Source organism: Corallincola platygyrae, assembly GCF_039544265.1.
Taxonomy (GTDB): domain Bacteria; phylum Pseudomonadota; class Gammaproteobacteria; order Enterobacterales; family Neiellaceae; genus Corallincola; species Corallincola platygyrae.
Map to the genome: position 1 here is coordinate 57,672 of NZ_BAABLI010000013.1, position 57,671 is coordinate 115,342.

A 57,671-nucleotide genomic window follows, 5' to 3' on the forward strand; every position below is an offset into this window, starting at 1 on the left:
GTGCCGCAGCCTCCAGCGCTGCAATGTACTCGAGCAATGAGTTCATATATTGCGCTTTGTACTTTCGGTATTCGGCACTGTTTATCAGCGCCATTGCGGCTTGGTGTTGTTCGCTTTGAACAAGTGAAATGGCACGTTTTTCCATTTCGACAAGTGCGTTATTTGCACCATCTATTCGCTTGATTATTTGGGTGTTTTGCTTCTTTGGGTTAGCAAGCAGTTGCTTGATAATGGTGTCTAGATGTGGTTCATTTTCGGTATAACGGGTCAGCCATTTAGGATCGCCTGTAAAGGCGTAACTGAGTACGGAAGAGGTGAGTACTTCATCCAGATATTTAAGTTCAATGGCAATGGTTTGAAGGTCGGTAACGGTGAGGTTTGAGCCTTCAGTTAGCTCAGTTGAGGTATCACTGTCAGCAGAGGTTGGAAGTGAGCACAGTGACAATACAAGCACCATTACGATGCCGATACACTCAATGAAGTGACGACTAATGGCTTTATTCGCCTTGAACATAGATGGCTGGCCTCAACCTAAAAAAACGAACATCTTTTTCAAAAACATCAGACAGTTGTAGCTCGTTTCAGTCTAGCTACATAGTTTAGCTTGTGCTAGATGTGAGGTGGATTTAACAATCCGGCTAATGGAGATAGCTTAGGCAGGCTGGCGCAATGTGGGCGAGGTAGTTGAAACCATACCTACCAATTCAATAGAAAATGGCCAGCCAGACGGTCACTTCCTCTGGTGCTGTTGCTATGACTTTGTGCTTCTCATGCGCTTTGATGTTGATATAGTCGCCTGGATTTAGGGTAATCTTTCTACCATCTTCAAACTCAAGCACACCAAACCCTGATAACACCATAACCCATTCGTTTTCACTTTGATCATACCAACCCGACTTTGGGGAAGAATGGCCCTTGGAGACGATGCGTTCAATACGTAAAAACTCTGTGGTGAGGAGATATTGAAAAACCTCTTCAGACAGCTCTTTTGGGATATCATCAAACAGGTTTGCCATGCTCCTCTCGCCTTTACCAATAGATAGGATCGGATAAAGCTTCGACGCAGCGACAAGCTCCCGATACGTTTGTTATCGCTGTCTCGGTGAGCGATTGTCCTAGCCAACCATGAGGGTAGGAGAGGGGGACTGGTGGCACAATCTTTTTATCTGAGACCGGCTCGAATCCTACTTTGCAGTAGAAATTAGGATCTCCGTAGGTCAGCACCCATTCAGTGCCATTTTCTTTAAGCACATCCAACCCGTATCTAATCAGTGCCTGGCCTATACCTTGACCTTGGAAATCAGTATGTATTGCGACAGGTGAAAGAATATAAGCAAGACTGTCGTCCCCAAAATCCAGCTGGCTGAAAAAAATCGAGCCGACGATCTGGCGCTTATGCTCCGCGACAAAATTGAATAGCTTATCCGGTGGGGTTTTATCGAACATATCTTTGGCAAGCCCGCCGATTAAAGCCCCCTCAGTCTCACCTTCAGATGCGGAAAATACAGCTTTGAAGAGCGCGGCAATGGCGTCTTTGTCTATTGCTGAACCAGTGGTTGTATCAGAAGCTGTGGCGCGATAAATCATATGTTCTCTCTTCTGGTGTTTATTCAGCGCTATGGCAGACAACACAGATCTTATTGCCGTCAGGGTCTGTGAAGTAAGCGCCATAGTAATTGGGGTGATAATGAGGGCGCAGGCCGGGCCTGCCTTGGCACTTGGCACCATCACCAATGGCTTGCTGATAAGCTTGGTCAACCATCGCTCTGTTGTTGGCATTGAATGCGACCATCTGGCCATTGCCAGCGCTATGGGGGTCGCCATTGTATGCTGTCCCCAAGATAAACAGTGGCCTGTCATCTTGGCCGTGCCAGGCCGCCCAGGGTTTGGAATCATCACAAAACTTAAGCTTCAGCCCCAACAACTTCATCAGTGATGCATAAAATCGAAAGCTGACAAGAAAGTCGTTTGTGCCAATGCAGATATGAGAAATCATGTGTGTTCCTACTATTTGGTTGATACCTGCTTTCGGGTGTCATGCATCTGCCAAAGTACATTGAGCACCTTCCATTGGCCTTCTGCCGTCTTGTATAGGTGCATGTAGTCAATCCAGTCATCGACGGTAAGTTTGGCTGAAGCGACACGTTGGTCGATGTCGAAAATGTCTATCTCTACACGAGGCGAAGCGGAAAATCGGCTGCCGTCTCGGTTATATCTACCTGCCAATTCAATCATGTAGTCGTAGCTGGTTTCCATCACAAATTCATTGCCCTGCTTATCTTGCCAATAGGTTCGCTTGGCCAACGCTCTATCCAGTGCGCGTTCCATTAATGCAGGATTCACCTGATGTTGTGATTCGATGTAATCAAATATCGCTCTTTCAATGGCGATAGCATCTGGGCTTTTGGCAAACACAGGACACTGGAGGGCCAAAAATACTGCGCAGGTGATAATTCGCAACATAACTTGCTCCGTAGTAGATATGATAGAGGCTGGTACCGACGTTGCCGAACAAACCCATCCCAATGATTGTCATCAACTGTTGCCCGGTAAGGTATTGCTGAGGATAAAACCATAACTCACTTTTAGCGCTAAGCATGCCTAACCAGATAACCGGAGAAACAGGTCGTTCGAATGCGCGGACCATGCCATTGCTTCGAGCCATACAGGTGGGAAAAGCAGCATGGGGCCACATCACCTTATAAGTGTGAAGACGATTTTAAAGCGAAGAACCTTTGAGAGGTGATTCATTTTAACGCCTGAAAGAGTTCAGCATGAAAATCGAACTAGCTTTCACAATATGAGCGTAAAACAGAACAACTAGGTTGTAAGGACTATTTTGTGGAGCAATCCCAACCTTGATGCTCAGCTAGGTAACGTCGTATGTAAAAGTTGTAATAGGTGGCGTATTGAATAGCAATAGCGTTTAGTTTGGCTTCTTCATAACTCGCTCTTGTGTCGGATGTGCCGTTTATTGGGTTGATATCTGTGTAATGGACACATGCGTTAGGGATGCCTGGCGCAGAGACTGAGTAACCATAGACACCTCTGAATCGGTAATCGCCGTCAGCAATTGCGGTACTGGCCTCTTTTGCCGGATCAGCAGTATAAAGCCAACCTAACGATTCCTTTACTCTGGCTTCTGTGTCTGCATCGTTAGAAACGTACTCGATACGGGCACACGCTGTGAGCAGCAATGGCAGTGTTAGCAAAAGTACTTTATTCATGTGGGGCAGCCTCTCCCTGCTTTTGCTTTGGGAGTTTCATCAACGGGGGCTCTATGATCAAGAAGCTTGTTTCGCGAAACTACTAAGATGCGATCGAACGCAATAAAAAAGCCGCCTGATTTAAGGCGGCTTTGTTAACTCTGCAATGAGCAAGGATTAGCGTTCGCAGTAATCGCGAATACTGTTGGTTATGCCTTCGCCATCAAGGCCAAGCTCGGCAAGGATCTCTTCCTGACCGCCATGCTTGATGATTTCATCCGGCAAGCCCAGATTGAGCACGGGTTTGCACTGTTTGCTGCTCATCAGGTATTCATTAACCGCAGAGCCTGCGCCACCCATAATGACGTTGTCTTCCAACGTTACCAGCACATCATGTGTGGCAGCCATCTGGTCGATAATGGCAGTATCCAGAGGCTTGATAAAACGCATATCGACAACGGTCGCATCCAGCTCTTCGGCGGCTTGTTTTGCCGCGGAGAGCAAGGTACCGAAGCTAAGAATGGCAACGCTGCCAGTGGCGGTATTGCCGCTGCCTTCTCTTACCGTTCTCGACTGGCCTAACGGCACGGCTTTCATCTCTTTCTGCAACTCAACGCCGGGACCCTGACCTCGCGGATAGCGCACTGCAGCAGGTTGCTGCAGGGTATGGCCGGTGTAGAGCATCTGGCGACATTCGTTTTCGTCAGATGGCGCCATGATCACCAGATTCGGGATGCAGCGCATAAAGCTCAGATCGTAAGCGCCCTGGTGAGTTGGACCATCGGAGCCGACAACACCTGCACGGTCTATGGCGAACAGCACTGGCAGGTTCTGAATGGCCACATCGTGGACCAACTGGTCGTAGCCACGCTGCAGGAAGGTGGAATAGATGGCAACCACCGCATTGTAATCTTCACAAGCGAAACCTGCTGCCAGCGTCACCGCATGCTGTTCAGCAATGGCCGTATCGAAATACTTGTCAGGGTGCTCCTGACTAAAGCGGACCATGCCTGAGCCTTCACGCATAGCAGGGGTAACAGCGAGTAGTTTGTCATCCTGTTCTGCCATATCGCACAACCAGTCGCCAAATACTTTCGAGTAGGTTGGGTGGCCGGGGGTGGACTTGGGCAGTTGAGCTTCGTCGGGATTAAATTTAGGTACCGCATGATAACCAATGGGGTCATTCTCGGCAGGGGCATAACCCTTACCTTTTTTGGTCATCACATGAAGAAGCTGAGGGCCTTTCAGTTGACGCATATTGTGGAGGGTCTCCACCAGTGCATCAACGTCGTGACCATCGATAGGGCCGATATAGTTAAAGCCTAATTCTTCGAAGAAAGTCCCCGGCACAACCATGCCTTTGAGATGTTCTTCGGTGCGTCGAGCCAGCTCTTTAATCGGTGGCAAACCAGAAAGAACCTTTTTGCCGCCTTCACGGATGCTGGTATAGAGGCTACCGGAGAGCACGCGGGCAAGGTGGTTGTTAAGTGCACCCACGTTTTCTGAAATCGACATCTCGTTGTCGTTCAATACCACCAGCATATCCGGGTCGATATCACCTGCGTGGTTCATCGCCTCGAATGCCATGCCGGCAGTCATAGCGCCATCACCGATGACGGCGACGACTTTGCGACCCTGCTGTTCTCGTTCTGCAGCAATGGCCATCGCCAGTGCCGCACTGATTGACGTAGAAGAGTGGCCTACACCTAAGGTGTCGTATTCGCTTTCGTCACGCCATGGGAAAGGATGCAGTCCATCTTTTTTCTTGATGGTTTCCATCTGGTCACGACGGCCGGTCAGGATCTTGTGAGGGTAGGCTTGATGGCCGACATCCCAGATCAGGCGATCGAAGGGAGTGTTGTATACATAGTGCAGCGCTACAGTCAGTTCGACTGTGCCCAGACCGGAAGCAAGGTGGCCCGCGCTTTGGCTTACCGAAGCCAACAGGAAGCGGCGCAGTTCATCACACAGCTGAGTCAGCTGCTCTTGTGACAGCTCTCTGAGATTGGCTGGCAGTGGTGCCTTTGCCAGTAGTGGATAGTCGTTGATATCGACACTCATCTTATTGTTCTTATCTTCTTTAGCGAATCTACGTTAGCGAGAGCGCTGCACGACAAAGCGCGCAAACTCGGCCAAATTATCGGAATTGTACGGCAATCCCGACAGGGCGTGTAGTGCTTCTTGGAGCTGGCGCTCCGCCTCAGCTATCGCGCCTTCTAAACCGAGAATGGCTGGATATGTACTCTTATTCAAGTCGGAATCCGATCCTTGCGGTTTTCCCAGCGTTTCGGTGTCGCTGGTGACATCCAGAATGTCATCCTGGATCTGAAAAGCCAGACCGATGGCACTGGCATATTTATCCAGTGCTCGTTTTACCTGTTCAGATGCGCCACCAACGGTTGCGCCCATGCTGACTGCTGCACGAATAAGCGCACCTGTTTTTAGCCTGTGAACGGTGCGCAGCTGGTCAAACGAAATCTCAGAATCTGTCGCTGCGATGTCCATGGCCTGGCCACCACACATGCCAAGATAACCACTAGCCTGTGCCAGTTGTTGGGTCAATGCAAGCCGACATTCAGCGGAGAGCTGTTCCGCCTGGCTTAGGGTCTCAAATGCCAGTGTTTGCAATGCGTCCCCAGCCAGAATTGCCGTCGCTTCGTCAAATGCGATGTGGCAGGTTGGCTGACCACGGCGGAGTTCGTCGTTATCCATGGCGGGAAGGTCGTCATGGGTCAGTGAATATGCGTGGATATACTCAATGGCCGCGGCTGCTGGCGCAAGTTGTTCATCGCTCGCACCAAGCATTTTTCCCGTGGTGTATACCAGGTAGGGCCTGACTCGTTTGCCACCCAACAGAGCCGCATGGCGCATGGCCGCTTTCAGTTCAGGCGCAGAATCGGGGAGGGCGGCAAGCTGCTGCTCGATAACCGCATTAATGGTTTGCTGACGCTGAGTGAGCTGCTCTGAGATATTCACGCGATGGTGTCATCCTGTGGCATGTCGACCAGCTGCTCACCCTCAGAGGTTTGCATCAGAATTTTCACCTGCTGTTCTGCATGTTGCAGCTTTTGCTGACCGGCACGACTCAGAGAAACACCACGCTCAAACTGCTTTAGTGCTTCTTCCAGTGGCAGATCGCCCTGTTCCAGATCGCCAACGATGGTTTCCAGCTCGTCCAGAGTGGCCTCAAACGTCATATTTTCTGGTTTTTTTGCAGCCATGCCGACTCCTCATGATTTCAGGCGGCAAAGGTACCCCAGCACTGATTTAGGGTCAATTTGTTAACGATAATTGCCTGTTCGACGATTAGTATAGAGTTGCTAAAAGAGTTATCTAGCCTGAGCCAGTGATCTGCGTTCAGCATTTGTTATAAAAAAGCTAACGCTTATTCAATCTGGGACGATAATAAAAAAGTGGAGCAAAACAGTTGGTTGTGATCGCCAATTTTGTGGGCTGGTCCTTTGCCCTGTTAACAAGGCGCCGCTATCATAGTCGGCATATTACTGCGCCTTAAAGGCGGCTCTGAACAGATAAACGACGGGAGTGATGAGTGGATCTGGCAACGCTGATAGGCATTCTGGGCGCATTTGGTTTTGTCGTCATGGCCATGATTCTGGGTGGCGACCTGGGGATGTTTTTCGACGTACCGTCGGTACTGATCGTTCTGGTGGGTTCAATGTTTGTGGTGATGATGCAGTTCAGCATCGGCCAATTTTTTGCCGCATTGAAGATCACCGTTAAAGCCTTCATGTTCAAGTTGGAAAAGCCTGAAGACCTGATTGAAAAAGCAGTCGAAATGGCGGATGCCGCCCGTAAAGGTGGCTTTCTGGCGTTGGAAGAGGCTGAAATCAGCAACTCTTTTATGCAGAAAGGGGTCGACATGCTGGTGGATGGTCATGACGCTGAAGTGGTACGTGATACCCTGCAAAAAGATATTCAAATGACCTCGTCACGCCATGAGTTTGGTGCCAGCTTCTTTAAAGCGCTCGGTGACGTAGCGCCCGCGATGGGAATGATCGGTACCTTGATTGGTCTGGTAGCCATGTTGTCTAACATGGATGACCCGAAATCCATTGGGCCTGCGATGGCGGTGGCGTTGCTGACAACGCTCTACGGTGCGATCCTCGCGAACATGGTGGCGATCCCAATTACCGCGAAACTTAATCTGAGAGCTGAAGAAGAGAAGCTTAACCGCAAACTGATTCTGGATGCGGTTTTGGGGATTCAGGATGGACAAAACCCTCGGGTAATCGAAGCGCTTCTGAAGAATTATCTTGCCGAAAGCAAGCGCCAAATCGATACCACCGGTGGTGAGTAAGGGTTAAGCCATGGCTGATTCTGACGAAGAGCATAAATGCCCGCCCCCCGGCCTACCCGCCTATATGGGTACGTTTGCCGATTTGATGTCACTCTTGATGTGCTTCTTTGTTCTGTTGCTGGCGTTCTCAGAGATGGACGTTATGAAGTTCAAGCAGATTGCTGGCTCAATGAAGTTCGCTTTTGGTGTGCAGAACCAGATTGAAGTGAAAGACATTCCCAAAGGCACCAGTGTTATCGCACAGGAGTTCCGCCCTGGTCGCCCGGACCCGACGCCCATTGAAAATATTCAGCAGCAAACCGTTGAGGTCACCCAGCAAACCCTGGAGTTTCAGGCGGGAGACGAAGACTCTGCCGGTGGTCGACTTAAGCAGCGTGGTGATGCCCGTGGCGGTGCCGCCGACTCTACTTCTACAGATGCAACGCCAGCGACCCCCACAGAAGCGGAGGCAGCTAATCAGGAACAGCTAGAAGAGCTGATGAAACGTTTGGCTGAGCAGTTGGAAGAGCAGATTGAAGACGGTGCATTGGAGCTGGAGGCTCTGGGCCAACAGATCACAATCCGTGTGAGAGAGAAGGGTTCGTTCCCCAGTGGCTCAGCATTTTTGCAGCCACAGTTTCGACCTATTATTCAGAATATTGGTAAGTTGCTGAACGAAGTGCCCGGCATTATTACGGTGTCAGGTCATACCGATAATCAACGTATTAGCTCTGAGCTGTATCGCTCCAATTGGGACTTGAGTGCGCAGCGAGCGGTGGCCGTTGCCCACGAAATGGTTAAAGTCCCAGGCTTTGACGAACACCGTTTAGTGGTTGAAGGCCGTGCCGATACTCAGCCGTTGGAGCCCAACAAAACAGTGGATAGCCGGCGTCGTAACCGCCGCGTGGAAATATCCATCATTCAAGGAAAGAGCAAACTGTCTGACGAAATCGGCGTCAATGGTCCTTAGCTCAGCTTTCTAAATTGTTAAAAATAGTGGCGGGCCTGTCGGCTCGCCATCTAGCCTCTGCTTGCGCTATACTCCGCGCATTTCGTAGTTGATATTACAGGCCCTCCGCGCTCATGCGATTTATCGTTAAATTGTTCCCCGAAATCACCATCAAAAGCCGCTCTGTCAGATTGCGCTTTTCTAAGATCCTGCAGTCGAATATCCGCAATGTGCTCAAGCGCATCTACGAAGGCACCAAGGTTCGGATGGAGTGGGACAAGATGGATGTGCTTTGTGATGGCGCAACGCCAGAGCAAGCGGAGCGATTGATCGAAGCGCTTAAGTGCACCCCCGGCATTGCCCACTTCCTGCAAGTTCAGGAGTCAGAGTTCACCGATGTTCATAACATATATGAGCAGGTGCAGGCTGTCTGGGGTGACAAACTTGAGGGAAAAACCTTCTGCGTCCGTGCTCGTCGTATCGGCGATCATGATTTTAGTTCGCTTGAAGTGGAGCGTTATGTCGGTGGTGGTCTGAACCAGCACAGCAATACTGCTGGGGTGAAATTGAAAAATCCCGATGTCACTGTGCGCGTCGAAATTGAAAAAGATAAGTTGTTTATTGTGACTGCAACTCACCCGGGCTTGGGAGGCTTCCCTATTGCGACCCAGGAAGACTTGCTGTCATTGATTTCCGGTGGTTTCGATTCCGCTGTTTCCAGTTACATGATGATTAACCGCGGTAGCCGGGTGCATTACTGTTTCTTCAATCTTGGCGGTGCGGCCCATGAGATTGGCGTAAAGCAGATGGCGTACTACCTGTGGGACAAGTTTGGTGCAAGCCATCGAGTGAAGTTTGTCAGCGTACCTTTTGAACCGGTTGTTGCCGAGATCCTAGAGCGGGTTGATAACGGCCAAATGGGTGTGATCCTGAAGCGTTTGATGATGCGTGCCGCCAGTCAGGTAGCGGATCGTTTTGGTATTCAAGCGCTGGTAACCGGTGAGGCGTTAGGTCAGGTATCCAGTCAGACGCTGACCAATCTGCGTGTAATTGATGGGTCAACCGACCAACTGATTCTGCGTCCACTGACGGCGTACGATAAGCAAACCATTATCGATATTGCACGCAAGATTGGTACTGAGCAGATCTCCATTACCATGCCAGAGTATTGTGGTGTGATCTCCAAGAGCCCGACTGTAAAAGCAGTGCTGTCTAAAGTCGAAGCTGAAGAAGCTAAGTTATCGCCAGATCTTATCGATAAAGTGATTGAAGCCGCAATCGTTGAAGATATTCGCGATATTGGTCGGGCGACCGCGCAAGAGGTTGATGAAGTTGAATTGGCAGCGGCGCTGGATGACAACGCTGTTGTTCTCGATATTCGAGCGCCAGAAGAGGAAGAGGAAGATCCGCTTGAGATTGAAGGCGTTGAAGTTGAAGTCCTTCCTTTCTACAAGCTCGGTACTCAGTTCGGTGACCTCGACCAAGCTAAGACTTATCATCTATATTGTGCCAAAGGTGTGATGAGCAAACTGCAAGCCCTCTATCTCCATGAGCAAGGCTTTGTTAATGTTAAGGTTTATCACCCAGAGTGATGCTGATAACTCAGCATCATCATCAAGGATAAAGATAAGCCTATATGCGTGTAGATAATCATCACTTTACGAACCTGGACGATGCGTTAGGGCAACTGGCGCATTGGCAGGTGGTCAGTGATGATAGTGCCCAATACTTGATACAGGTGTTTGCCGCGCTGCCTACAGGCGATGCTCGTGCACTCGCTTCTGAGTTGAAGCGAGTGTTTCCGCACAGTGTCGTGCTGGGAATGAGTACCAACAATGGGCTGTGTCTTGGCAAACTGTTCGAGGCCCCGATTGTTGTCTCGTTGCTCAGGTTAGAGCATACACAACTCGTTGGTGGGCTGCATACCATCTCACCTGAAACCGCTACCTCCGATGTCAACGCTTTGGTCAAAGAAGTTCATCGGCAGGACTGCAAAGCGATTATCAGTTTTGCTCACGGTATTGATGCCTCGCATCAGCATATGTTTGCAGGTGCTCGAGAGCATTGCTCTGTGCCGATCGTCGGTGGTATCGCCGATCATTCTAAGGAGGCGCAGGGGCCTTGGGTCATGCTAGATACCCATGTCTCCGCCAATACCATTGTTGCTGTCACGTTGAATTCTCAGCAGCTGCAGGTTTGGCAACGCGCATTTCTTGAGTGGATACCCATAGGTCGGGAAATGACGGTCACGCATTCCGATGGCCACCGACTGTATTCGCTGGACAATGAGCCGGTCATTGAGGCATACAGCCGTTACTTCAGTGTTGACGGGCATTGTCAGTTTGAAGTGTGCCAGGATTTTCCAATCTACTGCAGAACACAGGGCGATATGGTCTACAGTGCGCCGGTTTCACTTTATGAAGACGGCAGTATGCAGATGACGGAAGTGCTGCCGCAGGGAGAAAAGGTCCAGTTCAGCTATTTCCATCCTAACCTGTCAAAAAGCCGTATTCGTGAAGAGTTACGCGGAATGCACGAGCAACTGCCTGAAGCTATCTTCCTCTACAACTGTGCTTCCCGGGTGTTTAATGGTGATGGTTCAATTGAAGAGGAAGTGGAAGTTTTCGAGCAGTTGGCACCAAGTGCGGGGGCCTATTGTTTCGGTGAGTTTTCCGCAGAGCCTGAACAGCGCATTGCCCATCACAGTGTGACTTATCTGGGGTTAGCTGAGACGCCGAGAACGCGAGCAGTCGATCAACCCGAATTCAGTCAACATCGTCCTGTTGATCGCAGTTTGAGCCCATTGTTTTCGCTCATCAACCAAGCGTTTATCGATTTGGCGCAGCTCAATGCCAACTTGGAGCAGCAGGTGGGTGAGAAATCGAGAGCCTTAATCAGCAGTATTCAACAGCATCGTTTGACCGGGTTGCCTAACCGCAGCCAAATGAACACTCAACTGGCGCCCTACAAAAAACTCAGGGGCATCGTGGTCATCAAGCTATGTAACCTGGGTTGGATTAACCATGGTGCGGGTGACCACTTTGGTGATCAGGCTGTTACCTGGGTCGCTCATCAAATAGACCAATTCTGTGAGCAACGCTGGGGCAATGACTACGTGTTGTTACAACTCAGCAGCAGTGAATGGCTGCTGGCTGTTTGCTGCCAAACTTCGCAAAAGGCGATGCGCAGCGATTTGATAGAGTTAATTTCAGGAATTGAATCCCAACGATGTCCTCTTAGAAAAGGCCGGGAACTGCACCATACCAATGTGGTTTTGAAGGCGGGCGTCGCGGTTCAGTCAAACGGCCTAATGCCGCAATCAGAGGTGAAACTCAATCGGTTGCTGCATCGGGCAAAGCAAGCCCGACGTGATGCACTCAGTGGCAACCAGGTTGTCTGCTTCTATCGACCAACCGATACGCTGATTGCCGACCCATCACAGGCGATGATGGCCATCGAAATTGTCAAAAATGCACTAGAGCAAGGTGGCGTGGAGATTTTTGGCCAGCCGATCTTTGAGCAGGGCACCAGGCAAATCGCATCCGTTGAGTGTTTGGTTCGGATCCGTGATGGAGAAGGGTTCCTGCCTCCTGGGATTTTTCTTCCCGCAATTAGTCAGACCAATCTTTACAGTGAGCTTAGCCGGGAGATCATCCGACTGAGTATTGCCCAAATGGATAGTCAGGGCTTGCGATACAGTATTAATGTTGCTCCTCAGGACCTGTTTAATGATGAGACCTTTGCTTGCCTGCTTGCGCAAATCAAGGCTGCAAAACAGCCTGAGTTAATCGGTATTGAAGTGCTGGAAAGTGAGCAGATCCGAGACTACGAAGCATTCGCTAAAAAGCTCAGCCAGCTCAGCGAGTTGCATGCGAGAGTCATTATTGATGACTTTGGCTCCGGCTATTCAAACCTGAATGAAATCCTTAAGCTCAAGCCACAGATCGTTAAGTTAGACGGCTCGTTAGTTCGCGATATGGATACTGATCCGCAACAGCGCTTGATGGTGGAGCATTTCAATAATCTTTGTCAGGCCATGAATATTCGCACCACGGCTGAGTTTGTTCGAAACCAAGCTATCTGTGAGATCGTCGAATCTATCGGTGTCGACTATCTGCAGGGGTTTTATCTGGCAGAGCCACAACCACTTGCTCAGTTGCTAGAGCAATATACATAGTAACGTTGACAAGTCCTCAGGCTCGCGCGACCTTTGACCTAAACAGTGCAAACGGAGTTGAAGGTGTCATCAGTCGATTACCACATCAGCCTTAATTCGCAAGAGATGGATTTGGATATGATCCATCGTTTTTTGCGAAACTCCTATTGGGCGAAAAACATTCCAAAACAGGTTGTTGCGACAGCCATTGCGAACTCCTTCTGTGTCGGAGCTTTTGACCAAAGCTCTCAGGTTGGATTTGCACGTTTGGTTACTGATAGAGCGACCTTTGCATACCTAGCTGATGTATTTGTTTTATCAGAATATCGCCAGCAGGGGATCAGCAAGCGAATGCTCGATACATTGCTGTCCCAGCCTGAGGTTCAAAATTTACGGCGTGTTATGTTGGTCACCGCTGATGCCCACGGACTGTATCGAGGGTTTGGATTTACTGACGCCAAACACCCTGAGCGAATGATGGAGCGTCATCAGCCTGATGTTTACCTCAGAACCAAATAAACAGCCAAAACACTCACATGGAGACGAGCTATGAGCCAGGCCGACATCATCACTGTTAGGCCAGAGGTCTCCGTTGATACTCTGCAAAAACTTCCTAACTTTATTGGTATTTCAGAACAAACTGCGGGAGCAAAAGGGATTTCGATGAACATGGTCGTTATCCCCGCAGGTGGGCAGGCTGAGCCTCACTTTCATGAAGGCTATGAGACCGCTATTTATATGCTGCAGGGCTCAGTTAGAACCCGATATGGAGAGAACCTAAGTCAGGAGGTGATCAATCATGCGGGCGATTTCATTTTTATTCCCGCCAATGTACCACATCAGCCAATTAACTTAAGCCAAACTGAAAATGCGGTGGCCATAGTGGCACGTAATGATGCCAATGAGCAGGAAACGGTGCGCCCCTATCCTGTCAAGCGTGAGTCATAACGGCTCTCTGAATGTCGTTTCAGGCTGACACTGAGAAACTCAAGCTGAGGCCGTCATCTTTACTATGCTTGAGGAAATGCGCAATGGAATCTGGCGGCTCAGAGTCTATGGATAGATCAATCAAATTCCCCCTCGGCAATAAGCATCGCACCCTGATTGTGCTGCTATCGATGTTCTTCTTTGTTTTCCCTTCAATCGCTCAAGCGCGTGTTGCCAAAGTGGATCTGTTTTTGACTCGAGGCCCTGGAGACATGTTCTACCATTTGGTCGAGGGATTCGGACAGGCTGCTGCAGCAGACTTAGATATGGAACTTAAGGTCCATTACGCTGATGGCAACCACATATTGATGGTGCAACAAGTAGAACAAGCCCTATCAAATGCAGATAAGCCAGATGCGTTAGTATTTATTAACTTCAAGCAGCGTGATAAGCAGATCATAGAGTTAGCCGAAGCGGCAAAAGTCCCCGTCATCGTGATGAACTCTGGTGTTACGCCAGAGTTTGACTTAGGCAAACCCAGGGAAAAGTACGAGTATTGGATCGGTGAACTGCTACCTGATGACCGGCAGGCAGGTTATGAACTCGCCAATCGCCTCATTGCTTTGGCTACGCCGGCCGAAGACGGCAAGGTTTACCTGTTCGCAATAGAAGGAGAACACCATACCGGGGCATCGGTAGAGCGTGTGAAAGGCTTGTTTCAAGCGGTTTCAGAGCACAAGTATGTGGTTTTGACCCAATTAGTTGCAGGTAATTGGGACCCGAGAACTGCAGGCCAAAAGTACATCATGGGTATTCGCCGTTATCCGCAAATATCGGTTGTTTGGGCTGCCAGCGACGGTATGGCGTTGGGCGTGGTGGATTCAGCACTGAAGCTCGGACGCAAGATCCCAGAGCATATTGGCGGTATCGACTGGACGTTGGAGGCAAAAGAAGCGTTGGAAGAGGGGAGCATCGATGTATCAATGGGTGGTCATTTTATGGAGGCGGCTTGGGTTCTGGTGATGCTGCATGATTATTTTAAAGGAAAAGATTTTGCTGAAGTTGGCGTGTCGCTGAGAGACCCAATGTACCCGATGACGCAATACAACTCGGAAAAAATGGCCTTGTTGATGAAACCCTCCAGCTGGAAATCCATCGACTTCAAAGCATTTTCTCGCTTCTACAATCCAGGACTAGACCGCTATCCATTTTCGGTCGGTCAGGTGTTATCTCAGTTGTCAGAATCTGCTCAAGTGGGCTCTCAATAAGTGACTTCTGCTTCCTTATTGCGTCATCCCACTCACTTCAAGCGCTAACTAATACGACCCATCCTGAATATTGGTATTTGAAAGGTGATGGCTGGCGATATTGAGTCCTTCACGTAGATAAAAGCGGTGAGCATCGAAGCGTTGAACACCTGAATCCAGGTGCAGTTGATCGCAGCCTTCGGCCCTGGCGTGTTGCTTTAACCAGTCAATCAGCACTTTGCCAGCACCTTTACTACGCTCTTCGGGTAGCACAATGACATCGTCAACATAGATGTGTTTACCCCAAGCGAGCTTGAGGCCCATTATGAAACCTCCCACGGCCACCATCTTATTGCCGTCATAAACACAAGCCAACTGATAGCCTTGTTCAATCTGTTTTTTGACCTGATGAAGCAGAGCTCCAAAAGTAAATTGGGTCCGAAGGTGAGACAAGATGGCGGCGGCTTCTTCCAGCGCTTCTCCGCCAGTAACCAGGCGAACTTCCATGCTTTATTCCAGTGCGTTTGTGGGCCAATTGTGTTTATTCAGACACTATTTTGGAATGCGTCTTATAAGCATACTTTTGTGCTTTTCGCTGTCTATTTCAAGCGATTTCTCTTGTGCTTGTAGGGGAGCTCTCTTCGAACAATGAAAACAGGCAAGGCAATGACTTAAATATATGGTTGCTGAGTCTTTCGGCGAAGTCGCGATAACCTTGGTCTGACGGGTGGTATCCATCCGCGGAGAAAAGCTCCGCTTCTGGTGAAATGGTTATTGGTAGGTGAGTACACCTTGGTTTGGTCTGGGTGAGTTTTACCAACAAAGAATCAAGTCGGCGAGCTCGCAACCCCAGTGCTGTTTTTAATGGTTCTGGCAAAAGCGGAAAGTGCTGCATTGGTGGAACGCCGCAAAACACGATGGCGGGAGGTGAGGGCCGCGAGGAAAAGTGCTGGATTACTTTTTCCAGCGCTGCTTGCCATGATTGTGTGGGGGTAAGGCTTGTTACATCGTTCACACCGATAGAAATGAGAATAATATCTGCCTGCTCAAACTGATTGGCACCCTGCAGCGCATCAAGTTGTTTGACCAGCCCTTTGGCATCAACACCTATTTCGCCAATGGCATGCCATTGCATGTTCCACCCAGTACGCCTTGCTAATGCCTCTGCTGTTTGAGCAACCAGTCCTAATTTCTGATCTGTCGCTCCAACCCCCGCTATGATTGAGTCTCCGAAGCCAACTAGTTTCAAAGTTTTTGGTTTGACTTTGACTGAAGTGTTTGGGGTGTCAGAGCTGGTGATCTTAGTGGACGTTATAGTGTCCTTATTCAGCCCCGGTGCCGCCGCAAAGCGCAGGGCAGTGCGCTTTACCCAGACCGCTTGTGGTAAAACCAATGGCAGCAACAACCAGAAAGATAGTCTTCTTAACAATGATTTCCCCTTTCACAGCCTTATCAAGCATAGCTTCTATGGAGCCAGTGTTTCTGAAGAATTTATTGGGGAGAGATCTTCGTGGTAGTAATTTGATGACGGGTTAACTTGCTAACTACGGCTAACTTATTAACCGCTCGAGATTTACAAAACAACCTATTGTTAACTTATGTGAAATTAAACATCTTCAATCAGGTTCTACTGTACTGACAGAGTGACCACTCTGCTCATCAAGAACATGAAGCAAAAATAAGGAGTAAGGCTTGAAGGCATTGATCAATTTGATTACCCACCTAGCTACAGGCGTAGCGGGATTTGTACTGGGTATCTATATGCTGCCACTTTTGACTCAGGAAGAGGGACCTTCTGACGAAAAACTTCAGGCTCATGCCAGTCAGGCTGTCTATCAAGCTGAGTTTCACAGAGATCTCGAAGATAGTGACTGGCTTCACTGGGGCGAAGGCAAGGTCAGCGTCAGTGATGAGTTTGTGAGCTTTGATGGCGAGTTGGCCCCAGGGCCTGATTATCGTTTGTATCTGGTGCCCGAGTTTGTTGAAACCGAAGCGGGTTTTAACGCCATTAAAGGCATGTCGAAACACATAGGTGATGTCGATAGTTTCGAAGACTTTATGGTTGCTGTTCCAGAGGGCGTGGATGTCCACCAGTACAGTACTGTAGTGGTTTGGTGCGAGTCATTTGGGCAGTTTATTACAGCGGCGCAGTACAAGTTTTAGAGCTGCGCTAAGCTCGTCAGTTGTTCAGCGCAACTAGTTTGACTTCAGAAAGCTTGCCATCTTCCAGCACGCAGGTGGCTACTTTCTTGGCGCCTTTCTCTTCACGAGTATTGAATTCCAAGTTGTAGCTGACTTGCCATAACCGCTTAGTTGGCTGTGTGGCCTGCGCATGGGTATAGGTGATTTCACCGGGTTCAGCGTATTGTTCCACTTCCGCTTTGCATAGCATCATCATTTTGTCTTTGACACTGTCGTAGGAAGTTGCTGTGTAGGCTGTCCCGTACATGACGCCGCCAAGAAGAGTTGCGACTGTTGCAACTGAGGCAGCCATCATAGGCAGGCTGCGTCCACGTTTCCGGGTTGCTAATTGATAGCGTACAAACCAGGTGCCATTTTCGTTATAGCCCTGACGTAAGCCAGATTGGATTTCAATTTTCAGCTTGCCTGCATCCAGACCACGCTTAGACGCGTAGTTCTCAGCTTGTTGGCTGTACCAGACGAACTCGATACCTTTTTTATTCAGCCACTTGCTGTCCGTTTTGGTGTTAACCTCAATCGGGCCTTCACAACGCGGACACTCGCTAACAAATTGCTGCAACTTTGTTGAGCAATATGGGCATTTAGCGATTACAGGTGGTTGATTCATGGTGAAAACATCAGCCTCTAAGTGAATGACTGTTTATATTTCAGCCATCCTGGCCAGATTGCGCACGAATATATCCGAAAAGTACGATTAGATCACATTTATTATTAATAAATAGTTAATTGAAGTTAGAATAATCCTAATTGGCTATCTATTAACCGATCGAAATCAAGATTTATAAAAGGAAGTATCGCGTCAGCGACTGGTTTTAGTTGTTTTTCAACGTAATGATCGTAATCGATCGTGCTGTTGAGGTGCTCGATCGGCTCAGGTCCGTTCACGGTAATAAGGTAACTGATCGTGCCGCGATTCTGATATTTTCTCGGTTTGTTTAACAATTGGTTTTGTTGGTCTGCGATCCGCGCCGCTTTTACGTGTGGCGGTACATTCTTGACATAGTCTGCCAACTTTCGGCGTAGGCGCTTCCGATACACCAACTGTGCATCCCTTTCGCCAGTTTTTGTCTGCTCTACTGTTTTGATGACAAATTCACTGGGGTCCTGATCATGAAATACCAACTCGTAGAGCTTGGTTTGGAACTCTTTGGCTAATTCAGTCCAATCGGTGCGAACGGTTTCCAGTCCTTTAAACACCAGCTTTTCACGGTCCCCTTCGCCGATTAGTCCTGCGTAACGCTTTTTACTACCGGCATCGGAGCCTCTGATAGTAGGCATCAGAAAACGTCGATAGTGGGTTTCGTATTCGATCTCCAACGCACTCTCTATCTGATACTCATCTTCGAAAACTCGTTTCCAGCGGCGGTTGATCTCTGTGGCGAGGTCGTTGCCGATCTTGTCCGCATCTTTAGGTGAGATACGCTCGTCTAACCAAACAAAGGTGGAATCTGTATCACCGTAAATTACCTGATAACCAAGCTCATTTATCCACTTGGCGGTTGTTTGCATAATGTCATGGCCTCGCAGTGTAATTGAACTGGCGAGTCTTGGGTCATAGAAGCGGCATCCTCCAGATCCCAACACACCATAGAAGCTATTCATAAGGATCTTGATCGCCTGAGAGCGAGCTGCATCTTTATCCCGCTTTGCCTCGTCTCGCTGCTTCCATAACTGACTGATGATGTCTGGAAGAAAATGTTCTGTTCGCGAGAAATGCGCGTCACGGAATCCTGGGATCGCTTGTTCAGGGTGTTTCAATCCCTCTATTAAACCCAAAGGATCAATTTTGAAGGTGCGAATGATCGAGGGATACAGGCTCTTGAAGTCCAACACCAGAACATGAGTGTATAGGCCGGGCTTGGAGTTCATCACGTATCCACCTGGGCTGGCGAGCCCGCCACCCGCTGGCAAATTAGGTGCGATATAGCCGGCACGATGGAGTTTGGGTAGATAAAGGTTGGTAAATGCGGCAACTGAACCGCCACTTCGATCCAGCTCTAAACCAGTCAACTGACTGCGCAATCTAAGAAAGTCGATAAGATGGGTATACTCAAAGATCTCTGCGACCAGGCGGCAATCTTCCAAATTGTATTTGGCCAGTGCAGGTTTGTTATGGCGAAAGTTATGATCGATTTCCGCCATACGATCTTCGACATGATCAACAAACTTTCCTTTATTAAGAAGTGCTTGCGCAACTGACTCCAGGCTAAAGCTCACAAATTGATAAGTGGCAGTTTTGAGTGCATCAATGCCATCAATAACGACACGCCCGGGTATCGATACATAGCCCTGCTGAGAGTCATTGCGAGCGTCACGCCAGTGGGGCGTACTGTGGCCCCTGCCAATTTGAAGGCTTACACCGTGTAGCTCTGCGCGTTTAAGCAATAGTCGGAAATCAAAGTTAACCACATTCCAGCCAATAATGAGGTCGGGGTCCATCTGCTGAAATGCTCGTTCAACCGCTTGCAACAGGTCTTTTTCACTATCCACCCAGTAAATCTGGGTGTCTGCAGCTTGAGGCTTGCCGCGCATGATCACCCAGTTGGTTTCTTCGTTTGTTGCGCTAGCCGGCATATGAAAGCCTGCTGAATAAAGCTCTCCTTGAGCTGAGCACTCAAGATCGAAAGAGACGAGCCGGAAACTTGGCTGGAACGCATTTGGCCTGATTTTTACATTTCGGTATTCGGTATAACCCGCTTTTTGGCTTGGTGCGCCAATAAAGGAAACACCGCCGTAGCAGAATCGCTCGATCAGATAGCGATCGTGAAGGCGAAAGTCTGCTTCAAACAGCTCAATCCCCTCTGCAACCAATAGATCCTGAGCACGATAGTGATCCTTTATCTGATCGAAATAAAGCGCGCTTATCGGTTGATGATCAAATGTATGAAGAGGAAGCGGTTTGATTTGATGTGACACCTGAGCAGCAAGCAGGGCGTTGACTGCACTATCAGCGTTTTCACTGACAATAAAAAATAGGGGCTGCTCATTATCAATGATTAGCTTGGCCGGTCCTTGCTGCGTGCTCAGCCAGAGAGCTATCTGAGTTCCCTGTTTGGTATCCCAGCTATGTCGGGTAAGGAGAAATCCGCTATTTGTTTTGGATTCGTTTGCTGTCGAGGTACTCATTGGACCCAAATCTTATCCTGAGTTTTCAACCAATACGACAATTGATCGCAGGCAACATCGTTCTTTGACTATATTTGGCTAAACAGATGAACCCTGTTCCCAAGCCTTAGCTTTGAGGTTTATAGAATGAAGCGATTTCAATCGAATGGTTTTACGACCATTGAACTGGTCACTGTGATCATCATTATTGGGATTCTATCGGTATTTGCAGTACCTAAACTCATGTCGCTAGGCCATGATGCTCGCATCGCTATGATCAAACACCTGCATGGCACAATTATCGAAGAGATGAAGATCGCGTACGAAGCCTGCGTCATCGATAAGAAGTGTGATGAGAAAGCGACTCATAGCCAGTTTTACCTCACCAAAGATGGTGGCGTTTCAATCAAAACGACGTGGGGTTATCCCAGCTACGCCCTTGAGGGAATTGGCACCTTGATAGATGTTGATCCGTCGTTCAACGTTTCTTTCAATAATGCATTCAACGAAACCGTATTCCAGCTTCAGCCCCAATGCGCCGTGTTCTACTACGAGCGGCGCAACTTAAATAGAGATCAACCCAAAGTATCCTCAGATGTACGAGGCTGTTAGCCGTGCCTTTGACTCCATTATTATAAAAATCAATAGGCTAATGGCTCCACGCTGGCCGTATATCGATATATTTTCACAGCCGCGCGGCCAACGGAAAGGTGGAATTAAGATAAGATCGAAATTTGTTCTGACCTATCCAAATAAAATCCTGTATACTGGCGCGCGATTTTGAACTCAACACTTACTGAGCAAAGCAATGGCAGACTTATCCAAATATAGAAATATTGGTATCTTCGCGCACGTTGATGCGGGAAAAACCACTTCTACTGAACGTATTCTTAAGCTGACCGGTAAGATCCACAAGACCGGTGAAGTACATGATGGTGCAGCGACTACTGACTTCATGGAACAGGAAGCAGAGCGTGGTATTACCATTCAGTCTGCTGCAACTACCTGTTTCTGGAACGACCACCGCCTGAACATCATCGATACTCCAGGACACGTTGACTTCACTGTTGAAGTTTATCGTTCACTGAAAGTTCTCGATGGTGGTGTAGGTGTATTCTGTGGTTCTGGTGGTGTTGAGCCTCAGTCAGAAACTAACTGGCGCTACGCGAACGAATCAGAAGTATCTCGTCTGATCTTCGTAAACAAGCTGGACCGTCTGGGTGCAGACTTCTACCGCGTTGTTGACCAGGTTAAGAAAGTACTGGGCGCAACTCCGCTGGTAATGACTTTGCCTATCGGTACTGAAGACGACTTCGTTGGTGTTGTAGATGTATTGAGCCAGAAAGCTTACATCTGGGACGAATCTGGTCAGCCAGAAAACTACGAAGTTACCGATATCCCTGCAGACATGGTTGATGATGCTGCTGCATACCGTGAAGAGCTGATCGAAACTGCGTTGGAGCAGGACGACGAGCTGTTGATGGCTTACATGGAAGGTGAAGAACCTACCGTTGAGCAGATCAAAGAGTGCATCAAGAAAGGTACTCACAACCTGAGCTTCTTCCCAACTTACTGTGGTTCTGCATTTAAGAACAAAGGTATCCAGTTGGTTCTAGACGCGGTTGTTGATTACCTGCCAGCGCCTACCGAAGTTCCAGCTCAGCCTCTGACTGACAGCGAAACCGGTGAGCCTACTGGTGAAGTAGCGACTGTATCTACTGAAGAGCCACTGCGTGCATTGGCATTTAAGATCATGGACGACCGTTTCGGCGCCCTGACCTTTATCCGTATCTACTCAGGTGTAATGCGTAAGGGTGACACCATCCTTAACTCTTACACTGGTAAAACTGAGCGTATCGGCCGTATGGTTGAGATGCACGCTGATGACCGTACTGAGCTGGATTATGCTCAAGCCGGTGACATCATCGCGGTTGTAGGTATGAAGAACGTTCAGACTGGTCACACGCTGTGTGATGTGAAGAACCCTTGTACTCTTGAGCCTATGATCTTCCCTGAGCCAGTAATCTCAATTGCTGTTCAGCCGAAAGACAAGGGCGGTAACGAGAAGATGGGCGTAGCTATCGGCAAGATGGTTGCAGAAGATCCTTCTTTCGTTGTTGAAACCGACCAGGAAACTGGCGAGACCATCCTGAAAGGTATGGGTGAGCTTCACCTCGACATTAAAGTAGACATCCTTAAGCGTACTTACGGTGTTGAACTGATTGTTGGTCAGCCTCAGGTTGCTTACCGTGAAACTATCACGCAAGCGGTTGAAGACAGCTACACGCACAAGAAGCAGTCTGGTGGTTCTGGTCAGTTCGGTAAGATCGATTACCGCATCAAGCCAGGTGAGCCAAACTCAGGCTTCAAGTTCGAGTCTACGGTTGTTGGTGGTAACGTTCCTAAGGAATTCTTCCCTGCCATTGAAAAAGGCTTCGAAGGTATGATGGAAGAAGGCCCTCTGGCTGGCTTCCCTGTACTGGACGTTGAAGTTGAGCTTTATGACGGTGGTTTCCACGCGGTTGACTCATCAGCCATTGCGTTCGAAATCGCTGCTAAAGGCGCATTCCGTCAGTCAATGCCTAAAGCCGGTCCTCAGCTTCTTGAGCCAATCATGAAAGTTGACGTGTTCACTCCAGAAGACAACGTGGGTGACGTAATCGGTGACTTGAACCGTCGTCGCGGCATGATTAAAGACCAGGAAGCGGGTGCTACTGGTGTACGTATTAAGGGTGATGTACCTCTGGCCGAGATGTTCGGTTACATTGGTCACCTGCGTACTATCACTTCAGGTCGTGGTCAGTTCTCTATGGAGTTCAGCCACTATGCGGCTTGCCCAGCTAACGTAGCAGAAGAAGTGATTGCTGCTGAGAAAGAAAAGAAAGCTAACAAGTAATCTTTCCTGACTCTCAGAAAAACCCCGGCCATCCGCCGGGGTTTTTTTATGTACAGGAAGTACGGTATGCCGCGGGCACAAGGATGTGCAGGAGCGGCGATGTACAGGAAGTACGGTATGCCGCGGGCACAAGGATGTGCAGGAGCGGCGATACCCAAAGGGCACGCTGTGTACAGGAAGTACGGTCGAAAATTGCTCCATGCATTTTCGACATTTCCGCCATCCATGGCGGTCGTATGTCGCGGGTGCATGGTACCCAAAACGCTTGCGTCAACTAGTGTCAGTCTACTTCTGTTTACAAATTTGCAACTTGTGGTGTAGGTTTTTTTTACACCTTATCTCTCAAAATCCCAGATCGACAGCCTTCCTTGCCTTACTTTCCTTCTCTCTTTTGATAGCATCCGGACAGTGACCCAAGTCACGAAAATAATACTATAAATATATATTCCAGGGAGTTACAGATGCGACTAACCGTTGCTAAGCGGATCGTAGCGGGGTTTGCTGCGCTAACGCTATTGCTGTTCATCGGGGGCGCAAGTGCACTATTTGGCTTACTTGACGTTGAATCTGACCAACAGCAGATCAGTCAAAAAGCGATACCTCAACTCAATACCAGCAACCGCTTATCGCTTTTGCTTTCCAAACTTGAAACCCAGTTGGTTCATAGCTTAAATGCCTCCACCATTGAAGGGCTGCAAAGCTACCAGGATAGCTTTAACGAGCTGCATGGTGAGTTGTCCATGTTGATAAAGGAGCAGAGCCAGCAGGCTGGCGGGCAAACTGGTGAACTCAGTGAAAGTTTTGATGCTTACACGGCTATTACTCGAGATTTTTTCGATGCACGTGAAGGGTCGTTAAAGCTTGGCAATCAAGAGGTACTGTTACTCGAAGAGCTCACCGATCTTAGTGATGAAGCTGGTGGTTTGCTGCTGGATCTGATGGATGAAACGGAAGGTGAACAGGTGCGGCTTTCCCGTGTCAGTGGTCAGCTGGAAACCGCGCTTTCATCTCTGGTTACCGCCTCTTCGGAGTTATTTAAAGAGTTGTCCCCAGAAAAAGCGGGCAACTTGCTTAACGAACTGGATAACTATGTTGGTAATGCAGATTCACTCTATGGCGATCTGAAGCGAATCGATAGCTCTGATGTCGATGAAGATCTTATCAATGAAATCCATGATGCGGTTTCGGCCACATTTGCGTTATTTGAACAAGGTCGGTCTCCCCAATCTATCCATCAGCAACGCTTAACGGCAATTGCCGACACACAGAAGTTTGCTGAGCAAAGTCTCGAGCTGCAGGAAGCTCTTCAGGCAACCTTGTCCGACCGATTGCTGCAAACTATGGCCGAAGCGGATCAGCTGCAAACATCCCTGACAGCGACGATTTCTCGCACCCACTGGTTAATCATTGGTGTTACGCTGCTGAGCTTAGTGGTGGCTGTTAGCATTGCCTTCGCAACTATCCGCAGCATTCTAAAGCCGCTAAGTCGGGTGAACTCAATGCTTCATACCATAGCTGGTGGAGACCTCACTCAATCGCTGGATGAGAGTGGACAGGATGAGTTTTCCGAACTGTCTCGGAACGTGAATGCTTTGGTCGACAGTTTGCGCAGACTCATTCAAGAAATCACCGGGCATGCAACGCAGCTTGCCGCTGCGGCAGAAGAAACCTCGGCTATCACCATGCAGAGTACTCATGGTATTCAAGAACAGCGGTTGCAGATAGACCAAGCCGCTAGTGCAACTACTGAGCTGAATTCGAGCGCGGAACAGGTAGCGACCAATGCTGGCGTGACGCTTAGCTCAGTTCAACAAGCTAACGACGAAGCGAAAAATGCACGTTGTCTTTCAGAAGAAAGCAAAGAGCAGATCGAACGCCTGGCGTCTGAGTTGCAAAGTGTCTCTGATGTCATCAACCGTTTGGCCGAGAATAGTGGCCAGATTGGCTCTGTCGTGGATGTAATTCAGACGATTGCAGAACAAACTAACCTGTTAGCACTAAATGCCGCAATTGAAGCTGCACGGGCGGGCGAGCAGGGTAGAGGTTTTGCTGTAGTTGCTGATGAGGTTCGTGCATTAGCCAGTCGCACCCAGTCGTCAACCACTGAAATTCAAGAGATGATCGAGAAGCTTCAGCAAGGTGCCAGTGAAGCGGTAAACAGCATGCAAAGCAGTGCTGATATTACTGAGCTTTGTGTTACTAAGAGTGAAGATACCGATGTAGCATTGAGTGCTATTTCTGATTCTGTGCATGCCATTCATGAGCAAAGTCATTTCATCACTACCGCGGCTGACGAACAGCAGAAAGTGTCAGGAGAAATTCATCATAAGTTGGTACAGATGGTGGAGATTGCTGAAGAGACGTCGCAGGGGGCTGAGCAGACGGCGAAGGCTAGCGAGGAAGTCGCCAGGCTGTCTGATGCACTTCAAGTCTCAGTTAGTCAGTTTAAGCTGTAAAAACAGAAAGGCGGCCAGGTGGCCGCCTTTTTAATCAGAGCTCTCTCGTCGCTTGTAGTATTTATTATCCTGCGATGCGAGATCTGATAGCTGTAACGATCGCGGAATCGGCGTGGCCCTTAGATTCCGCCCACTCAAGGATCACCCAGCCATCCGGCCCCGATTTTGTCAGTGATTTCTTTGGTAGCTTCTTGGTAATGAACTCACCAGCGCCAACAGAACCTTTCTCGATGGCGAATTTTAACATGCTGGAACCGTCGCAAAGGATGTCGTCATATACCTTTCGCAGTCTGAGCTTGTTCTCTTTCAGTTTCTTACGCAGGCGACCCGGATCGTCGGCAGCAACATAGCCGCATAAAGACTGCGCGAAGGCGTCGTTAGCGACGGCCTGTGTTGGTATCAGTGCCGATAGGGCGAGGCTTGCCGCAGCAACTGCACTCAGCGTGGTAGTTTTGATATTCATTATGGTCTCCCTGGAAAACACATATATTTCATGTGTTTGCCGGAGCCTATCAAAAATCTCTCAAGTCTTTAACTAAATGTAAAAAATATTGACGATTTGTTATCAAATCTGCGTGTTTCGACCGGATTACAACTTTACAAGCACCCGGTGCCATCTAAGTGCTGACACCGCAAGAATGCTGATACTCAGCGAGGTTAAAGCAACGGAGTCAGGGGAAAGCTCTAAAGATGCCATCTCTTGCTGGGCGAAACCGTAGCTGACAAAAGCCACAGCCCAGTAGATCAAAATAAAGACAACATGTGAGCCAACCGATTCCGCCAAAGTGTTGTCATCTGAAGGTTCACTGAGTTCTGCCTGCGCCAGCAGGTGCCAAACCGTTGCTGCTGCATGCCACAGGGTTAATGACCATAGCATTGCGTACCAGTCCGGGTTTGCTTGAAGGGCTGATACCAACAGGGTGTAGAGAATGAAGGCCATCACCAGATCGAGAAAGAAGCGAATGAAGCCTATGCTAGAAACGGTATAACGATATTTTCTGACCAACAGGTGGTAGACCACAATGTCGTACACAACAAAGAATGCAGCTGCTATAGCAACAACAAGTGATAATACGGTCTCCAAAGCGCCAAGTTGCCATGCTGCCTTTATGGTTGGCTCATAGGTTTGGATACCCAGAGCGACAATGGCGCCAAATACGACATCCAGAAACCATACCCAACGACGAGCCTGCAGTTTTGCCTGTGACAATTTGGAGTCCACATTTTTTAAGTTGCAGGAATTAGCTTAGTTAAAAAACTCGTAAGGGTCGGTAACCTATTATGGAGTTTGAAGAAGGCGCTGCGCTATCACGACTAATGTGTAAGCCGCTAACCCAAACAAAACCAAATGCAGAAGGTAATCGATCGCTGGTCGGTGACTTTTTGGCAGCTTGACGCTGTAAAGCCCCATGCAGCCATAGAGAAAAACTTCCATAGTGAGCTTTGCATACAGCAAGTGGGAAGCACTGATTAGCTCAAAATCTGACTGCGCAAGGATACGGAAGGTTAGACCGCCTAGCACCTGAAAAACCACGGCCACAGGGATACAGATTAACGTAAAAAACTTCCATCGAATGGAGGGCAGAAACTGATTAATACGTTGAAACATCGGCAAGTTCTAACTGTCTCTAAATCTGCTTTGAGAGGGCATAAGCCTCTTCAACTACGATACCATGACGTTTTGCCAGAGCTTGCTGGTCTTTATCATACCCGCCACCTATCACGGTTGCTGTGGGTATACCGCGTTTTACTGTACGAGTTAACACCGCCGAATCTCTTCCGCGAATTCCGTCCAACGAGATGTTTAATAACCCCAGAGGATCATTTGCATACACGTCCACGCCGGCGTCGTAAATGACAAAGTCGGGTTTAAACTCCGCCAGGCATCGATCCAGTGTGTCTATCACCACGCCTATGTAAGCTTCATCTTCCATTGCTTTGCCCAAGCCTACGTCTAGATCGCTCGTTGCTTTGCGGTGAGGGAAGTTTTTCTCACAATGGATAGAGCAGGTAAATATGTCTGCATCTTCTTCAAGAATAGAGGCCGTGCCATCACCTTGATGCACATCGCAGTCAAATATAAGTATGCGCTTGGCTTTTCCTCTGTGGATCATACTGCGTGCGGCATAAGCCATATCGTTAAAAATGCAAAAGCCTGAGCCAAAGTCGTAATGGGCATGGTGAGTGCCTCCGGCGAGGTGTGAAGCTAAGCCATGTTCCAGGGCTAACTCGCAGGTTAAAAGTGTACCGTTGGGAGCGGTAAAGGTTCTGTGTCTTAATCCTTCACTCCACGGTAAGCCCATTCGCCTCATCTCTTTGGCATCCAGCTCATTGAGATCAAAGCGACGAATGTAGTGATGGCAATGCGCCATCATCAGGTCACTGGCCGAGCAGGTTTTTGGTGTGTGCAGATTGCTTTCACCAAGAATACCAAGGGCACGCATGTGTCGTTGCAATAGGCCAAATTTATCCATTGGAAACCTGTGTTCCGTTGGAAAGGGAAAGCTGTAATCGGTATGAGCGACAATGGGTAATGGCATTAGTTTTCGGTATCGCTGTTTGACTCTAAAGGTAATGTACGCAGAATTCGGGCAGGTGTACCACCAACCACAGTATCTGCCGGCACATTACTGTTTACCACTGAGTTAGCAGCAATAATGGCGCGGTCGCCAATAGTAACGCCTTGATTGATGATGCTATTGCCACCTATCCAGACGTCATTCCCTACTGTGATTGGTTTACAAAAGGTTTCCCAGCGACGCCGGCTATGGAAATCCATGGAATGAGACGCGGTATAAAACTGCACATTGGGCCCAACCAATACATGGTCACCTAAAGTGATTTCGGCGCCATCCAGCATCAACACGTTCATATTCAGGAAGCAGCGATCACCTATCTGTATCTGCTGACCAAACTCGCAATTAAAAGTGGGAGTGATAATGGAGCTATGCCCTAAATGGCCCAGAAGCTGACGAAACAGCTTTTTGGATTTTGTGAAAGTGCCATGGTTGTTGATCTGCTTAAGCAATCCGAAGGCTTTGTCCCTCACCGCCGCTATTTCGCTGTCACCACCATTGAACAACTCACCCTGCATCATCTTTTCGTATTCCGTCATCTCGATACTCGCTTTAAGTGGTCATCGCTGTTTTTACGTACGTAGCATGACTTGCTGATACTTAGCCGAAAAGTGTTCGATCAGATAATCCATCAAGGCTCGCACTCTATTTAGTTGGTAACGGGCCGGGGGGGAAACCAATGACAGACGGGTATCGCTTGGATGCCATAAAGGCAGTACTTCTAGCAGTTCACCATTGGCAAGGTAGGGCTCAACATAAACGTCTGCCAATCGAGCGATGCCTTGGCCTTCTAGAGCCGCTTTTAGCATCACACGACCATTGGCAATTTGAAACCCCTGTTCTGCTCGCACACTAACTTGAGTCTCTCCCTGGTGAAACCGCCACTCACTGACGCTGCCATAGATTAACGGGCAATGTGTTAGATCCGATGGGTGTTCGATGCTGCCATACCGTTGCAGAAAGCTTGGGCTGGCAACATATTTGGTTGAAATAGTGTGTAATCGTCTGGCAATGAGTGATGAATCTTCAAGCTCCCCCATGCGCATTACCAGATCATAAGGGCTAGATAAAAGATCGACGCGTTGGCTCGAGAAGTCTAGTTTTACATCGATATCGGGGTAAGCCTGCTGGAACTCAATCAGTAAGGGAGCGATGACCTCTTCGCCAATTAGGCCGCCCACGGCATTCATTTTGATCTCGCCTGCCAACTTGGATCTATTTTCAATCGCCCACTCAGTAGCGAGACTCAGCTGCTGAACAGCAATTTGGCATTTTTCCAAATAACCTTGGCCAATTTCTGTCAATCTCAACTGTCTGGTTGTGCGGTGCAATAGCTGCACATTCAGCAACTGCTCTAGTTGAGACACTTGTTGGCTGAGATTTGATTTAGAGTTTCCTGATGCCTCTGCCGCCGCGCTAAAGCTGCCACTTCTTGCTACCGCAATAAACGCGCAAATCCCTTTCCAATATATTTTTTCAGTATCGCTTTTGTTCATAAAAAAAGAACAGTCTATTAGTTTTTCGGCTATTTATTAAAACAATAGCATGTTTAAGATGTCGCCCATACTTTATACTTCACTCAACGCGTTAAGGCGGAATCAAACTAGCCTTAAGCGTTAGAATTCGGGGAAACACCATGAGTAAACCACTAGTTGTAATTACTGGCGCCAGTTCAGGTATCGGTGCGGCAATGGCCCAAGCATTCAGTAATGAAGGCCACCCTTTACTGTTGTTGGCCCGCAGGGTTGATCGACTGGAATCGTTGTCATTGCCAAACACATTGTGTCGACAAGTGGACGTGACAGATCGCGATGCCATTGCAGCAGCGGTTGCTGAAGCAGAGGCTAAGTATGGAAATGTTGATCTATTCATTAACAATGCAGGATGTATGTTGCTAGGAGGGTTGGATACGCAAGACCCTAATGAGTGGCAACGCATGTTTGATGTCAATGTGATGGGCGTACTCAATGGCACGCATGCGGTTTTACCTGCAATGAAGGCGCGCAAGGGCGGGACTATTCTCAATGTCAGCTCTATCGCTGGGCGTAAAACATTCCCTGCACACGCAGCGTACTGCGGAACAAAATTTGCCGTCCATGCTATGAGCGAAAATCTGAGAGAAGAGGTTGCGGATGATAATGTGCGAGTCATTGTTATCGCCCCTGGCGCAGTGGAGACAGAGCTGCTGAGCCACACGACTTCAGATGAAATAAAGGCCAATTACGAAGGTTGGAAAGAGCAGATGGGTGGTGTGATTAGCCCGGATGATATTGCACGCACCGCACTGTTTGCATATCAGCAACCACAAAACCTGTGTATTCGGGAGATTGTGGTGGCGGCAACCCGTCAGCAGCCCTAATTTGGCTCGAGATTGTTAAGGCTCTTTCGAGAGCCTTAACGTTAAACTATCAGTTACAAAGACGGTGTGTAATTCCTGTAGGTGCTCATTGAGTCCCGCCAAGGAGGTTAAAGTGATTTTTCCTCTGCCCAGTTTCACGTAGCCTTTTTGCTCAAATATCCTAAGTACTTCATTTAGCCTCGAGCGACTAAAGCCAGACAGTCGTGCCAGTTGATCTTGAGATACTCTGATTTCAGGCTGTGTTGGAATGGGATCGTGTTGCCTTGCAGTCACTTCAATGAGGGCAAACGCAGCGCGGGTAAATCGGCTTTGGTGTGCAGCTAGATTGGCCTGAAGCCACTTCAATTGCGTTGACTGTGCTGTATGGAATAACCAGCGATAGATATCTGGATAAGTTTTGGCGAGATTTAGGATCTTTTTGCCGGGAAAGTAGAGAAGCTCAGTTGGCGCTAATTCTTCAGTCATCAAATACGCTTGGTATCTGTTGCCTATCGTCAGGGCGCCAAGCCAATCACCTTGCCCCATCACAGCGCCAACCAAACCGTTGCCTGTTTCATTACCAAGGCACACTGTCTGTGAGCCATTGAGAATGTAGATCACGCCATTTAGGTTGCCAAATGCGTAACCGTTCAATGCACTTCTGATACTGGTATCCAGCTCTGCAATGGCGAGAAGCTGCCGCTTTAAGTCCTCATCTAAAGGACAGCACCATTTGACGGTGTCAGCAGCGATATTGTGGTGGGGTGAACGCGAAGGCAATGAACGGCTCATGAGTTTCAATTGAGCTATGCATATTACACAACTCAATTGAACCTTACGAGTTAAGGGTTAACTCAGCTTTTGTTAGCCTTCAATGGCCTTAACCTGTGCTTCAACAGACTGTTTGAATGTTGCAATGGCAAGATCTATCTTGGGCAGGATAGCGCCAACACCCTGTTGCTCTAACTCTTCTGCTGTTATCTCTTCCAGCGGTACTCTTTTCATCGACTGCACTAGCACTTCGCCCGTGACTTGATCTGTCAGTTCAAATTCCATAAACATCATCGGCACTTTGTCGCGTTTGCCGGCAGCCTCTTTGATGCCCGTGATTACCAGAGCGACAGGTATGTATTGGTAGAATGCAAGGTCTTCAGATGTATTGGTGATCCCGGTAAATGCACTTCTTAGCAGCAGAGGATTTCCACTACCTGGCAAATCTATTTCTTTGCCAATCTGTGTGTGCACCTGATCAGAGAAGTAATCAGCGAGTATCTTTTGATCTTCAACGGATATGTTTGAGTCCAGCGCCAAGCTGTCGGCGATGAGAGAGGTGGGCTCCTCTACTTGAATGTAATCAAAGTCAGCCAGTTTAAGAGATGACTTTTTGTAGCGTAGTTGGTTTTTGTCGTCTTCCACTGTTTCTAGTTTGTTGTAACTACTCAAAAAGCCAGAATGGCTCTTCTCTAGATCTGGCGCTGAAGCGCAACCGCTGGCAAAAAGGACGGAGCTGACAATACATAGCGTGAGCTGCAATGTTCGTTTCATTTCTGCTTTCTCAATAGTTAAAAGTTGTGTGGCTAAACATATGATTGAATTAGCCTTACTGGTTAGGTCCGTACTCTAATCTGACTTATTTGGCTGGTATGTTCCAAACGGCACATAAGGGCGTTTTTCTTTAAGCTCAGAGGTGGGATGCCTCTGAGTAGAGGCGATGAGTTAGGGCAAACCGTATACGGCTGATGAAATTATGTGAGTAGGATTCGGCGGCTTTTATGAAGGAGTTGATACCGCACCAATGTCGTCACTGGTGCGGCAATTTTAGTGAGAAAGGCTCAATCCACTGGGTAAACTATCACCCCAAATATGACGTTGGTCCTCCAGGGTTTCGTCCTCTGTATTGCTCAACCAGCAAAGCCATCGTTCGGTATGTTTGAGTCGTTTCAGGCGGGTTGCAACCTCTGCGCGTAGCTCGGCAGAGACTTGATACTCATCGTCACAAAGACGCGCCATCGCTGCTGCAGGAAAGGCGATGGCTGGAAACTGCTTCCAGTCCAGTTTAAGCAACTGTGCTAGCCACTCGTTGGTTGTCGCTGCATCAATTCGGTGTTCTGATGATGCGTAAGCGAGTTTCCTGGCACCAATTCGTGCCAATGCCCAGGCTGAGGCATCTACATGTGTTGATTTTGTCAGCTTATCCAAAAGCAGTTCGCCGAGTTGCGTCTTTATTTCTACTGGGATCCGCTCTAGGGCGCCAATCAAACGAATCCGCTCTTCAATACCTGCCTGCTGCTTGGCTTTACCGCCGGCACTTCGGGCAAATCCTGGCACCAGTACCATGCCAATATCGTCCAACAAGGTAAGCTGCTGGTTTTGGTCAAGTCCAGCGGCGACACGGCGCCAAAGGATCCACCACTCCCGCCAGCCTTGGCTCTCTTTTTGATATTGAAGTGCTTGCTGGTAGAGCGGCCACAGCTGCTCTATCCGAGCCTGGTCGTCTGGCATCCCGGTACCGGGGCGCAGTGCAAAACCTGTCAGGTTAAACCACACTGACTCGTGCTTTTCACTACGGCGACGTTTGGCCGAGATCGAGAGCATCCGATCTGCCAGTTGCCTTGAAACCAAACCACTCCAGTGGCGGCTGTCACCCAATGCTTTTTCTAACGCTCCCTTCAGTTGAGCAGGGCGCATCGGTGATGCTTTTTTGGCCTGTGATTTGCCACCGAACACCTGTGCGATCACGCTGTCACCCGCAAAGATTTGGAGGTTGCTCTCTGATTGCTCCGAAGACTGAGTCTGCTCATGTGCTCGCAGGCTAAAACTGAGCGGCCATGAGTTTTGCGAGGTTGTCTTAATGTCAGAGGTCGACTGACACACAAGGCGGAGTTCACCCAGCTCGGTAAGGGTGGTGTTCAGCCGAACATCTCGGAGCCCTTGTCCGTCCAGCTCTGTCGAAAGAGGCGGGAGGTGGTGCAACTGCTGATTGTCCGCCAACGAATGCCCAAGGGGATAAACGGTTGGGCTGTTGTCACTGGCCAGGGAAAACTGCACTGGTTGTCCGCATCTGAGCTTAAATGTTGGCGATGAGAGTGTCAGCGCAGTATTTGCTGGCGTGCCCCTTGGCATGATGCATATCGCCTGCTTACCACTGGTCGAGTCAACAATAGCGAAGTAGCTACGCGCTGTATCACTGCGGATCAGTTGGATCTGCCGGGCATGCAGCCAACCATGGTAGGCCGCACCGCGGGCTACAGCCAGGTCGGGGGCTGGAGAGGCCAACCGTGTCACTGGCTCGCCATACCATTGACTGACCTGGTGCAGGATTCGATCGCTAAGCTGAGTGCTTAGAAATGGACTGCCATTAAGCAATAGAGCATCAGGAAGCGCGTCATCGGTTGAATGTGTCGTCAGGAAGCTGGCCAGATGGCGGGTAATAGCGGCGTCTGCAGGATAGGGCAAACCGGTTTGCACCAGTGCACCGACCCGCTGCTTTGGTTTTGCTGTGATCTCTACATCAGGGAAAAAACCATCCAGAGCCAGTTGTTGGGTTTCTTTTTGCGTCAATCGGGTTTGGCGGGTACCGCCAATCAATGCGCTGCCACTGCCCAATACGTTAATGCCAATTTCATCTGGGGCATCTTTAGCCAGCAAACGCTCTTTGGCCTGTCGGCACTGTTGGCTCAACTGCTTAAGTTGTTTTACATCTGGGCGCCCCTGGCCCGAGAGTTTTTGTTGAGCCTGACGCGCCAGTGCCAGGTCAATATTGTCGCCACCCAGCATCAAGTGCTCACCTACAGCGTGGCGAGCTAGATTAGGAAAATTTGCATCAGGATCGGGCTCAACATTAATCAATGAAAAGTCACTGGTACCACCGCCGATGTCGCAAACCAACAACTGTTTGCATTGTGCCAGCTGTTCCGCTTCAGGGTTATGCAAAAGCCAATCGTAGGCCGCAGCCAACGGTTCTTCTAGCAGCATGGGATGTGCCAGTCCAGCCATCTGTGCGGCTTCGAGCGTCAGAGCTCGTGCATGCTCATCAAATGACGCGGGCACGGTAATTTGTATCTGTTGCTCGGAAAGTGGTGCCTCTGGGAATTCAAAGTTCCAGGCGCAGTGGAGGTAATCCAGATAGCTGGCGACAGCTTCAAGCGGCGTTACCTGCGCAATATCTGTATCCGATTTCTCCGGCAGGCCTATGGATTGTTGAGGCTGACATAACCAGCTTTTGGCGCTGCTAACCAAACGATTTGGAGCCGTGGTGCCAATAGATTGCGCCCATCGACCAAAAATCGCTGGTGGCAATTTGGTCTGCAGGGTGCTTTTGGGCCAGGGAAGCTCCTGATCTGAAGCGGCGAGTTCTGAGCCGAAGTGATAACGAACAGCGGGCAGACTATCAGCACTGCCCCATTGGCCTCGGTCCAGCCATTGTGGAATTGGCCAGATATGAAATTTTTGTGTATCCAGTGGGGCATAAGCCACCACGATGTTGCTGGTACCCAAGTCGATACCAACCACGTATTTAGCGGAATTAGAACTGGATTGATTCATCTGTAGCTGGGGGCTGATGCCCCCATGGACTGTTGACTTAAGCAGCTTCGCCGCGAGTATCGAATTGAACCTGCCACTGCTCTTCGCCATCGATAGGCATGGCGGCCAGCTCTAGTGTGCCCAGTTCATTAATGCTTGCCTGAAGTAACACCGGCACAACCTCTCCCGGTGTGCGGCCATCGGCGGGCAGCGTAGCTTCAATGGCGGGCAGCTCGTCAAGCTCACCTTCGCTCCAAAAATCAAGCACATGACCGGGTTGATCGTCACGACGAACGGTCGAACTAAAGAATCGGAACCGAACGGGTTGGCCAACCACTAAGCCAAACTCCTGGGTAGGTAACGATGCGTCCGAACCCTCCTCCATACCAAATGGCGCAATGCAGAAAGCCTCGATAGGCGCTTCCATGCCGGGCACCGCTGGCATCGCGCTTTCAATCCCCACGTAGTAGCTGGATGCTGTACCGCCACGAATACGCACACCTTTACCACTGCGCACATTGCCAAAGTAGGCAGCACCAATGGCGACCGCCTGGTCTGGGTCGTTGCCTTCAAGTCGCTTGATAGGTGCCGCCCCATCATCACTCAGCCATTGATTCAGTACTGAAAGAATACGTTGAGTGAGTGCATTGGCTTTTACTACGCCGCCGTTAAACAGCACCGCAGTGGGGTGCAGGAAGCGAGCGTGCTCAGGCAGATTAATATCTTCAAACTCTGCCGTCGCATGGCGTTGTTTACTAAGGAATGCGGCAAGATGTCTGGTCACTGCCGGATCCTGAGCATATGGCAGGCTAAGCTTGGTCAGTGCTGTACGCGCTCGCTGTGCGACAGGCGCATCAACAGGTGTTTGAGGGAAGAAACCTTCAACCAGTACCTGCTCGACTTCCTGGCGAGTAAGCTCTGTTCGTAAACTACCGCCGATCAAGCTCGAGCCTCGACTTGGTACAACAATCGGCACTTCGTTCAGGCTCTCGTCGTTGAACAGTTGTTCTTTGGCGACTCGACAGCCGTGAGACAAGGCTAACAGCTGCCAAGGCTGAAGTTGCGTGCCTTGGGCTGCCATTTTTTGACGAACGGTATGGGCCAGCGCCAAGTCCATGTTGTCGCCACCAAGCAGCAGGTGATCACCAACGGCGATTCGATTCAGCTCCAGCGCGCCTTCACTTTCGGTCACGGCAATCAGTGACAAGTCGGTTGTACCGCCACCGAGGTCGACAACCAGGATCACATCGCCGGGGGATACCTGTTCGCGCCATTGCCCTTCACTACCCGAGATCCAGCTATAAAGCGCCGCCTGAGGTTCTTCAAGCAGGGTTGCGTTGTGCAACCCAACCTCTTTGGCCGCTAATGCAGTCAGTTCCCGTGCAGATGGGTCAAAAGATGCGGGTACCGTGATGGTGACCTGCTGCTCGGCAAGTAACGCTTCTGGGTGTGCCTGATCCCAAGCGTTGACCATGTGTTGAAGGTAGTGACGACATACTTCAAACGGAGATAGCTGATTTACACCTTCGGCAGGTTGCAGCGGCAGCAGCGGCGCTCGGCGGTCAACTTCGCCATGACCAAGCCAGCTTTTTGCGCTGCTTACCAGTCTGTTTGGCGTTTTTGCGCCGAGTTCTCTCGCTAAGAGTCCAGCTACATAGGGGCTCTCACCCCAGGGTAATTGGCTCTGGTGAGCTGGTAGCTCTGCTTCATGGGGTAAATAGGCAAATGAGGGCAGGGCGTTTTTGGCTTCTATCTGGCCTGGGCCAACCAATTGCGGGATCGCAAACAATTGTTGTGGTTGAGGTTCACCATCTGCATTCAATTCGGAGTAGGCGAGTACACAATGGGTCGTGCCGAGGTCTATACCAACGGTAAATTTGGCTTCGCTCATAGTTCAACCTCCGCAGGTGCAAGAATACTGAACTCGTATCCTTCTACGGTTTGTGGCAATTCAATTCTTGTCGCACGCCACCCTTTGTGAATCAGCGTGCCATTGAATGGCGCACTGCCATTGATATTTCCTGTCAGGCGATAGGCTTGGGTATCAAAACCATCTGCCAATGTAATCGGACTCCCTTCTACTGTTTCAGCGACAGGTTCAAGGGTGATGTGTTCTTTAATGGCTTTGTTTAAGCCTTGGTGAACAACACGGGCAGCGGCACCGATTTGGTCATCACTGAAAGCTGTCACATCTTCGTTGATAAAGTCGAGCAGGCGTCCCTCTTTTTGCAGCAGGGACAGAAGCTGGAGTGCACCATCAGTATTGCTGCTGGTCAGTGTGACGGGTTCCGGCGTTGCAGTCGCTTCAGAAACGGAAGAGGAGACTAGTTGTTCGGTATAGGAACGGCTGAAAAGGATCTTGAAGGCGATACCGATACGCGCAAAAAAATGTGTTTGCATCTGAGTTCTCTATCGTTGTTTGGTTTGAAAGGTGCAGGGCTCGATTGGTGGCTTGTTAGGAAAGGCTGACTCGGCAGGCCTTCCTGGCCACGGCTAGCTGCACCGTTATGATTTTCAATTGAGCAATAATTTACCAAAAAAATGTGATCTGGACAGCGTTTTATTGGTCTGAGTTGTTCTTCATTACAGATTATTGATCACGACGTCAGCAGATGCTTTGCGCCATAGCAGAAACTGCGTCATGCTGAGAACGTTAAAAAGGTGTTAATAGATAGTCGTTGAAACCTTAAGTAAAGCCCTGTTGGGTGAACCTAGAAGTGCCGGTTTGATATGAGTAAAGATGGGATTAAAGGCACGGAAGCCTGGGTTGAAAAAATTGGTAAGTACGAACTGCCTGCGCTTGCGGCGACGGTTCGTAACTTAGAGAAAATGGCCAGCAATGATACAGCTTCATTAGCGAGTTTGGGCCAATCAGTTCTTCACGATCAGGGGCTAACGTCCCGTATTCTTCGCGTGGTTAATAGCGTCACCTATGGCGTCGGCCGAAACCGAGTAACTACCGTTAGTCGAGCCGCTGTCATATTGGGATACAACACGCTAAAGCACATCTGTATTACCGCGAAGATGATCGACAGCATGTTACGCAACCGAGACATCAATAAGCAGGTACATGATCGTCTGCTGCGGTTAATGGCAAAGTCATTTCATGCAGCCATGCTCGCCCGCACGCTGATTGGCGAACATGACGAAGACACCCGAGAAGAGGTCTACATTGCCGCGCTGCTCCATGAACTGGGTGAGATAGCCTTCTGGTCAATGGGAGGGCCTATCACAGAGGAGCTAGATGAACGACTGAGTGAACGCCGCGGCTCGAAAGATCAGTTGGTTCATGAAGTTCTCGGCACCAGTTTTGACCAGATCAGTGTAGGACTAGCCAGCTCCTGGAACATGGGCGAAATGTTGATTCGATCGATTGAAGACCCTGGCAGACGTACACCTGAGATGCGTGCTATTGAACTGGCAACTAACTACAGCGATGCCTTGACCGACCCTGAAGCCAGAGTTGATGTGGCCAGTTGCCTGAGTGACATGGCCGAACTGATGGGGATCCCGGTTGCAGGTATTAAACGACGCCTAAAACGTTGTACTGAAGAATCTGTCGAGTTGGCTGTTTCTTATGGTGCTGAAGCGTTGACAGAATACCTGGATCCTAAAGCCGATCTAAGTCGATTTGAAAACGAAGATATACACCACAAATCGGATGAAATGATGCAACTGAAGATGTTGCGTGAACTGACCCAACTGTCTGCAGAAAAAGCAGATCTCAACCTGTTGGTTAATACAGCAATTGAGGGTTTACACCGGGGGGTGGGTATGGACCGCGTAATCGTGCTGATGGTCAACCAACAAAAAGACCGATTAACGCCAAGGTTTGTATCCTGTCAAAACGCCGAAAAAATAGAAACTGGGTTTGTTTTCCCTCTTTCAGCGGCACAAACCGTGTTTGATGATGTGTATAAAGACCAGGCACCATTGTGGGTAGAAGAGCCAAACGCAGAAGCTTGGCGGCAGAAATTAACACCCGCTATCAGAGGTTTATCGGAAGGTATGTCGTTTTTTACAGGCCCTTTGGTGGTTAACGGCAAGTGTTTGGGTTTGATATACAGTGACAGGGCAGAAACAGAAAGGCCTCTGAAGCGCGATGATTTCGCGGCATTTAACCACTTTGTCGGCCAGTTATCACTTTGCCTCTCTTTGGCTATCAGGTAGTTGAAACCGGTTAATGTTCATCCAATTAAAAGGCGCCTGTTTGGCGCCTTTTTTAGCGGCTTCAAAAGTCACTAGGCTGATTTGATATGATGAAACGGAGCAATCTGTGCGGAAGCTTCCGTGATAAGGTCTTCGACGTCCGTTGAGCGGTTAGGAAAGAAGCCTGCGATGCCGGTGGAGTAATGCAACTCTGGCGCGTTTTGCGTCACAGCTTCCTGAAACTTTTCCAATGCTATTTGTGTATGCGCCAATGGCGTATTAGTAAAAAGCACTACGAACTGATTTCCCGACATGCGTGCGGTCAGATCGGTCACTCTAAAGGTGCTGCGCATTAATTCGGCGAACCGCTTCAGCTTCAACATATTCAGTGGCGAAACATCATTTCCTCTATCGCAACCATGCAACTCAAAATAGACCAATGTCGCAGGCGCACCCTGGCGAGCACACAGGTTCAACATATGTTGAGCCAGAAAAATGAAACCCAGCCTGTTTCCCGTGCCAGTCAGTTCATCCAAAGTGGATTGCCTCAGCGCAGCCAGGCGCTTTTTTTCATCGGCAGGTATATGGGGCGTATTCACAATGACAACCTCAGAATTCATAGCAACTTTCTTGAGACTCGTTCGCTGATTTAAAGCTAAAGCAAACACTAATTAAGAGAGTTGCTAATAAGCCATTATTTTCAAGATTAGGTCGCCTCGGAGGAAACCAAAAGGTGAATCGGTTGTTTTGTGACCATCCTCTAAACCAGGATTTGTCAAATATTGAGGGGTAAAATTCGTTGTTATCTCTGTAAAGCTAATTGGAAAAGTAGTCTTCCGGATTTAGGAAAAAAGCCTTTTTCCAACCCTGCGTTTCACTCGACATTAGCCAAAAGTAAGGGAGTAATGTGACTACCGAATAGTGCAGATGTGGCGCCTTGCCTATAGCGTTGCCCGTGGCTCCAACACCACCCAGTCTGTCTCCTTGTGATACCCAAAACTGGTCTGTCAGTGGGTCTTCACTTAAGTGCGCGTAATAATGAATGCGCCATTTGGGTCCCAGTACTAATACTACTCGTCCACCCATGGGCCATTCGCCTGCGAACATCACCAGACCACCGGTGCTGGCTGCCACTGGTGTGCCATTGTCCGCAAAGATATCTATGCCCTTATGAACGCCAGATCTGCCCCAAGGTTCAAACCAAAAGGTATCTGGATGCCAGTCATTTTTGCTGGCTCCTTCGACTGGGATCTGCTGTGAGCCGGGTAACAGCAGGCCCAAGATAAGGATGGCCAGCAAAAAAAACAGAAAGATTTTGAAAGCCCTGGTTTTTGTTGGCATCTAAACGTCCTTGTTGGTTGTTAATACTCAGGCGCTCAACCCACTCATCAAGTTTGAAAACTGCTCAAAGCTCAATGTCTTGCCATCTGATAGCGCGGTGTCTGGTTGGGGGTGGATGTCCACAATAATGCCATCAGCACCTGCTGCTCTTGATGCATAGGTCAACGGCGCCAGCTGATTGATATCACTGATAGCATGGGTAGGGTCAACGATAACCGGCAAATGTGTCATGGATTTCAGTGCTGGAATGGCACCAAGATCCAGCGTTTGACGAGCAGCGCCTTCGAATGTGCGGATGCCTCTTTCACAGAGAATGACTTGACGGTTACCTTGCGCCATGATGGTTTCCGCCGCCTGTAGCAGTTCGTCAAGGCTCGCCATTAAGCCACGCTTGAGAATGACCGGGCGGTGGGTACGTCCAACCTCTTGCAGCAGTTCAAGGTTCTGCATGTTGCGAGCGCCTATCTGCAGCAAGTCAGCTTGTCTGGCAACTTCAGCAACCTGATCGGGCTGGTGCACTTCGGTGACAAAGGGCAGCTCGTAACGCAGACCGGCTTCGCGCAGTAATTGCAGCGTCTGCCCTTGATTCGGCAAGTTATTATCCAGGTTCAGCTGCGGTGGGTAAAGCGCACCGCGTAACACCGCTGCGCCATGTTCTTTGACCTGTTGCGCACATGCCATGAGTTGCGCCTGTGATTCGATCACGCCAGGCCCTGCGAAGGTCACGAACTGACCGCCGCCAATAGTGACGTTTCGCAATCGGATCTGGGTATTTTCCTGGCTTTCTCGGCTGACCAAAGGGGCGGAGGAGGTTTTGGTTTTTGACGAGCCTTCAGTGTTATCCCCTGTTGGTAAAGGCAGCTTTTCCAGTGGCACCTGAGTCGGACTTACTTCTTCGGAAGGATAGCAGCCAAGGACCTTCAGGTAGCGTGTAATTCGAGTGAGGGCTTCCAATGCGCTCTGCACATTGCTGCTGCGCAGGTTACCTTCGACATCTATGTAGAACATCTCTTCCCAAGGGTTACCCTGAATAGGGCGAGACTCCAACTTACACATGTTCAGGCCATGCTCCCGCATCACCAACAACGCCTCAACCAGAGAGCCAGGCTTTTGATCAACGGACATAATCAAGGTGGTTTTGGCTGGTATCTGCTCTGCCACTTCCACTGGTTTTCTGGCAATAACTATAAAGCGACTGAAGTTCTCTTTCTGGTTTGCCAGCCCCGTTTTGATTGGCGTCAGGCCATACAGCTCACCACCGTCGGCACTGCCAATAGCAGCAACATGAGGATCTTTGAGTTCACTGACTTTAAGGAAAGCACTGGAGGAACTGTCACAAGGCTCAATTTTTACGCCCGTCAATGTGTCCAGATATTCGCTGCATTGTTGCGCGGGTTGAAAGTGGGCATAGATGGTATTGATTTGATTTTCTGTGGTTGGGGCGGCTGTCAGCAGGCAATGTTCAACAGGTAAGGTCATTTCGCCAACAATGGAGCAGGTCGTATGCTGCAACACGTCATAAACCTGGGTAATACCGCCCGATGAGGTGTTTTCTATCGGCAACATGGCATAGTCAGCGTTGCCGGATTCAACTTCCTGAATGATTTGGGTGAAACTGCTACAGCCTCGCTCTACCAGATCTTCACAGATACGGCTGAAGTACTTTCTCATTGCCAGGTAGCTGTATGAACCTTTATCTCCCAGGAAGGCGACGCGGTAGACAGGTTGGCGATTTTCAGGGTTTGCCAGCTGTTGCAACAACGCCTGCTGGGTGAGCACTGAATCTTCGATGATGGTGTGGTAAATCTGAGTGACGTAGTGGGCGTCTAAGCCGAGGTCTCGGCCTTTTTTGATCAGGGTTACCAGCAGCGCTTCTTCTCTGGCTTGGTCGCGAACAGCTTTGGTGACCTCAATTTTGCTACGCGCTACATCTAACGAAAGTTCGCGCCTACGGGACAGTAGCTTCAATACTGAACTATCTAACTCTGTGATCTCTTTACGAATCTCATCCAGTGATAGTGGCTTGGTCATCCGTATTGCTCCCAAAATTCATGTAAAAAAAAGCCTCCCGCAGTGGGGAGGCTTGTTTATTCGTCTTTCTTTGTGTCTTTACACGACGAAATCGCCTCCCGCGGTGCGGGTGGTAAAGGCAAAAAGAAAGAAAAACAAAATATTCAGTTTCATGGGGTCAATCTATGGGGGATTGCTTGCAGTGTCAAGGCGATGATACAGAAGAGCGGGGAATTTCCCCGCTCAGTGGCTTGACATCGGATGTTAGGCCGCGTCAGTGATCTCCTCTATCGGCTCGCCGGCGATGACGCCATCGCGACACTGATTTTTACCGCTTCTAGCGCCACGGTGGGCGGAAGGCTTGTGTTGATAGCGGTTGAGTTGGCGCTCCAGGCGCTGGCCAAGCAGGTTGATTGCAGCATACATATCTTCATGCTCTGCTTTGGCGAAAATCTTGTCATTAGGTACCGTGATTGAGGCTTCTATCTGATGGAGTTTTTTCTCCTGGGTAATGATGACATGGGGATTGATGAGTGCAATGTCGAGGCGCTCTAACTTACTGAATCTGGATTCGATACGCGCGCGGATAGAATCGGTGAGTTCAAGGTGTTTCGCGGTGATTTCGATGCGCATAGGCATTCTCCTCTTATCACTGTTTTCACTTTCTTCGTAGACAGACTATCGCGCTCTTGGTTCCGTTGGAATTGATCCTAATCACGCTTCTCACCGGCTGAAAAAGTTCCCGATTGGTTTGTGATGAAGTCACCAATTCTGCTAACGTGCAGAAAAAATCAACTTGAAAAAAAGGTGATTGTCTCCATGGCAAAAGACGCTGTCGAAACCGTAGTCAGGCGAAAGGTTTGGGACTTGCCTGTCAGGCTTTATCACTGGTGTCAGGCGGGGTTGCTGGTCGGTTTGTGGTGGACCGCGGAGCAGGGGGATATGGAGTGGCATCTGTTTTTGGCCTACAGCCTGATTGCATTGTGGAGTAGCCGAATTGTCTGGGGATTTGTGGGCAGTGAAACTGCCAGGTTTTCACAGTTTTTACGGTCTCCAATAGAAGCTTTCAGGTATCTGCGAGGGAAACCACATACAGCCCCAGGCCACAACCCCGCTGGGGGCTGGATGGTGGTTTTACTGATAACCTTGGTCGCGGTTCAGTTTGGATCGGGGTTATTCACCAGCGACGATATCTTTACTGAGGGGCCACTCTACAGTGCGGTTAGTAGTGACGTCTCCAGTTTGATGGGGCAGGTTCATGAGTGGAATTTTGATGTTCTGCTTGGTGCGGTTGCAATGCACTTGCTTGCTGTCGCTGTCTACGAATTGAAAGGCCATCGTCTGGTGGTGCCCATGTTTAGTGGGAAGCAAAAAGCTGGTGCACAGACAGTGGATGCGGTGATGCGGCCTGTTTGGATATGGTTGGTGATTCTGGCTGTGTTTGCCGGAGGGATTTATTACTGGTGGCAGCCAGAGATACCGTGGTGATCTAGTAAAGCATCTTTAGTAAAAAAGGCCGGCATAACCGGCCTTTATATTTGGTGGGGTGAAAACTATTCCGATGGAGGTGTGTAACCCTCAACATCAACATCTTCACCCTCGAACAAAAACTTCACCATATTCTGTTCCAGCATCTGGCGATGTTCGGCATTCATCATGTTCAGCTTGTGCTCATTAATCAGCATGGTTTGTTTCGCTTGCCACTGGCCCCAGGCTTCTTTGGAGATATTGTCAAAGATGCGTTTACCCAGTTCGCCTGGGTAGAGTTGAAAATCCAGGCCGTCGGCATCTTTTTGTAGTCGGGCGCAGAACACGGTACGTGCCATCAGTTGCTCTCCTGTGTTGCTAATGCAGCAAGTAGTTTTTTGGTCGGGGCGGCCAAGCCAACCGACGCAGGTTGCGCCAAGTTATACCAGAGCGTGGGGACGGATTCCATGCATAGTGACGCGCTTTGTTGTGTTGGGGCGTCAAACAACAATGGTGTGATTTCCAGGTGAAAATGGCTGAAGGTGTGGCGAAAAGGAGACATGGCCTTTGCCTCAGCCACTGATAGCCCTAGTTGTTCACATAGCTCTGCCAGAGACTGCGTCGAGTCAGCTTCTGGAAACCCCCACAACCCTCCCCACAGTCCGCTGGGCGGTCTCTGATAAAGCAATATGCTGTCACCACGTTTGAGTAGCAACATATGGGTATGACGGGTTGGGATCTGTTTTTTGGGTTTGGAAACCGGGAAGCTTTTCGGATTACCCGATGCAAAGCCCTGACACATCTCTGCGACAGGGCACTCTGCGCACAATGGCTTACTTCGGCTGCACAGTGTTGCCCCCATATCCATCATTGCCTGATTAAAAGCAGCGACCTCATTTTCAGGGGTTAACCTGTCAGCCAGAAGCCAAAGCTCTTTTTCTACCGTCGCTTTTCCCGGCCACTCCTCCAGCGCCAGCAGCCTTGCCAGTAAACGTTTGACATTGCCATCTAGGATAGGATGTCGCTGCTCCATGCTGAGAGACAAAATAGCCCCCGCGGTGGAGCGACCAATCCCTGGCAAGGAGATCATCTGCTCCAATGTATCTGGGAAGGTACCGCCAAACTGCTCAACGACCATGATGGCCGCTTTGTGCAGATTACGGGCGCGGGCGTAATAGCCTAGGCCGGTCCAATGATGTAGTACTTCATCCTGCGGTGCCTCCGCCAATGCTTGAACAGTGGGAAACCGCCCCATAAACCGCAGGTAATAGTCGATCACAGTCGCAACCTGAGTCTGTTGCAGCATAATTTCTGACACCCATACACGGTAGGGAGTTTTGTTTATCTGCCAGGGAAGGTCTTTGCGGCCACTAACGTGATACCAGCTGATGATCTTTTGGCTAAACTGCTGACACTGAGCTTCTGTGCTGAACACGGTACTCCTTAGGTTACTGTTGTTCGGGGTAAGCGACTGATAACTAATTACGGCCTGGCAGTGTACTTGGTTTGCTGTTGTTTTTGGACCTATCCGCAGTGCGGTTATGATTGCCAATCTCACTTGCACCTGCAGGCGTCGGTGTGGATAATTCCTCGCCCCTTGCCGATGAGTAAAGGCTCAGCGAGATGTTTCAGTTAATGATCTGTTTTTGAGGACCCAGTGATGAGCGATGAAACCAAGCGTGATGTGAATCAGGCCGAGTTTACGGAAGATGGCAAATATGTCCGGAAGATCCGTAGTTTCGTTCGTCGAGAAGGGCGTTTAACCAAACGTCAGTCCAACGCGCTGGAAAACCTGTGGTCTGTTTATGGCTTGGATCATACCAACGGCATCCTTGATATCAGCGCACTTAAGCCTGATGCCAAAGAGGTGGTGCTGGAGATTGGTTTTGGTATGGGCAAAAGCCTGGTTGAAATGGCCAAATCTGCGCCTGATACGCTTTATATTGGGGTCGAAGTACATCGCCCGGGCGTTGGCGCCTGTATCGCAGAGGCCGATGATGAGGGTGTTACCAACCTTAAAGTGTTTGAGTTCGACGCGGTGGAAGTGTTAGCTGATTGTATTCCCGACGAGAGTCTGGACCGAGTACAATTATTCTTCCCTGATCCTTGGCACAAGAAAAAGCACCATAAGCGTCGCATCGTGAAACCCGAGTTCATTGAAAGCATCAGGCAAAAACTGAAAGTCGGCGGTGTTTTCCACATGGCAACTGACTGGGAAAACTATTCAGAACATATGCTGCTGGAAATGAGCGAAGCGCCTGGATTCACCAACCTCTCAGACACCGGTGACTTTGTGCCTCGTCCTGATCACCGACCGCTGACTAAATTCGAACAGCGTGGTCACCGTTTGGGGCACGGTGTTTGGGATTTAATGTTCGCTAAGCAATAACTCTGTTTAGTCTTCGAGTACCAGAGCTTCTATGTAGGGGCTGTCGTTATCTAAAGAGACCTGATTTCGGGTCTCTTTTGCTTTATAGAGGGCGCGATCAGCGGCTTCATATATCTTGCCAAAACTTACATTGTGTCCGCTTGCGACACCAAAACTGGCAGTAACACGTAGGTTATTAATAAAGGTGTGGGTAGCGTAAACCTGCCTGAGTTTTTCAGCGCGTTCAGCGGCTTTTTTAGTCCCGCAGCCGGGTAATACAATCAGGAACTCTTCGCCACCAATACGTGCGACCAAATCGCTTTCACGGGTATTGGCCAGTGCCAAATCAGAAAACTGCTGCAGTATTCTGTCCCCAGTCTGGTGACCGTGGTTGTCATTTATTTTCTTAAAGAAATCGATATCGAAGATAACAAAAGCGACTTCATTTAGACGCGCATCTTTCAGCCAGTTTTCACTGCGGGCAACCGCGGCGCGTCTGTTCAGCAAACCTGTCAGAGCATCAGTATCCGCTAACTCTTTCAGTTTCTTTCGTTGGACCAGAACACGAATCACGTAAAGGGATAAGCTGATAGCCAATGCTAAACCCAAGCCTAACACCATCCACTGCAGTCTTTGTCGCTCTGCCGCGATCTCAAGTTGTCGTTCGTATTCTGTATTTCGGTTCGTTAGCTGCTGATTCTTGTTGGTAACACGTTCATACTCCATTTCAGCCAGCAGTGACTCGATGCCTCCTGCCACAAAGCTACGTATTCGAGTAATCAGCAGTTGGCGATAGGTGTTCATCGCCTGAAAGCTCTCGGTGGCATTTTGTTTTTTGGCTGCCAATTCCCCTTTGCTCAGGAATATCTCAAGACCCGCAAGCGAGTTACGTGTACTTCCCGGCAGTTGTTTGTGATGTATCTCTGCCTCTTGTATTGCTGCTTCCGCCAGATCCAATCTGTTGTTCGCCAGATACCAATTAGCCTTAAGACTGGCGAAGGTAAATTTTTCCAAGCTGGAATTAGCCAGCCTCTGGCCCGTTTCGATAGATCGATAGGCTGCTTCATAGGCTTGCTGAACAATATAAAGTCTGGCCAAACCCTCAGCGGCTTTAATTTTCAGGCTGGGCAGTGAGGCGTGAGTGGCGTAATCATCTGCGAGTATGTAGAGACTTTCTGCATTGTCCCAATCCGATTGCTGAAAGTAGTTTCGAGCAAGCACCAACAAGGTTTCGATCAACTTGTTTTGCGGCCCATTTTCTTTGAAGAAGGCGCGAGCCCCTGCTATCAAAGTGATTGCTTTTTCGCTCATAGCGACACTGGTGTAGAAATTGCCGTAGGAGAGGTCGATGTTGGCGTCAATACGCGCGCTGTTAAGTGGCTCCGCTATCTCTATTGCTCTACGCAGATACTCCACTGAGATTAATGAATTACCAAACTGGGTAGTAAAATTGGCGGCGAAAAGAAGGGCATCAATTGCGAGCTCATCATCATTGTAGTGAAGTGCCAGGTTGATCACTTCATTAACTTGAACCATCACCGACTGATAGTCGCGATGTTTAGCGTTAACTCTAAGCTGTAATAGCCAGGCATCGGCGTAGGCTGAGCTTGCTGTCTGCAGCGTCAATGCACTTTGTGCCAGGCCAAGTACATCTCGGATCTCTTTCTCTTTCGATGGCGCTCGGGCAAATAGCAGGTGAGCGCGGGTTAGGTGCAATAAACCTGACCATTCCAATTCCAAGTCTTCATTAAGCTCAATTTCTGCTTCGATGGCTGCAAGTTGACGTTCAGCCCGACCCAATTGTCCTTCATCTATGTATGAACGGACCGTTTCGAAGTCGGCGTAATAGTTTTTCGACTGCACTTTTGTGGGAAAGAGCAGGGCACTGCAAAGCAAGGCTATGAACGGAATAAATTGGAGCGCTCTCATACGGCGACGTGTCGGTTGGAATAAATTCATTTTAGCGCAATGGCTTAGCTAAACCTTATAAACTCTCACTTCAAACTGTTTTAAGTTTCTTAATGGGGGAGGGATCACACTGGTATACCGTCTTTAGTTATCAGTAGAATGAGCCCAATGGTTTCTCGGAGTTAGTTATGCGTATTTTTTGTCTGCTGCTGTTAAGTGTAGTGAGTACCTTCGTTTCGGCTAATTGGCATCAGCAGTATGCTGAAACCATGGGAACTCGTGTCGGTGTAGAACTCTGGCATGAAGATGAAGCAAAAGCCCAACAGGTTATGGCTGAAGTGCTTGCCGAGATGGTGCGAATCAATGAGCAGATGAGTCCCTACATCAATTCGAGCGAGCTAAGTCAGGTCAATAATAAAGCGTCTGATGAAGCCGTTGTGATATCGGCAGAATTGTTTGCTTTGTTAAGTAAATCCAATCGCTTTGCGGTGCTAAGTGATGGTGCATTTGATATCAGTTTTGCCTCCGTGGGATATCAATATGATTACCGTGACTCAAAGCGCCCCGATGCAGAGGCCCTGAATGCCGATCTCTACCGTGTCGACTATCGACAGATCCTGTTAGATGCCGAGCAATCCACCGTAAAGTTTGGACGCCAGAAGATGCGCATTGATTTGGGGGGAATCGCAAAAGGGCATGCTGTTGACCTGGGCATAGCGGTCCTCAAGAAGCATGGCATTAAACACGGTTTGGTAAATGCCGGTGGTGATACCCGTTTGATTGGCGACAGACGAGGGCGCCCATGGATGGTTGGTGTAAAAGATCCTCGAGGTGATCGTCAGGCCGTGATGCTTCCTCTCAGCGATGTCGCAATCTCAACATCTGGTGACTATGAGCGCTACTTTGAAGAGGATGGTGTCCGTTACCATCATATTATCAACCCAAGAACCGGGGACTCCGCACGGGAAGTTCAGAGCGTGACAATCCTGGCTCCTGACTCCACCACCGCTGACGCACTATCTACGACAGTGTTTGTGCTGGGGGTTAGCAGAGGCTTGGCGTTGGTTGATGAGCTGTCTGACGTGGATGCCATCATCATCGATGCTGAGAGGAAAATGCACTATTCCAGTGGTCTTGGGGCACCGGACTAGGTTCTTCTTGCGGCAGGTCAGATACAAAGAAGCCCCTTTTCAGGGGCTTCTTACATTGAGCTATGGCTGTTGCCCTAAGCAGCATTTTCCAGTGCTGGTTCATCGAAGCACTTGGCTGGCAAGCAGCAGCCCTCTTCGAACAGGACAATCGTTTTTCCGTCCGTAGAAATCTGATCTTCTTTGACCAGATCTTTTAGTACGCGCCCCACCGTTTCGCGGCTAGCACCCACCATACGAGCAATATCCATACGGGTATAACGGATCTGGATCCCCTCAGGGTGTGTCATGGCGTTTTCTAAGGTGCTGAGATAGCCCAGCTTCTCTTCTACACGCTCCCGAACACCCATACTGGATGCCGCTTGCACCTGTTTGATATAGGTTTGCTGGCGGGTGGCATTTTGCACCGCAAGCGTATTCAGCAGCATAGGCTCTTTTGCAATCAGCTTTGCTACCACGCTGTATGGAATTGCTATGGCACATGATGGTTCTCGTGCTCTAGCGATAGTGGTATGGCGAATTTCTCCCTGGCATTGCAAAAAGTATTCCCCCTCAGCTGCTAAAGAACCGGGCGCTGCCATGTCCAAAATAGTGCCTAATGTTCCTTCATAGGGCACACAAAGCTCAAAGCTGCCATCGGTAACTAAGAAAAGATGAGTGGCAACTGTATCAATATCGTAAAGGAGCTGGCCTCGGCGATAGGAAACTTCGCGTCCGTGTTGGGCCAGCAATGATAGGCACGGGTCGTTCTTCCAATAAGTCATAAGGCTACCTGATATGTGCGTAAGTAAACATCAACCTCGCGAGAAGTGAAAACTATCAAGCGAATGTTACATTCTTGAGAAACCTTGCAGGAATAAGCAGCTTGTGTGCCAAATGAAGTGAAATAATCATTTTAAATCAAACACTCCTTGTTAACTTATCTTTACGCTGGTCGATAAGTGTTCATTCATCCTGAAAGGGGCCTTGATATTAACTGATGATCTTTGGTTTTCTTAATTTTTTATCAATGTGTTTAGAAAAGCAGCTGTAAAGCTGCTTTTTTATACTGGGAGGGAGTCGGTGCTCTTATCGTTGAGGGGGAAGGTTTTCCATTTCGAGCAGAAAGTCTTCGGAAGAGTGGCAACTCCAAGGTCCAATAAGCTGTTTACGGGTTGGATACTTGGTGAAAAGGTTATCGCGATAGCTTGCTAACCAGTTTGTTACTGATTCGTAATTATCAGAAACTCTTACTCTGAAATAAAGGTCGTTAGAAAATATGCCAATATCTGTTTCTCCAGCATCAAAGTGAAACTCCCCTGCATAAGTGATTTGACCCAATTTAATGTCAAACGTGCCAACACATTTAAGAGAAATCACACCGATATCTTGGCCTGAGAAGCTATCCTCTGGCAGCCATATCACTTGAAAAAGTGAATATGTTCCAGGCGTAAGTTTAACGACAACGATTTCAGATGGGCCTCGTGCAACTAGGCCATTAAAGCTGTCTTCAAGGTCCGCATCGACCCACTTCCCTTCGACTAATTTTCTTGGGAGAAAGGTAATTTGGCGGTGTCCAGTTCTTAGACTCGGCTTAACTCCATTGATATGCACGCCCATTACCAAAAGCCCTTCGGTGTCGGGGTCAATGTCGGCGTTGGCAGGAAGTTGGTTGGTAGTTATTTCGCACCCAGATAGGATAGTTATCGCTAAAAATGCGCATATAAGCGCGCCAGTCCTTGGTTGCATAATTACCTCAAATACTGTCTTTTTGGTTTGTCGTTATTAAACCTGATAGAACTTGGTAGTTTCATGTTTTTACGCAAAAAACCGAGCTCGTAGAACGTGAAAGGACCTCCATGTCCTGCATACACTATCTAACTGCCAATAGTGCCATTAACAATTGGCGTAAATGCGGTCAGGCTATCCATCAAACTGGCATTGCCTAAACCGTGGCCAGGGAACTGCGAGGCGAAGTTACCTTGTTCACCGTGCAGTGCCATGTAGTTAAGCACGACACTTTCCACCAACAGGTTGACGTTGTTTGCCGCAGGTGTACCCGCTGTTTCAACAGATGCGTCTGGTCGCATATAGCCTATCTGTTGATGCAGCGCCTGAGCTTCAGGGCTCCCCCCCATCAGCACAGCTCTGCCGTTGGGGTTATAAACCAGGAAGAAGCTGGCGGCAGTGGATTGGTTGTCGCCAGTCCATTCACCTTTACCGCGACCTTCTACTGAATCGTCGATGCGGCCGTTACTTGCCACAGAACCATCACTGAACACGTAAAGCATCAGGGGCATACCTCGACGCGCCGCATACTCCAGGCAGGCTCCCATGCAGCGGCCGGCGCGTAAGTCTCGGATCTCTCCAGTAGCGCGATCACCAGTATGGTAATCAAAGCCACCCATGGTGATGGTGCCAGCACCGGCAAAGCCGTTGATGGCGAGTTTCATCACCGAGGCGGTTTTGCGGAACTCGGCTTCGCTATCAAACTCATCGATAGTAAAGATCCCGCCGGGGCCAACAATGTCTGGGTCCAGAGCGGGATCCAGTGTTGATGGATCGCCAAAACGATCTGCCAGATCTGCACTTTTCACATAACCACAGTTGACCATCTCTTTGATTACTTCGTCTGTGGTTACCTGAGTGTTGATGCGGCCGAGTTTGCGGTCACTGATACGCTGAATCGACTCCATTACGGCAACGGCGTCTGCTTGATCCAGCAGGCCGACTAAGTCACCGACATCCACCAAGCCGGTCACGTCGCTGGGACGGTCGATCTTAGTGGGACGGATCTGCGGGTCTATCAGAGCCGCAGGCGCCATTGAGTTGCCTCCAGAATCCGAGCTGCGTGAGCCAATCAAGGACATCAGTGAGCCGTCAGCCCCGGCACGGGCAATACCGTACATGGGGTTGTGAGGGTTATTACCCGTGTCGTTCTCCGAGCGAGCGGGGATCACGGCACCATTGATAGCGGCGCGAGTACCTGCACTGGTTTTCTCCATAATCCCAGCGAGGAACTGGCTGTCACTATGAAACGCCAGACCAAGGTCTGTGTTGATAAAGTCACTGGTACCTGTATCTGGGTTGGTAACCGCAGGTGTCATGTCTCCCGGCAATCCCAGTTTGGAGTAACCGGCAGAACTGAGGAAATCCATCTGTCCGCCACGGCCGCCTACCAGTACATTTGAACCAGCGATATTGGCACCGCCAGCTAGGTCAAAGCAGATAAAAGGAATTTTACCTGCACCCTGAACGGCAATACCGCAGGACTGACGCAGGGTTTCCAGATCTGGGCTCAGAGCAGCCATCGCATCGCGAGGGTTACTGAACATACTGAAAATTGAGGCGCCGGCAACGACGCCAGCCCCTTTCATCAGGCCCGCCGAGATAAAGTCGCGGCGAGTCATTGGGCGGCTGTGATCCCCAAATAGCAGGGGCGCATCGGGATGCAAAGGCTTTCTACGTTTGGCCATTGTATTCCCTCCTTTTATTGAAACAGCATGGCTGCACTGCCAAGAACGGCGGCACAGCTTGCTTTGACTACAGTACGAGTGCGGTTGGCATCACAGCCGTCAGCGCACACAGTGAGGCGATCTATTAGATCGTTCAGCTCGGATTCGACATCGGCGGCATCAGGCTGAGTCGCAAGTCCTGCTCCCAACATGTTTTCAACCAAGGGGTCGATGATCTGGCTGCGGCCCGTGGCATCAAATGCTGCGTTGGCACTGACACTGAAATCAAATCCCGGGAAGTAGGCAGTTCGTAGCGAACTGTCCTCAACCAGCGCGTCACAGTACTTAATCGCCAGCTGTGTCACCGCCATCTGATGAGATGACAGGAAGGTTTCTATATTGATAACTGAAGGTAATTGCTGCTGTACCGTCAGATAGGTCTCCTGTACGCCATCTGCTGTGGTGGCGACACCTGTCATGACACTCATACTGGCGTTGATTTCGGCGAAGTTTCGCATGCCTATATCTGGCTGCGGGTCCTGATCTGCAGGTGGGCCGGGTGGTACAGGAATCGGTTCGACATAAACATTTTCGTGTCCCGCGAAGCGTTCGAAAGTTAAGAAGAACTCATCACTTTCCGGTCCTTTCTCAAGGCCCACCAAAGTACCCAGCGAGCTAAGTACACGGGCTTCTGCCAGTGATGTTCCTGCGTCAACAGTAACATCCAAATTACCGTACGCCTGTCCGACATTGGCCTCTTTGCCATTGATACCCAAACGCATTCCCTCAATAGGTAAGCTGTCGGTCAGTGCCGCACCGTCAAGGTTTATCAGGTAAGGTTCGGCAAACAGGTAGCTGTAGTTATCAAACTGACTCACCTCGAACACCACATAGGTGCGCGGCAGATTGATCAGGTCACCCACCGAGAACAGCAGGAAGAATTTCTCGCCGACGCCGGCATCGAAGTTCTGTTTAATCTGCTCAGGCGTCAGCAAACGATTGTGGATCGCCAATAAGCGCACGCTGCCTGACCACTGTCGGTCACTCGAGACTTCATTCCCTAAGACCAGAGCATAACTGTCATCCCAACTGCCGATGGTGCCGCCAGCCTCGATATCGGTTAACGGAATTAGCTCACCGTTTACGTAGATTTGTCGGCCATTGACCGGATCAAAAGTCACGACCACATGTTGCAATGTTGCCTGCAGGATCTCATCTGCATCAGGCGTCGACAGCGCGGGCTCACCGTTACGGTCTGTGGTTGAACTGCGGTTAAGGAAGTCATAGTTATAAAGGGTTTGGCCCAGTGTAAAGTTCCGGTCTGTGGTGCCCGCAGAGTAGCTGACAATACGTGCTGGACCTTCCTGGGTGACATTCGCCGGTGCGAACCAGCCTTCGATACTGTACTCGCCTGTTGCAGTGATCAGTGAATGCAGTTTTCTCGATGAGGCGGTTGAAGCCTGTGCTTTACCGCTGTTAATCATCAAGCCCCAGCTGCCCAGCCATTCGACATCGCCTGAGATAGTCAGGTTGGCCGCAGGCTCCAGGCCACTGGTGTCGTAAGCCGTATTGCCTTCGCCGGTTTTGAACTGATAAAGCGCAACCAGATTTTCTTCAAAACGGCCACCTGAAGATGCAACCACACCGTCAGTTAAACGAACCGCTTTGGAAAGTACCAATTCAGGATCGATTTCGGTCAGGTCGATGGCGTCACTAAAGGCCTGAATTGCCGTTTCCATCTCATCAGCATCGCTGGAGCAGTTGCTCCAACAGTTGTGGAACTCGCTGCGTAAACGAACCACCAGTCGAGAGCGGCTTGGTGTGTCCAGGTCGATTTTTGACTTCGCAGCTTCATAGGCTGTTGAAGTGTCCGCACTGGCAAAGTAGGGCGATTGTGGGATCGCAGCATCATCACTATGACACTGAGCACAATACTCTCGGACGATGGGATAGATGGTGTTGATGTAGTTATCTGGTTCGAGTGGGAAGCTCTTGCTGGCGCCAGGCTCACGGATCACCGGATCAGTTAGCTCCACTTCGTTGCCGTCACCACCCAGGGTGCCACCCGCCCAATTGCTGATCCATTGCGTCATGGTTTCAGCACAGGCGGTATCGCTGTCCAGCCAGCAGTTATGGCCTCCGCCAACTTTAACCACCAAGCGAGAATCGCCGGGCCTTTCCAGATCTACCAGAGGGTTGGTCTCTGTATATGCCAAGTTGATATCGTCATCACGCACGAAATAGGGCGCCTGGTCTGTGTTGTGGCAGGCACCACAGCGGTTAACTGCTTCGAGGTTGTCCCACAGATTAAGCTTGAAACGCTGCACATCCGTGGTGGCGGGTGCAGGGCCGTTGTAATTGCCATCGGTCGGTTGCTGATTGCTGGGTGGCAGTGTTTCTGTATCGCTACCGCCGCCACAGCCATTGAGCAGGGCAACAGACGCGAGCAAAGCGATTAATACATTCTTCATCTCGGTCTCCTACTCGCCCATGCAGTACACGGCAGATTCAGCAAATACCTGCTTCATCTTGTAACCGCTGGCTTTAAAACTGTTCACCATCGAGGTGACCTGGGCTCTATCGGCGCCGTCAACAGGTGGTCTCAGGCAAACATTCTCGAATACTTTTTCTACCTGGCATTGTGCAAAAGCTTCTGAATGCGCCAGTTCCTGGCCCATGGTTTTGGCACCTCTGCCACTGCCAGGGAGCGAGTTGTCCCAGCCGAGCAGGGCATTTGTGCCTTCACGCCAGTAGTTGTCCCAGTCGTCGTTTTCGGTGACGTAGCCGTAGATAAAGTTATTGGCATTAATGCGGTATTTCTTAACCACACGGCTGCCGGTATCTGGGTCGAGCTGTCCACTGCTGTTATAGATTAAGCGACCGTTCTCGCCAGTAGGGTCGGCATCAGCATCGTATTCATAGTTGTAGTAGGCAAAGGCCTGTGCAAGCGGGTCCATGCCGTTATGGCAGCCAACGCAGTTGTTCATAAACACGCGGCTGTCACCACCAGGACTGCGAGTCACATCCTGACGAATGCGGTCAGGCATGCGGCTGGTATCGTGGACCTGCTCTAAATCGCGACACATATGATTCATCAGTGTGAAGCGGAACATGGCGCGGTTGGTACCCGCGATAAAGAAGGATTTTGCTGCGCCGCGGGTCGTCATTACCCCCGCGGTAGCTTCAGCTGGTAAGCCTGTCACGGATGATTGTGTCGACTGCACCAGCCCTGTTTTCAGGTTAACGTCTGCAGCTTCCATCGCTTCATAGTGCGCATTGTTGCTGACACTGTATGCGGGTAAGCCAAGTGAACCGTCACCTGTATACAGAATATCGCCCTGAAGTACCTGCCTGAAGTCGATATCATCTCGAATCATGCCGATAACTGTGGCGATATAATCATTAAAAGGAACAAAAACACTTTGGTCTCTGTTGGTCCATGGTGCTGCAAAAAGCTTCAGTGTGACATTGTAAAAATGCTCACTTTCCATGGCGGTATAGGCTGCACCTATGGCATCACCACCATCAATAGCGGTAGCCATGGTTGCAAGTGTGGCGGGTGTAGGAGGTACGCCTGCCAACCTATCATGCAAGCGCTTGGCTTGCTCCTGGCTACCCGCCTGTAGCGGACCAGAAATGGTTACACCGCCTATTAATAAGGCAGCGACTAATAACCGGGTCATGGCATGTCTCCCCAAACGTTGTCTTACCCGTGTTTTCGCCAACTCAGTAGAAACCTTGTGCTCTATTCGGCTTAGTTTCTACCCGTCGGCGTGTCCGGCGAATTGTTAACTAAATGTGACTGTTTTTTCACCGTAGCGGTCACAATAATACGTATTTCTCGTCACTTTTTTCGGATTTTCGTGACCTCCGTAGCTGGAATTTGCGATTTACGCTGTACATAATGCCCGCTCAATAATTGCAACGTTTATTTAACAATTACGCAATTATCGGTACCTGACATGCAGTTAACTGTTTGTCTTAAAAAGAGTAAGCATGATGTCCAATCTTGTTGTACAGCTGAAGTCGGCTAAAGCCAGGGTGGCAGTTGCAGTTTCTGCAGCGCTGGTCGGTTTAGCTGGTTGTGGTGCGGACACGACAGTGCGAAGTGAATCGCCTGATCCCGTGGTGGTTGATTATCCAGTGGCGTATGTGGCGCGACCGATACCCGTGGATGAAGAAGGTGATCGCGAAAGTGAAAGCATTCGCAGGCCTGCCGAGTTCTTCCCCGGCGCACAGCTTATTCTAAAAGATCGAGCGTCAGTATCTGCTGCTGAGACCATCCTGACCGAGGGTGTATTCGATGAGGGGGCTCTCTACGATGTCAAAGATCTCTCTGTATCGGTTGAAGGCGATAAGCTGCTTTTTGCCATGCGTGCACCAGAGATCGAAGATGCCGATGAGGAAGACCAACCCAAATGGAACCTCTGGATCTACGATCTCGAACTCGACACTCTTAATCCCGTCATCAGCGACTCGCTAACCGCTGAAGCGGGGCACGATATTGCTCCGCGCTTTTTACCTGATGGCCGTATCCTGTTTTCCTCTACGCGCCAGCGTACTGCCCGCGCCATATTATTGGACGAAGGCAAACCACAATTTACCGCGCTGGATGAAGACCGTCAGGAATCCGCATTCCAGCTTCACGTCATGAACGACGATGGTACCGATATTCAGCAACTGACATTTAACTTCTCTCATGATTTAGACCCTGTGGTGATGGATGATGGTCATATCATCTATACCCGCTGGGACAATATGGGAGGTCGCAATGGCATTCATCTTTATCGAATGAATATGGATGGCAGCGGCAACGAATTCCTGTATGGCTGGCATAGTCACAACGTTGGCACTGATGGCGACCGCATTGAATATGCTATGCCCCAGCAAACACCCGATGGCCGCTTAATGGTGATGTTGCGCCGTGGCCAGAATGAGTTTACCGGTGGTGAACTGGTTTATCTGAA

Annotated in this window: 53 protein-coding genes and 1 other annotated feature (2 of these 54 cut by a window edge); of the genes, 17 read left to right on the forward strand and 36 right to left on the reverse strand. The window is 49.5% G+C overall.

Annotated features, from left to right (window positions below; all coding sequences use genetic code 11):
• The 9 genes from ABEA14_RS10985 to xseB form a co-directional block, all read right to left on the reverse strand.
• Positions 1-514: the beginning of a response regulator gene (locus ABEA14_RS10985; RefSeq protein ID WP_345340049.1), read on the reverse strand. 4,718 nt of this gene lie to the left of the window's left edge; 514 of the gene's 5,232 nt are visible here — the first part of the coding sequence; its start codon is at positions 512-514; its stop codon lies beyond the left edge, outside the window.
• Between the two features lie 190 nt (positions 515-704).
• Entirely contained in the window at positions 705-1,016 is a 312-nt protein-coding gene (locus ABEA14_RS10990; RefSeq protein ID WP_345340050.1) for a cupin domain-containing protein, read from the reverse strand.
• Between the two features lie 13 nt (positions 1,017-1,029).
• On the reverse strand, positions 1,030-1,587 hold the full coding sequence (locus tag ABEA14_RS10995; protein ID WP_345340051.1) for a GNAT family N-acetyltransferase: 558 nt from the start codon (positions 1,585-1,587) through the stop codon (positions 1,030-1,032).
• A gap of 19 nt (positions 1,588-1,606) precedes the next feature.
• A complete protein-coding gene (locus ABEA14_RS11000) occupies positions 1,607-1,996 on the reverse strand; it encodes a VOC family protein (RefSeq protein ID WP_345340052.1) in 390 nt (129 codons plus the stop codon).
• An 11-nt stretch (positions 1,997-2,007) separates the two neighbouring features.
• A complete protein-coding gene (locus tag ABEA14_RS11005) occupies positions 2,008-2,463 on the reverse strand; it encodes a nuclear transport factor 2 family protein (RefSeq protein WP_345340053.1) in 456 nt (151 codons plus the stop codon).
• A 371-nt stretch (positions 2,464-2,834) separates the two neighbouring features.
• The gene (locus tag ABEA14_RS11010; protein ID WP_345340054.1) at positions 2,835-3,227 is read right to left on the reverse strand and encodes a hypothetical protein; all 393 of its coding nucleotides are present in this window, start codon (positions 3,225-3,227) and stop codon (positions 2,835-2,837) included.
• A gap of 156 nt (positions 3,228-3,383) precedes the next feature.
• Positions 3,384-5,267, reverse strand: a complete 1,884-nt coding sequence (dxs, locus tag ABEA14_RS11015) for a 1-deoxy-D-xylulose-5-phosphate synthase (RefSeq protein WP_345340055.1) — start codon at positions 5,265-5,267, stop codon at positions 3,384-3,386.
• Positions 5,268-5,300: 33 nt separating this feature from the next.
• Positions 5,301-6,176 carry a (2E,6E)-farnesyl diphosphate synthase gene (gene ispA / locus ABEA14_RS11020; protein ID WP_345340118.1) on the reverse strand — a complete coding sequence of 292 codons (876 nt, stop codon included), beginning with the start codon at positions 6,174-6,176 and terminating at the stop codon, positions 5,301-5,303.
• A 2-nt stretch (positions 6,177-6,178) separates the two neighbouring features.
• Complete coding sequence (gene xseB / locus ABEA14_RS11025) at positions 6,179-6,427, reverse strand: exodeoxyribonuclease VII small subunit (RefSeq protein WP_345340056.1); 249 nt, start codon at positions 6,425-6,427, stop codon at positions 6,179-6,181.
• 329 nt (positions 6,428-6,756) lie between these two features.
• Between xseB and pomA the strand changes: the two genes are divergently transcribed.
• The 7 genes from pomA to ABEA14_RS11060 all read left to right on the forward strand — a co-directional run bounded on the left by pomA (position 6,757) and on the right by ABEA14_RS11060 (position 14,803).
• A complete protein-coding gene (gene pomA, locus ABEA14_RS11030) occupies positions 6,757-7,524 on the forward strand; it encodes a flagellar motor protein PomA (RefSeq protein ID WP_345340058.1) in 768 nt (255 codons plus the stop codon).
• 10 nt (positions 7,525-7,534) lie between these two features.
• Entirely contained in the window at positions 7,535-8,473 is a 939-nt protein-coding gene (locus ABEA14_RS11035) for a flagellar motor protein MotB (protein ID WP_345340059.1), read from the forward strand.
• Between the two features lie 113 nt (positions 8,474-8,586).
• Complete coding sequence (gene thiI / locus ABEA14_RS11040) at positions 8,587-10,044, forward strand: tRNA uracil 4-sulfurtransferase ThiI (protein ID WP_345340060.1); 1,458 nt, start codon at positions 8,587-8,589, stop codon at positions 10,042-10,044.
• Between the two features lie 44 nt (positions 10,045-10,088).
• Positions 10,089-12,629 (forward strand): bifunctional diguanylate cyclase/phosphodiesterase, encoded by a 2,541-nt coding sequence (locus ABEA14_RS11045; protein ID WP_345340061.1) that lies wholly within the window; start codon positions 10,089-10,091, stop codon positions 12,627-12,629.
• Between the two features lie 63 nt (positions 12,630-12,692).
• Positions 12,693-13,127, forward strand: a complete 435-nt coding sequence (locus tag ABEA14_RS11050; RefSeq protein ID WP_345340062.1) for a GNAT family N-acetyltransferase — start codon at positions 12,693-12,695, stop codon at positions 13,125-13,127.
• A 30-nt stretch (positions 13,128-13,157) separates the two neighbouring features.
• Positions 13,158-13,556, forward strand: coding sequence for a cupin domain-containing protein (locus tag ABEA14_RS11055; protein WP_345340063.1), 399 nt, complete (start codon positions 13,158-13,160; stop codon positions 13,554-13,556).
• An 83-nt stretch (positions 13,557-13,639) separates the two neighbouring features.
• On the forward strand, positions 13,640-14,803 hold the full coding sequence (locus ABEA14_RS11060; protein WP_345340064.1) for an ABC transporter substrate-binding protein: 1,164 nt from the start codon (positions 13,640-13,642) through the stop codon (positions 14,801-14,803).
• A gap of 48 nt (positions 14,804-14,851) precedes the next feature.
• Here the strand turns inward: ABEA14_RS11060 and ABEA14_RS11065 are convergent, their stop codons facing one another.
• Together ABEA14_RS11065 and ABEA14_RS11070 are read right to left on the reverse strand one after the other, a co-directional pair.
• Positions 14,852-15,289 (reverse strand): GNAT family N-acetyltransferase, encoded by a 438-nt coding sequence (locus ABEA14_RS11065; RefSeq protein ID WP_345340065.1) that lies wholly within the window; start codon positions 15,287-15,289, stop codon positions 14,852-14,854.
• A gap of 97 nt (positions 15,290-15,386) precedes the next feature.
• Complete coding sequence (locus ABEA14_RS11070; protein WP_345340066.1) at positions 15,387-16,211, reverse strand: SGNH/GDSL hydrolase family protein; 825 nt, start codon at positions 16,209-16,211, stop codon at positions 15,387-15,389.
• Positions 16,212-16,474: 263 nt separating this feature from the next.
• Between ABEA14_RS11070 and ABEA14_RS11075 the strand changes: the two genes are divergently transcribed.
• Positions 16,475-16,945, forward strand: a complete 471-nt coding sequence (locus ABEA14_RS11075) for a DM13 domain-containing protein (RefSeq protein WP_345340067.1) — start codon at positions 16,475-16,477, stop codon at positions 16,943-16,945.
• A gap of 16 nt (positions 16,946-16,961) precedes the next feature.
• Here ABEA14_RS11075 and ABEA14_RS11080 read toward each other — a convergent pair whose 3' ends face one another.
• Both ABEA14_RS11080 and ABEA14_RS11085 read right to left on the reverse strand, forming a co-directional pair.
• Complete coding sequence (locus tag ABEA14_RS11080) at positions 16,962-17,591, reverse strand: hypothetical protein (RefSeq protein ID WP_345340068.1); 630 nt, start codon at positions 17,589-17,591, stop codon at positions 16,962-16,964.
• A gap of 125 nt (positions 17,592-17,716) precedes the next feature.
• Positions 17,717-20,110, reverse strand: a complete 2,394-nt coding sequence (locus ABEA14_RS11085; protein ID WP_345340069.1) for a DNA polymerase II — start codon at positions 20,108-20,110, stop codon at positions 17,717-17,719.
• 126 nt (positions 20,111-20,236) lie between these two features.
• Here ABEA14_RS11085 and ABEA14_RS11090 point away from each other — a divergent pair, with 126 nt between their 5' ends.
• The 3 genes from ABEA14_RS11090 to ABEA14_RS11100 all read left to right on the forward strand — a co-directional run bounded on the left by ABEA14_RS11090 (position 20,237) and on the right by ABEA14_RS11100 (position 25,441).
• The gene (locus ABEA14_RS11090; RefSeq protein ID WP_345340070.1) at positions 20,237-20,701 is read left to right on the forward strand and encodes a pilus assembly FimT family protein; all 465 of its coding nucleotides are present in this window, start codon (positions 20,237-20,239) and stop codon (positions 20,699-20,701) included.
• A gap of 196 nt (positions 20,702-20,897) precedes the next feature.
• On the forward strand, positions 20,898-22,985 hold the full coding sequence (gene fusA / locus ABEA14_RS11095; protein WP_345340071.1) for an elongation factor G: 2,088 nt from the start codon (positions 20,898-20,900) through the stop codon (positions 22,983-22,985).
• 461 nt (positions 22,986-23,446) lie between these two features.
• A complete protein-coding gene (locus tag ABEA14_RS11100) occupies positions 23,447-25,441 on the forward strand; it encodes a methyl-accepting chemotaxis protein (protein ID WP_345340072.1) in 1,995 nt (664 codons plus the stop codon).
• Positions 25,442-25,505: 64 nt separating this feature from the next.
• Here the strand turns inward: ABEA14_RS11100 and ABEA14_RS11105 are convergent, their stop codons facing one another.
• The 6 genes from ABEA14_RS11105 to ABEA14_RS11130 form a co-directional block, all read right to left on the reverse strand.
• Positions 25,506-25,904, reverse strand: a complete 399-nt coding sequence (locus tag ABEA14_RS11105) for a DUF3718 domain-containing protein (RefSeq protein WP_345340073.1) — start codon at positions 25,902-25,904, stop codon at positions 25,506-25,508.
• Positions 25,905-26,030: 126 nt separating this feature from the next.
• A complete protein-coding gene (locus tag ABEA14_RS11110; protein WP_345340074.1) occupies positions 26,031-26,651 on the reverse strand; it encodes a hypothetical protein in 621 nt (206 codons plus the stop codon).
• Positions 26,652-26,720: 69 nt separating this feature from the next.
• A complete protein-coding gene (locus ABEA14_RS11115; RefSeq protein WP_345340076.1) occupies positions 26,721-27,050 on the reverse strand; it encodes a hypothetical protein in 330 nt (109 codons plus the stop codon).
• A gap of 19 nt (positions 27,051-27,069) precedes the next feature.
• Positions 27,070-27,981 (reverse strand): histone deacetylase family protein, encoded by a 912-nt coding sequence (locus ABEA14_RS11120; RefSeq protein ID WP_345340077.1) that lies wholly within the window; start codon positions 27,979-27,981, stop codon positions 27,070-27,072.
• Positions 27,981-28,556, reverse strand: coding sequence for a sugar O-acetyltransferase (locus ABEA14_RS11125; protein ID WP_345340078.1), 576 nt, complete (start codon positions 28,554-28,556; stop codon positions 27,981-27,983). The genes ABEA14_RS11120 and ABEA14_RS11125 overlap by 1 nt, the downstream gene beginning before the upstream one ends.
• A gap of 33 nt (positions 28,557-28,589) precedes the next feature.
• Positions 28,590-29,513, reverse strand: coding sequence for a LysR family transcriptional regulator (locus ABEA14_RS11130; RefSeq protein ID WP_345340079.1), 924 nt, complete (start codon positions 29,511-29,513; stop codon positions 28,590-28,592).
• A 140-nt stretch (positions 29,514-29,653) separates the two neighbouring features.
• On the opposite strand from ABEA14_RS11130, the gene ABEA14_RS11135 reads away from it, so the two are divergent.
• Positions 29,654-30,376 (forward strand): SDR family oxidoreductase, encoded by a 723-nt coding sequence (locus ABEA14_RS11135; RefSeq protein ID WP_345340080.1) that lies wholly within the window; start codon positions 29,654-29,656, stop codon positions 30,374-30,376.
• A 15-nt stretch (positions 30,377-30,391) separates the two neighbouring features.
• Here ABEA14_RS11135 and ABEA14_RS11140 read toward each other — a convergent pair whose 3' ends face one another.
• The 5 genes from ABEA14_RS11140 to ABEA14_RS11160 form a co-directional block, all read right to left on the reverse strand.
• Positions 30,392-31,147, reverse strand: a complete 756-nt coding sequence (locus tag ABEA14_RS11140; RefSeq protein WP_345340081.1) for a Crp/Fnr family transcriptional regulator — start codon at positions 31,145-31,147, stop codon at positions 30,392-30,394.
• 72 nt (positions 31,148-31,219) lie between these two features.
• Positions 31,220-31,900, reverse strand: a complete 681-nt coding sequence (locus ABEA14_RS11145) for a DUF3313 domain-containing protein (RefSeq protein WP_345340082.1) — start codon at positions 31,898-31,900, stop codon at positions 31,220-31,222.
• A 273-nt stretch (positions 31,901-32,173) separates the two neighbouring features.
• Positions 32,174-34,900: a hsp70 family protein gene (locus ABEA14_RS11150; protein WP_345340083.1), complete on the reverse strand. Its 2,727-nt coding sequence runs from the start codon at positions 34,898-34,900 to the stop codon at positions 32,174-32,176.
• A gap of 37 nt (positions 34,901-34,937) precedes the next feature.
• Positions 34,938-36,770 (reverse strand): Hsp70 family protein, encoded by a 1,833-nt coding sequence (locus ABEA14_RS11155; protein WP_345340084.1) that lies wholly within the window; start codon positions 36,768-36,770, stop codon positions 34,938-34,940.
• Positions 36,767-37,279 carry a DUF2760 domain-containing protein gene (locus tag ABEA14_RS11160; protein WP_345340085.1) on the reverse strand — a complete coding sequence of 171 codons (513 nt, stop codon included), beginning with the start codon at positions 37,277-37,279 and terminating at the stop codon, positions 36,767-36,769. The genes ABEA14_RS11155 and ABEA14_RS11160 overlap by 4 nt, the downstream gene beginning before the upstream one ends.
• Before the next feature lie 330 nt (positions 37,280-37,609).
• On the opposite strand from ABEA14_RS11160, the gene ABEA14_RS11165 reads away from it, so the two are divergent.
• Positions 37,610-39,049: an HDOD domain-containing protein gene (locus ABEA14_RS11165; RefSeq protein WP_345340086.1), complete on the forward strand. Its 1,440-nt coding sequence runs from the start codon at positions 37,610-37,612 to the stop codon at positions 39,047-39,049.
• A 71-nt stretch (positions 39,050-39,120) separates the two neighbouring features.
• On the opposite strand, the gene ABEA14_RS11170 is transcribed toward ABEA14_RS11165, so the two are convergent.
• The 4 genes from ABEA14_RS11170 to hpf all read right to left on the reverse strand — a co-directional run bounded on the left by ABEA14_RS11170 (position 39,121) and on the right by hpf (position 43,012).
• Entirely contained in the window at positions 39,121-39,648 is a 528-nt protein-coding gene (locus ABEA14_RS11170) for a GGDEF domain-containing protein (RefSeq protein WP_345340087.1), read from the reverse strand.
• 196 nt (positions 39,649-39,844) lie between these two features.
• Positions 39,845-40,369 carry a M23 family metallopeptidase gene (locus tag ABEA14_RS11175; RefSeq protein WP_345340088.1) on the reverse strand — a complete coding sequence of 175 codons (525 nt, stop codon included), beginning with the start codon at positions 40,367-40,369 and terminating at the stop codon, positions 39,845-39,847.
• 27 nt (positions 40,370-40,396) lie between these two features.
• Positions 40,397-42,400 (reverse strand): 3-deoxy-7-phosphoheptulonate synthase, encoded by a 2,004-nt coding sequence (gene aroF, locus ABEA14_RS11180; protein WP_345340089.1) that lies wholly within the window; start codon positions 42,398-42,400, stop codon positions 40,397-40,399.
• A gap of 23 nt (positions 42,401-42,423) precedes the next feature.
• Positions 42,424-42,551 (reverse strand) — a sequence feature (Phe leader region).
• A gap of 92 nt (positions 42,552-42,643) precedes the next feature.
• Entirely contained in the window at positions 42,644-43,012 is a 369-nt protein-coding gene (gene hpf / locus ABEA14_RS11185) for a ribosome hibernation-promoting factor, HPF/YfiA family (protein WP_345340090.1), read from the reverse strand.
• 186 nt (positions 43,013-43,198) lie between these two features.
• Here hpf and ABEA14_RS11190 point away from each other — a divergent pair, with 186 nt between their 5' ends.
• Entirely contained in the window at positions 43,199-43,867 is a 669-nt protein-coding gene (locus ABEA14_RS11190) for a cytochrome b/b6 domain-containing protein (RefSeq protein WP_345340091.1), read from the forward strand.
• Positions 43,868-43,932: 65 nt separating this feature from the next.
• On the opposite strand, the gene ABEA14_RS11195 is transcribed toward ABEA14_RS11190, so the two are convergent.
• Together ABEA14_RS11195 and mutY are read right to left on the reverse strand one after the other, a co-directional pair.
• A complete protein-coding gene (locus tag ABEA14_RS11195) occupies positions 43,933-44,205 on the reverse strand; it encodes an oxidative damage protection protein (protein ID WP_345340092.1) in 273 nt (90 codons plus the stop codon).
• The gene (mutY, locus tag ABEA14_RS11200) at positions 44,205-45,281 is read right to left on the reverse strand and encodes an A/G-specific adenine glycosylase (protein WP_345340094.1); all 1,077 of its coding nucleotides are present in this window, start codon (positions 45,279-45,281) and stop codon (positions 44,205-44,207) included. Before mutY ends, ABEA14_RS11195 begins: the two co-directional genes overlap by 1 nt.
• Positions 45,282-45,506: 225 nt before the next feature.
• On the opposite strand from mutY, the gene trmB reads away from it, so the two are divergent.
• On the forward strand, positions 45,507-46,235 hold the full coding sequence (gene trmB / locus ABEA14_RS11205) for a tRNA (guanosine(46)-N7)-methyltransferase TrmB (protein WP_345340095.1): 729 nt from the start codon (positions 45,507-45,509) through the stop codon (positions 46,233-46,235).
• Positions 46,236-46,241: 6 nt separating this feature from the next.
• Here trmB and ABEA14_RS11210 read toward each other — a convergent pair whose 3' ends face one another.
• Positions 46,242-48,173, reverse strand: a complete 1,932-nt coding sequence (locus ABEA14_RS11210) for a GGDEF domain-containing protein (protein WP_345340096.1) — start codon at positions 48,171-48,173, stop codon at positions 46,242-46,244.
• A 137-nt stretch (positions 48,174-48,310) separates the two neighbouring features.
• On the opposite strand from ABEA14_RS11210, the gene ABEA14_RS11215 reads away from it, so the two are divergent.
• Positions 48,311-49,273: an FAD:protein FMN transferase gene (locus ABEA14_RS11215; protein ID WP_345340097.1), complete on the forward strand. Its 963-nt coding sequence runs from the start codon at positions 48,311-48,313 to the stop codon at positions 49,271-49,273.
• 74 nt (positions 49,274-49,347) lie between these two features.
• Here ABEA14_RS11215 and ABEA14_RS11220 read toward each other — a convergent pair whose 3' ends face one another.
• From ABEA14_RS11220 to ABEA14_RS11240, 5 genes are all read right to left on the reverse strand, one after another.
• Positions 49,348-50,034, reverse strand: a complete 687-nt coding sequence (locus ABEA14_RS11220) for a helix-turn-helix domain-containing protein (protein WP_345340098.1) — start codon at positions 50,032-50,034, stop codon at positions 49,348-49,350.
• A 304-nt stretch (positions 50,035-50,338) separates the two neighbouring features.
• A complete protein-coding gene (locus tag ABEA14_RS11225; RefSeq protein ID WP_345340099.1) occupies positions 50,339-50,869 on the reverse strand; it encodes a hypothetical protein in 531 nt (176 codons plus the stop codon).
• Positions 50,870-51,126: 257 nt separating this feature from the next.
• Positions 51,127-52,725 carry a hypothetical protein gene (locus ABEA14_RS11230; RefSeq protein ID WP_345340100.1) on the reverse strand — a complete coding sequence of 533 codons (1,599 nt, stop codon included), beginning with the start codon at positions 52,723-52,725 and terminating at the stop codon, positions 51,127-51,129.
• A gap of 14 nt (positions 52,726-52,739) precedes the next feature.
• A complete protein-coding gene (locus ABEA14_RS11235; RefSeq protein WP_345340101.1) occupies positions 52,740-55,175 on the reverse strand; it encodes a LamG domain-containing protein in 2,436 nt (811 codons plus the stop codon).
• A 9-nt stretch (positions 55,176-55,184) separates the two neighbouring features.
• A complete protein-coding gene (locus ABEA14_RS11240; RefSeq protein WP_345340102.1) occupies positions 55,185-56,387 on the reverse strand; it encodes a hypothetical protein in 1,203 nt (400 codons plus the stop codon).
• Between the two features lie 313 nt (positions 56,388-56,700).
• Between ABEA14_RS11240 and ABEA14_RS11245 the strand changes: the two genes are divergently transcribed.
• A protein-coding gene (locus tag ABEA14_RS11245; RefSeq protein ID WP_345340103.1) for an HzsA-related protein crosses the window boundary here: on the forward strand, positions 56,701-57,671 show its 5' portion. It continues 1,705 nt past the right edge of the window; the window shows 971 of its 2,676 coding nt (coding positions 1-971); the start codon lies at positions 56,701-56,703; the stop codon falls past the right edge of the window.

Bases quoted from the DNA above. Each gene is read 5' to 3' on its own strand.
- ABEA14_RS11080 (WP_345340068.1), bottom strand. From the start codon at position 17,591: ATGAATCAACCACCTGTAATCGCTAAATGCCCATATTGCTCAACAAAG.
- ABEA14_RS11140 (WP_345340081.1), bottom strand. From the start codon at position 31,147: ATGAGCCGTTCATTGCCTTCGCGTTCACCCCACCACAATATCGCTGCT.
- ABEA14_RS11100 (WP_345340072.1), top strand. From the start codon at position 23,447: ATGCGACTAACCGTTGCTAAGCGGATCGTAGCGGGGTTTGCTGCGCTA.
- ABEA14_RS11135 (WP_345340080.1), top strand. From the start codon at position 29,654: ATGAGTAAACCACTAGTTGTAATTACTGGCGCCAGTTCAGGTATCGGT.
- ABEA14_RS11065 (WP_345340065.1), bottom strand. From the start codon at position 15,289: ATGGAAGTTCGCCTGGTTACTGGCGGAGAAGCGCTGGAAGAAGCCGCC.
- trmB (WP_345340095.1), top strand. From the start codon at position 45,507: ATGAGCGATGAAACCAAGCGTGATGTGAATCAGGCCGAGTTTACGGAA.
- ABEA14_RS11005 (WP_345340053.1), bottom strand. From the start codon at position 2,463: ATGTTGCGAATTATCACCTGCGCAGTATTTTTGGCCCTCCAGTGTCCT.
- ABEA14_RS11105 (WP_345340073.1), bottom strand. From the start codon at position 25,904: ATGAATATCAAAACTACCACGCTGAGTGCAGTTGCTGCGGCAAGCCTC.
- ABEA14_RS11090 (WP_345340070.1), top strand. From the start codon at position 20,237: ATGAAGCGATTTCAATCGAATGGTTTTACGACCATTGAACTGGTCACT.
- dxs (WP_345340055.1), bottom strand. From the start codon at position 5,267: ATGAGTGTCGATATCAACGACTATCCACTACTGGCAAAGGCACCACTG.
- ABEA14_RS10990 (WP_345340050.1), bottom strand. From the start codon at position 1,016: ATGGCAAACCTGTTTGATGATATCCCAAAAGAGCTGTCTGAAGAGGTT.
- ABEA14_RS11150 (WP_345340083.1), bottom strand. From the start codon at position 34,900: ATGAATCAATCCAGTTCTAATTCCGCTAAATACGTGGTTGGTATCGAC.
- ABEA14_RS11010 (WP_345340054.1), bottom strand. From the start codon at position 3,227: ATGAATAAAGTACTTTTGCTAACACTGCCATTGCTGCTCACAGCGTGT.
- ABEA14_RS11120 (WP_345340077.1), bottom strand. From the start codon at position 27,981: ATGCCATTACCCATTGTCGCTCATACCGATTACAGCTTTCCCTTTCCA.
- ABEA14_RS11190 (WP_345340091.1), top strand. From the start codon at position 43,199: ATGGCAAAAGACGCTGTCGAAACCGTAGTCAGGCGAAAGGTTTGGGAC.
- hpf (WP_345340090.1), bottom strand. From the start codon at position 43,012: ATGCGCATCGAAATCACCGCGAAACACCTTGAACTCACCGATTCTATC.
- ABEA14_RS11175 (WP_345340088.1), bottom strand. From the start codon at position 40,369: ATGCCAACAAAAACCAGGGCTTTCAAAATCTTTCTGTTTTTTTTGCTG.
- ABEA14_RS11220 (WP_345340098.1), bottom strand. From the start codon at position 50,034: ATGACTTATTGGAAGAACGACCCGTGCCTATCATTGCTGGCCCAACAC.
- ABEA14_RS11060 (WP_345340064.1), top strand. From the start codon at position 13,640: ATGGAATCTGGCGGCTCAGAGTCTATGGATAGATCAATCAAATTCCCC.
- ABEA14_RS11165 (WP_345340086.1), top strand. From the start codon at position 37,610: ATGAGTAAAGATGGGATTAAAGGCACGGAAGCCTGGGTTGAAAAAATT.
- ABEA14_RS11035 (WP_345340059.1), top strand. From the start codon at position 7,535: ATGGCTGATTCTGACGAAGAGCATAAATGCCCGCCCCCCGGCCTACCC.
- ABEA14_RS11130 (WP_345340079.1), bottom strand. From the start codon at position 29,513: ATGAACAAAAGCGATACTGAAAAAATATATTGGAAAGGGATTTGCGCG.
- ABEA14_RS11210 (WP_345340096.1), bottom strand. From the start codon at position 48,173: ATGAATTTATTCCAACCGACACGTCGCCGTATGAGAGCGCTCCAATTT.
- ABEA14_RS11115 (WP_345340076.1), bottom strand. From the start codon at position 27,050: ATGTTTCAACGTATTAATCAGTTTCTGCCCTCCATTCGATGGAAGTTT.
- ABEA14_RS11240 (WP_345340102.1), bottom strand. From the start codon at position 56,387: ATGACCCGGTTATTAGTCGCTGCCTTATTAATAGGCGGTGTAACCATT.
- ABEA14_RS11145 (WP_345340082.1), bottom strand. From the start codon at position 31,900: ATGAAACGAACATTGCAGCTCACGCTATGTATTGTCAGCTCCGTCCTT.
- ABEA14_RS11045 (WP_345340061.1), top strand. From the start codon at position 10,089: ATGCGTGTAGATAATCATCACTTTACGAACCTGGACGATGCGTTAGGG.
- thiI (WP_345340060.1), top strand. From the start codon at position 8,587: ATGCGATTTATCGTTAAATTGTTCCCCGAAATCACCATCAAAAGCCGC.
- ABEA14_RS11160 (WP_345340085.1), bottom strand. From the start codon at position 37,279: ATGCAAACACATTTTTTTGCGCGTATCGGTATCGCCTTCAAGATCCTT.
- aroF (WP_345340089.1), bottom strand. From the start codon at position 42,400: ATGACCAAGCCACTATCACTGGATGAGATTCGTAAAGAGATCACAGAG.
- ABEA14_RS11055 (WP_345340063.1), top strand. From the start codon at position 13,158: ATGAGCCAGGCCGACATCATCACTGTTAGGCCAGAGGTCTCCGTTGAT.
- ABEA14_RS11155 (WP_345340084.1), bottom strand. From the start codon at position 36,770: ATGAGCGAAGCCAAATTTACCGTTGGTATAGACCTCGGCACGACCCAT.
- ABEA14_RS11195 (WP_345340092.1), bottom strand. From the start codon at position 44,205: ATGGCACGTACCGTGTTCTGCGCCCGACTACAAAAAGATGCCGACGGC.
- ABEA14_RS11000 (WP_345340052.1), bottom strand. From the start codon at position 1,996: ATGATTTCTCATATCTGCATTGGCACAAACGACTTTCTTGTCAGCTTT.
- ABEA14_RS11170 (WP_345340087.1), bottom strand. From the start codon at position 39,648: ATGAATTCTGAGGTTGTCATTGTGAATACGCCCCATATACCTGCCGAT.
- ABEA14_RS11225 (WP_345340099.1), bottom strand. From the start codon at position 50,869: ATGGGCGTGCATATCAATGGAGTTAAGCCGAGTCTAAGAACTGGACAC.
- ABEA14_RS11085 (WP_345340069.1), bottom strand. From the start codon at position 20,110: ATGAGTACCTCGACAGCAAACGAATCCAAAACAAATAGCGGATTTCTC.
- ABEA14_RS11215 (WP_345340097.1), top strand. From the start codon at position 48,311: ATGCGTATTTTTTGTCTGCTGCTGTTAAGTGTAGTGAGTACCTTCGTT.
- ABEA14_RS11235 (WP_345340101.1), bottom strand. From the start codon at position 55,175: ATGAAGAATGTATTAATCGCTTTGCTCGCGTCTGTTGCCCTGCTCAAT.
- xseB (WP_345340056.1), bottom strand. From the start codon at position 6,427: ATGGCTGCAAAAAAACCAGAAAATATGACGTTTGAGGCCACTCTGGAC.
- ABEA14_RS10995 (WP_345340051.1), bottom strand. From the start codon at position 1,587: ATGATTTATCGCGCCACAGCTTCTGATACAACCACTGGTTCAGCAATA.
- ABEA14_RS11230 (WP_345340100.1), bottom strand. From the start codon at position 52,725: ATGGCCAAACGTAGAAAGCCTTTGCATCCCGATGCGCCCCTGCTATTT.
- fusA (WP_345340071.1), top strand. From the start codon at position 20,898: ATGGCAGACTTATCCAAATATAGAAATATTGGTATCTTCGCGCACGTT.
- ABEA14_RS11125 (WP_345340078.1), bottom strand. From the start codon at position 28,556: ATGACGGAATACGAAAAGATGATGCAGGGTGAGTTGTTCAATGGTGGT.